Origin of the sequence: Aestuariivita boseongensis (assembly GCF_001262635.1) — a bacterium.
In the GTDB taxonomy this organism is placed as follows: Bacteria; Pseudomonadota; Alphaproteobacteria; order Rhodobacterales; family Rhodobacteraceae; genus Aestuariivita; species Aestuariivita boseongensis.
In genome coordinates, this window is the sequence record NZ_JXYH01000023.1 from 1 (window position 1) to 55,725 (window position 55,725).

Below are 55,725 nucleotides of genomic sequence, written 5' to 3' on the forward strand. Positions count from 1 at the left end.
GTCAGCCCTTGTCGGTGCCGGCCTTGTGCTTGGCCACCGCTTCGCTGCCGAAAAACATGATGTCGGACACATCGACATAGGTGCCGTTGGCCTTGCGTCTGGCCACGGCGCGCCGTTCCAGCATGAACATCACAAGCGCGCCCAGGCAAAGCGCGCCGAAGACCAGGAATGCAAGTCCTGTCTGATCCATAGTGTAAACCTCCGCTATCAAAAAGTGTCATCTTTAATTGACACCGTAGCGCGTCTTGCACGCGATTGCCACGATTCCCTGCAGAACCCCCATCAAGGAGCGCGCGTCCCATGCTGATGCTGGAATGCCCCTATTGCGGCGTGACCGCGGATGAAACCGAACTCAGCCCCGGAGGCGAGGCGCATCTGACGCGCTTCGGCCCCGGCGCGTCCGATGACGAGTTCCACGATTACCTCTTTATGCGCGAAAACCCCAAGGGCGTGCATTTCGAACGTTGGCGCCATGCCTATGGCTGTGGAAAATGGTTCCACGCCGCCCGCGCCACGGACACGCTTGAGGTGTTCGGGACGTATCCGGCCCAGACCACGAAGCCGCCGCAAGAGATCCTCGACAAGATCTCGGCCAAACGGCCCGGCTGGACGTGGAGGGATCTGAAATGAGCCTTCTTCTCTTTCCAAATACGGCACGCAGCATCAGCCCCAAGACAAAAGGCACGGCATCATGAGCACGCGTTTGTCCACGCATGGCCGTCTAATTGACCGGTCGCAGACGATCAAATTCACCTTCAACGGCAAATGGATGCGCGGCCATCCGGGCGATACGCTTGCCTCGGCTCTCTTGGCCAATGATCAGATGCTGGTGGGCCGGTCGTTCAAATATCACCGCCCGCGTGGCATCGTGGCCTCGGGCGCGGAAGAGCCCAATGCGCTGGTCAATATGGGCAAAGGCCCCACGTTCGAGCCGAACCAGCGCGCCACCACGACCGAGCTTTTCGACGGGCTGACCGCCACCTCGCAAAACCACTGGCCCAGCCTTGAATTCGACGTGGGCGAAATCAACGCGTCGCTGTCGCGGTTCCTGCCTGCGGGCTTCTATTACAAGACGTTCATGTATCCACGCGCGTTCTGGAAACATGTCTATGAGCCCTTCATCCGCCAATCCGCCGGTCTGGGGCAGGCCCCCAAGGATCGCGATGCCGACACCTATGAGCATTTCTATGCCTTCACCGATATTCTGGTGATCGGCGGCGGTGTCGCGGGCCTTCAGGCGGCCAAGGCGGCGGCTGACAGCGGTGCGAAGGTGCTTTTGGTCGAACAGAGCTCTGCCTGGGGTGGACGCGCTATGGTTGATCAGGTTGACAGCGAGACTGTCAACGATACCCCTGTGGATAAGTTCGTGGAGGAAATCACGGCCGAGCTTGCCGCGATGCCCAATGTCACCATGCGCCTGCGCATGATGGGGGCAGGTGTCTATGACCACGGTTATGTGCTGGCCTATGAGCGCCTGAACGACCACCAGCCCGATGCGGACGGCCCGCGCCATCGCCTCTGGCGGATCCGCGCAAAGCAGACCATCACCGCAACAGGGGCCATCGAACGCCCCTTGTCCTTTGCGGGCAATGACGTGCCGGGGGTCATGCTGGCCTCGGCAGTGCGGGATTACGTGGTCAATTTCGGGGTCTCTCCGGGCGATCGGACGGTGATCGCGACCAATAACGATGATGCTTACCTTACGGCAATTATCCTGAAAAAAGCGGGGCTTGACGTGCCGCGCATCATCGACGCGCGTCCGGAAGGCGGCGGCGCGCTGATGGAAGAGGCCAAGGCGCTGGGCATCCGTGTCGATCTGGGCCGCGCCATTGCCAAGGTCAAAGGCTCGCGCCGCGTGACCAAGGTGCAGATCTGCAATCAGGCAGGCGAAGGCGGTGTGCTGGACGAGGTCGCCTGTGATGCGGTCGCCATGTCGGGCGGCTGGTCTCCGGTCGTGCATCTATGGTCCCATTGCGGCGGAAAACTCCTTTGGGATGAGGGTCATGCCATGTTCCGCCCGGATGGGGATAACCCGCCGCGCGGGGCTTCTGGTGAGGGCTTTGTGCGCTGTGCCGGCATCGCCAATGGCGCGATGGATCTGGCCGCTGTGATTGCCGATGCGCATGAGGCAGGCAAGGCCGCCGCGAAAGAGGCGGGTTTTACCCCCAAACGCAGCAAGGCGCCTGCCGCCACATCGCGCGCAGATGCGGCTCTTTTGCCGGTCTGGCTGATGCCGCAGGGCGCAAAGACCGAATTGCGCGCGAAATCCTGGCTGGATTTCCAGAACGATGTGAAAGTCACAGATGTTCAGCTGGCCGCGCGGGAAGGGTTTGAAAGCGTCGAACATACAAAGCGCTACACTACGCTGGGCATGGCAACCGACCAGGGCAAACTCAGCAACATCAACGGATTGGCGATCCTGTCCGATGCGCTGGGTCAGCCGATCCCGGCCACCGGCACCACGACCTTTCGCCCGCCTTACACGCCCATTTCCATGGGGGCGATCGCGGGCGAGGCGCGCGGTGAGGTCTTCCAACCCATCCGCCGCACGCCGATGCATGACTGGCATGACGCCAACGGCGCCGACTGGGAGCCGGTTGGCCATTGGCGCAGACCCTATGCCTTCGTGCGCCCGGGCGAAAGCGTCGAGGCGGCGGTGATGCGCGAGGTGACCAACACCCGTGAAAGTATCGGTCTTCTGGATGCATCCACCCTTGGTAAGCTGATCGTCAAAGGGCCGGATGCGGGCCGTTTCCTCGACATGCTCTACACCAATATGATGAGCACGCTGAAACCCGGCCGCTGCCGCTATGGGCTGATGTGCACGGAAAACGGCTTTCTCACCGATGACGGCGTCGTGGCGCGCATCGATGAGGACACGTTCCTGTGCCATACCACCACGGGCGGTGCGGACCGGATCCATGCGCATATGGAAGAATGGCTGCAAACTGAATGGTGGGACTGGAAGGTCTATGTCGCCAATGTGACTGAGCAATATGCCCAAGTCGCCGTTGTCGGCCCCAAGGCGCGCAAACTGCTGGAAAAGCTGGGCGGTATGGATGTGTCGGCGGACGAACTGCCCTTCATGGGCTGGGCGGATGGCACCATCGGCGGCTTTGCCTGCCGCGTCTATCGCATCTCGTTCTCGGGCGAGCTCAGCTTTGAGATTGCCGTCAAAGCCTCTGACGGACAGGCCTTCTGGGACGCGTTGATGGAAGCCGGTTCCGAATTCGGCATCCAGCCCTATGGCACGGAATGCCTCCATATCATGCGGGCCGAGAAGGGCTTTATCATGATCGGGGACGAAACCGACGGTACGGTGATCCCGCAGGATCTGGGCCTTGACTGGGCGATCTCGAAGAAGAAAGAGGATTACCTGGGCAAGCGCGCGCAGGAACGGTCGCACATGACCGATCCCAACCGCTGGAAACTGGTGGGGCTGGAAACGGTGGATGGATCGGTTCTGCCCGACGGCGCCTATGCGGTGGGCCCGGGCAAGAACGCCAATGGCCAGCGCAACATGATCGGGCGTGTGACTTCGACCTATCATTCGCCGACGCTGGGCCGTGGCATCGCGATGGGTCTGGTGCAGCACGGCCCCGACCGCATGGGCGAGGTGCTGGAATTCCCCGGCACCGATGGCAAAACCTATAAGGCGAAGATCGTCAGCCCCATCTTCTATGACCCCGAAGGGGAGAAGCAGAATGTCTAAACCCGTCTCAGCCCTGAACGGCGCGCAGTTTCATGGCATCGCAGAGGTGCGCGATCTGGGCCTGCAGGGCATGATCACCCTGCGCGGCGATTTGACGAAGCCCAAGTTGAAATCGGCGGTCAAATCCGTGACCGGGCTTGCCCTGCCGAAGACAGGCGGGATTCTGAGCGACGAGACCGGCAGCGTCGCCTGGATGTCGCCGGACGAACTGCTGCTACTGGTCCCCTATGCCGAAGTCGACGCCCATCTGGCCACGTTGCAAAAGGACCTGGCCAAGGAACACAGCCTTGCCGTCAACGTATCGGACGCCCGCGCGATGTTCAGCCTGAGCGGCCCCAAGGCGCGCGAGGTTCTGGCGAAACTGGTTCCGGTGGATCTGTCGCCCGGTGCGTTTGAGCCCGGCATGATGCGCCGCACGCGCATGGCGCAGGTGGCCGCCGCGTTCTGGATGATGGATGAGGACACGTTCCACATCATCTGCTTCCGATCGGTTGCGCGCTATGTGTTTGACTTGCTGACTGTCGCGGCGCAGGAGGGGTCAGAGGTCAACGCGTTCTAAACTTTGCAGCGGCGCGCCTTGTGTCCGCTGCGGGAGCCTCCGGCGGCCGTATTTTCAGCAAGAAGAAGACGCACGCGCGTGCAGGCCTTCTTCTTGCGGCAAATACGGCGGGGTGTTTGAGGGGCTGGCCCCTCAATCCATGCCTTTCGTGACGCATTAATTCCACGGCTTGGCCTCAATTTCGACGCGTGCGGCTGAGCATGTGTCAGGATCATCCGGAGGGGTCCGTGTTCATGCGTCGTCTTGTGTCGTCTTTGCTGTTGCTGGCTTCTGCTGCTGTCTTTATGGGCGGCGCGGGGATGATCCTGGCTATTCTGGCGGCTGCGGACGCTGCGCTCTGGCTGGGGGGCTGGGGGCTTTTGCTTCTGGGGCAACCGGTTGTTACCATTGGGCTTTTGTGCCTGGTTTTTGGCCTCGCCATGCGCTGGTTGTCTGAGGAGGCGGCCGATCCCGCCAGCGCACCTGCAAAATTGCAATACCGCGCCGCGGCCTGGTGTTTGGTTGGCCTGGGGCTGGTTGTTATCGCCCACCACACGGTGAAAGCCACTTACTTCGTGATGGCCGCTCCGGTGGAGTTTGGCGTCTTTGCGTTTTTGCCTGTTCTGGATCCGAAAATGCCGCTTGGCTTTGCAGCGATCTTTCTGGGGGTGATCGTCTTGCGCCGCGCTCCGCGCCAATCCGCCGATGTGCCCCTGCCTGCGCGGGCGACGTTCCGCAGCGCCTGAGCGCCGGATTTCCACGCCTGATCTCAAAACTATCTGCCCTGCACCCTTGACGCAGGGCCACGCCAGCCGCATGTAAAGCCCCAACGAAACACTCAACTTTACGGGGGGCCCAATCCATGGCTTTTGAACTTCCTGATCTTCCCTATGCGCATGACGCGCTGGCCGACAAAGGCATGTCGAAAGAGACGCTGGAGTATCACCACGACCTGCACCACAAGGCCTATGTCGACAATGGCAACAAGCTGATTGCCGGCACCGAGTGGGAAAACAAGTCGATGGAAGAGATCATCGTGGGCACCTATGACGCCAACGCCGTTGCCCAAAATGGGATCTTCAACAACATCAGCCAGCTGTGGAACCACAACCAGTTCTGGGAGATGATGGGGCCGGGCGACAGCAAGATGCCGGGTGAGCTGGAAAAAGCGATCACTGAAAGCTTCGGGTCGGTCGACAAGTTCAAAGAGGATTTCTCGGCCGCAGGCGCAGGCCAGTTCGGATCGGGTTGGGCGTGGCTGGTCAAGGACACCGACGGCAGCCTGAAAGTGACCAAGACCGAGAACGGCGTGAACCCGCTTTGCTTTGGTCAAACGGCGCTGCTGGGCTGCGATGTGTGGGAGCATTCCTATTACATCGACTTCCGCAACAAGCGGCCCGCTTACCTCACGAACTTCCTGGACAATCTGGTGAACTGGGAAAACGTCGCCTCGCGCATGTAAGCGCCTGGCTAAAGGCATGTGAAAAAGCCCGCCATTTGCGCGGGCTTTTTTGTTGGATGCGCAACAGGGGGCCGAAGATGTGCGGCGGTCCTCTCGACCCCAGCACGCGGGTGGCTTACTCTTGGGATCAAGGCAGACGCAAGATGAGGCCGAGCCATGAAAAGCCGCGCTGTTTAATCCCTGGCAGGGGCCGCCCTGATGATACTAGGGCTGTCGGCCTGCGGAGTTCCGGGGGACCGGGCCGGTGGTTTGGCGCTGTCGCCTGAGATCACGCAGTCCGAACCCGCCATCGCCGCGCTCCGCCAGGCGTTCATGGCTTTGGGGCCGGAGGTCGATCCGGAAGAGGCCGCGCGCGCGGCACGGGTCACATATGAACAGGTCGCTGCGTTGCGCGCAGCCTATGAGATCACCGATCCGCCGCTTATCCACAACACCAAGGTCAATATGAGCCTTAAGCCACGCGGACTGTGTTGGCATTGGACGGTCGATCTGGGCGCGCGGTTGGAGCAGGAGCGGTTTGAGACGCTGGAGGTGCATCAGGCGATTGCGAATTACAACAACCTGCGGCTGGAACATTCGACCGTCATTTTGGGGGCGCGCGGGGCGGCGATGGACGCGGGGATCGTTCGGGACCCCTGGCGCGCGGGCGGGCGGTCGACTTGAATGCCCGTGCGCGATGACACGCGGTATGACTGGACATCGCGCGAAGAGGTCTTTGCCTGGCGGCGGGCCCGCGGTCAGGCCGGGCCCAGCTATCCCGCGCCATTGTAGGGGTAGGTGCGCAAAAATTGCGGCGAGATGCGGCTTTCGTTTTAAAGACAGAGCCAGCTTGATGGTGGCTTTCTGTGATGGGTACAGGACGACCGAGGCCAGTTGGGCGTTAAACCTCACATCCTGTCAAACTGCAGAAACTTTCGGCGTCAAAACACACTTATTTATCAGACGTCGCCCACAGCCTTGCACCAAGCATCAGCGCTTCAGCGCCCGCGCGCCTCGTCATCCGGGCGCAAATATCCCGTTCTTCTCGATTTCTCCCATAAATCGGTAGCCCGCGTCAGGCACGAGGCTGTTGAGCTTTTGGGCGAATGTGCGGTTCTTCCAAGGCTTGCCTGATTCCAGAACCACAAGAGGTTTGTTGTCGTTGAGGATGCGCGCGCTGCCTTCAAGTGCGCTCTGCTCAAACCCTTCCACATCCAGATGCAGCAAAGACACCTTGCGCGATTTCGGCACGAGTGAGTCGATTGTTTTCACCTTCACTTCGATGGCGATTTTGCCGTCTGCGATCATCGTGTCCACGATCCGTTCACCTGCAGCGATTTTCTTTCCCGAGCGTCGCGCGATCTGGATTGCTGCAGTCCCGTCTTCTGCACCCACGGCGACGGGATGGAGTGCGACCGACGACAGACCATTCAGCCGAACCGTTTCCAGTGCGGCTGCGAAGCTGATGGGAACCGGTTCAAAACTGTGCAGTTTTGCTTTGGGCGCAAGCACTTCGCATAAAGCGGGAAAGAAATCACCGATGAATGCGCCTCCGGTAACAATGTCTCCTTGTCCGACCTGTCGTCTTAAAAATCTCAGAGTGTGTGGTTCGTACACGTCGCCATTCTTCAAAAGCGTGGCGATCTTGCGTTCATGGTATTCATTGGGGACGCAATAAAATCCGTATTCATTCGAAAAAATTGCATGTGGGATCTCTGCGATGTCTTGTGTGTAACTCGCTTTTGCATCCTGATGTGTCATCGGTTTCCCGCGCGTTGCTGCCTCGCAAAAACTATGGTCGGCATCACTCATAAACGCAAGAAATTGAGCTGACAGGATCGGCATCGTTCATGCTTGGGAGGCGGGGTTGGCCTCTGTCACGTGAGGTCTTTGACTAGCGCTATTGGGTCGCCGCCACCGCGCGCCACACCTCGACGGGTGCGGAAATCCCCTTGATCTCCACCTCGCCGACCAATTCGCCCTCGGTCTCGTCTTCCACGGCGATCCAGGCGCGGGGCGACAGAAGGATTTCTCCATCGGCAGCCATGTCACAAAGCCGCGCGGCTAGGTTCACGGCCGTGCCGCTGGCGGTGTAGTGGAACCGCCCTTCCGATCCCACCATGCCCACCGTGGCATAGCCAAGCGAGATGCCCACGCCAAAACCCAGCCGGTGGCCCAGTTTGCGCCAGCGTTTGCACAAATCTGCCATCACATCGCGCATGGCAAAGGCCAGCCGCAGCGCGTCGCCCGCAGGATCATCACAGGGCAGGGGGTCGTTGAAAAGAACCATGATCCCGTCGCCAGCGCGGTGATCCACACCCGCGCCATGGGCCGCGATCAGCTTGCCCATTTCCTCGTGATAGGTTTGCAGAACCTCGATGGTTTCTTCTGGCTCGGCCGTTTCACAAAAGGCAGTGAAGCCCCTGATATCGCAGAACAAAGCCGATATTAGCGCGCGATGGGATGACAGCATCGCATCATCGCCCGACGATACCACCGCATCGGCCACCTGTTCCGGCAGGAAGCGTTTCAGGCGGCCCATACGCTCCAACTCGCTCACTTGCGCCTCCACCCGGTCGCCCAGTTCGGCGTTCAGGGTTTCCAGTGCTTTGAATTGTCGGACATTCTTGATGGCGATCACGGTTTGCGCGGCGAAGGTTTCGATCAGTTCGATTTCACCGGCGTCAAACGGAGCTGTTTCGTATCGGCTAAGCGCGATCACACCGAACGCCTTGCCGTCTTCAAGAAGCGGCACGCAGAGGCGGGTGCGCAAGCCTTCGTCATCGACCATCTTCAGATACGTCGGATCGCCCGCAAGATAGGGCGTGCTTTTGGTCATGTCGGCGATATGCACGGTGCACGCCTCGCGGAAACACTGCGCGATGGGCAGTTCGGCGTCGATCTGCCACTCACGTTCTGCCGCGATATCGACGCGCGCTGTACCCCAATGGCCGCGAATGCGAAATGCGGTACTGTCCGGGTTCAGCAGCATCAGCGCCGCATCCGGCACATCACACAGCCGCGCCGCCTTTTCAAGGATCATGTCAAAGACGGGCTGTTCGTCATCGCGGCTTTGGCTGATGACCTCCAATATCTGCTTGGTTGCGGCTTCCCGCTCCAGCCGCGTTTGCACCTCGCGAAACTGGCGGACGTTTTCGATGGCGATGACGGCCTGGGCGGCAAAACCTTCGATCAGGGCCCGGTCATCCTCGCTGAACGGGTTCACAGAAAACCGCGCGATGCCAAAGGCGCCGATCGCCACATCCTTCAGGATGAGCGGCACGGCCATGAACGAATGCAGCCCGTTCTTGTCCACATGGGCCACGCGCTGCGGATCGCCCGCGCGGTAAAGATCGGTGTCTTCCAGATCGTCGATCCGCACAGGTCGCTTCAACGCGATGGCCTCGGCGAAAGAAGATTTCCCATCCAGCGCCCATCGCATCTCGCCATGCTGCGAATGTGCCAGATCGGGCCCGTGATGCGCCGTATAGACCAGATCGCGCCCGTCCTCGCTGATCAGGGCAAGACCCGCATAATCCGACCCGCAAAGCCGCGCGCCACGTTCCAGAATGGCGTCAAAGACGGGGTCGGTATCATCCCGGATCTGGCTGATCAGTTCCAGCACCTCGGCCGAGGCTTGTTCCCGCTCAAGCCGGGATTGCACCTCACGGAACTGGCGGACGTTTTCGATGGCGATGACGGCCTGGGCGGCGAAGGTTTCGACAAGGGCTATCTCGTCGCTGCTGAAGGCCTTCACCTCTCGCCGGAAGAGGGTTATGCATCCGGCAACCTTGTCGTGGTTCAAAAGAGGCACGCAGAGTATCGTGCGCATCCCCTCACGCTCGACCATCGCGACGCGTCCGGGATCACCGCTCGCATATAGCTCTGTCTTTTTCAGATCTTCGATGTGGACGACTTGTGCGGTTCGCATCGCCACAGCCGGCGTCAAGTCGCTGTCCAAAGGTCTCGGCGTTGTACCGACGGACAGGTGGCGCAAACCCTCTCCGCGATGCGCTGCCAGATGCCAGTTTCGTCCGGCCTCATCCAGAAGGCACAGATTTGCAAGCGGCGCGCCGGAAAGATGCGTCGCGTGTTTCAGGATCATGTCGAACACCGGCGCCGGATCGGTGCGGGAGCCGCTGATGACCTGTAATATCTCCCGTGATGCTTCTTCCCGCTCCAGCCGCGTCTGCACCTCGCGGAACTGTCGGACGTTTTCGATGGCGATGACGGCCTGCGCTGCAAAGGTTTCGACCAGCGAGATCTCTTCCGGGGTGAAGGGTTTCACCTCCATACGGAAAAGCGTGATGGTGCCAATGGCCTCCTTCTCGCGGATCAGGGGGACAAACAGGACCGACCGGATGCCGCTGTCATCGACCATCGACCGAACAATCGGGCTTCCATCGCGATAAAGATCACTTTGACCCATGTCGTCATGTGCAATCAGGCGCGCCTCGACAATGGATTTGGCGGCATAGGACAGATCGCCATCCAGTACCATCTGGCCCGACTCAAACAGGGCGACCGCCGCAGAGAAAAGTCCGCGATGCGCGGCAAGCACCTGATGGGGGTCGGATGCGCGCGCCAGGATCAGGCCGGACATGGGCGCGTTGCACAGGGTCTGTGCGTTATCCAGAATGGCCTCGAAGACCGGGCGTTCATCGTCCAGCGTCTCGCTGATGACGTTCAGAACGTCACTTGTGGCCTTCTCACGGGCGAGACGGTTTTGCAATTCGCGGAACTGGCGCGCTTTTTCGATAGCGATCACGGCCTGATCGGCAAAGCTTTTCACAAGCGCGATCTGCGCCTCGTCGAAAGGGCGGACCTCTTTGCGGAACAGGATGAAGCAGCCGATCCCGCCTTCGGTTGTGACCAGCGGCACGAACAGATTGGTCCGAATGCCCTGAATTTCGGCAAGGGCCACCACATTTGCCACACCCGCGCGATAGGCATCGGTGTCGCACATGTCATGCAGGTGGATCACCCTGGTCTCGAAAATCGCGCGCGCGGCGAAGGAGCGTTCCGGATCCATCGGCACATTGCCCGCATCGTAATAGGCCACCGTGCTGGGCTCGGCCCCGTAGCCGGCGACCATCTGCTGCACTGCGTCACCGGGTTTGGCGATGATCAGCGCGGCAAAGGGTGCCTCGCACAACCGCGCGGCGCTTTTCAGGATCGCGTCAAAAACCGGGGCCTGGTCATCGCGCGTGTCCCGGATCAGGCGGAGCACGTCATAGAGGGCGGCGGTTTGTGCCGTTGTGTCCGTGCTGGTGGCTATGTCTTCGGCCACGCGGGCAAGCTCCCTGTCTTACGGTAAGCTCAGCCTAAACACTGCGCGCGGCGCAGACCAGCCCTTCCGTCAGTCGCGCAGAAAGGCAGTCGTGTCCGCAACATCCGCACACACCGTCACGAAGTCTTTCAGCGAGGGATCGGCAAAGCCCTGGTCGATCACATGATCAATTAGCCCGATCAGGGGGTCCCAATAGCCTTCGATATTCATCAGTACAATGGGTTTCCCATGCAGGCTCAGCTGCGCCCAGGTCAGAACCTCGAAAAACTCGTCCAGCGATCCCGCACCGCCGGGCAAAACCACGATGGCATCGGCATTCATGAACATGACCTTTTTGCGCTCATGCATGGTTTCGGTCACGACATAGCGGGTCAGGTCGGTTTTGCCGACTTCCCAATCCACCAGATGCTTGGGGATCACCCCGAACGTGTCGCCGCCAGCGGCTTGGGCCGCGCGCGCCACTTCGCCCATCAGCCCCACATCTCCCGCGCCGTAGACCAGCCGCCAGCCTTCCCGGGCCAGCGCCGTGCCAAAGGCGGTTGCGGCTGCGGAATAGGCAGGCATTGCGCCGCTGCGGGATCCGCAATAGACACAGACGGATTTTGCAGCCATGGGCAGTTCCTTTCGATGCGGGCGGAGTTGGGCTTTGACCCCTCATATCCCGGTTGATAGGGTGGCTCAACCGCCGGGTGCCAACGGCGTGAGGGGATGACGGACATGACCGAAAAAGCGGGCTTTCTGGGCCTTGGAGCCGCAGGCGGAGCTGCTGCGGGCGCTGCCGCCGTCGCGGCCGTGATCGCGGTGCTTTATGCAACCGGAGTTCTGGCCCCCGGCGATGATCCCGTGGCCGAACCCGCCGCCGTGATCCAACCGGAACCGCAACCGGCGCCAATCGCGGATTCCACCGCGCCCACTGAGGGAAGCACGGCAGAACCTGCCATGACACCGTCCGAGGCGACAGAAACGACCGCAGAGACATCGCCCGCACCGGAACCGGCACCGACAGCCGCGGAAGACAGCGCAACAACCGAAGAAACGACAACAGCTCCCGCGCCGTCAGCCACCGCCTCGACCCCGGACACTGAACCGACATCGACAGAACCCGCATCGGTTCCTGCCGCTCCCGCCGCCGACGCCGCTCCGCAAACCGATGAGGTCGCCACCGCACCGGCCACTCCCGACACGCCTGTCGCGCCCAGCCCACTGCCGGCGCCGCGCTTTGACGTGGTGCGCGCCTCGCCCGATGGGACGACGGTGATCGCAGGTGAAGCCGCCCCCGGCAGCACAGTACAGATCCTTGTGGACGGAGAGATTGCCGACACCCAGACCGCCAGCGCGCAAGGCGAGTTCGTGAGCCTGCTGACCCTGCCTTCCAGCACCCAGGCACGCGTTCTGAGCCTTCTGTCCCGGCAGGACAGCCGCGAGGCCCCCTCGGCAGAGGAGATCATTCTGGCCCCGACACCGGCCCCGCAGGTGGCAGCCGCCGAACCTGCGCCGCAAACGGCTGAAACTGAAACCGCGACCGACACCGCGCCGCAGGCCGAACCTGCCAGTACAACACAGCCCGAGACGGCAGATGCAACGGTCGCGCCCCAGACCAGCGCGGCCGAAGCGACGGCAGAAGGCGCGGAACCGCAGCCTGCCGCCGTCGCGGTTCTGCGCGCCGATGAAGAAGGGGTGGAGCTGGTTCAGCCCGCAACGTCCGAGCCTGCCTCCGATGCATCGCAAATCGCGCTCGACACCATTGGTTATTCGCCGGAGGGAGACGTGCTGCTGTCAGGCCGGGCACAGGGTGAGGGGCAGGTGCGGGTGTACCTGGACAACGCCGCCCGCGCCGATGTGACCACCGATGCCTCGGGCCGTTGGCGCGCGCGACTGGATGGTATCGCGCCGGGCGTCTATACCCTGCGCCTCGATGAGCTTGGCGTAGATGGCGCGGTTCTCAGCCGTCTCGAAACCCCGTTCAAACGCGAAAGCCCCGAAACCCTGGCCAGCGCCCAGCCGCAGTCCGACCCGCCCGAGGAACCTGCCCCGATCACCCAGGTGACCGTGCAGGCAGGCGATACGCTGTGGGCGATTTCGCGGGAACGCTATGGCGACGGGCTGCTTTACGTGCGTCTGTTCCAGGCCAACCGCGACGCGATCCGCGACCCCGATCTGATCTATCCCGGCCAGATCTTCACCATCCCCGAGTGATCGTACATCGCTGGTCATTTGCGCTGCTTGGGCGTATGTCAGGGGAAATGATTTTTTCCCTCAGGCGTCATGTCCGAAGATATCTCTGAAGAAGAGCGCAGATCGGGTCTGCGCACCATCCGCAAGGTTGCCCCCTATCTCTGGCCCGAGCATGAGCCTTGGGTCAAACGTCGTGTCATCGGCGCGCTGGCGCTTCTGGTGCTGGCCAAGCTGATCGCGGTGGTGATCCCGGTTCTGTACAAGGGCGCGGTTGACGCGCTGGCAGAAGAAGGTGTGCCGATGCTAGCGCTGGGCGCGGTCGGCCTGACGGTGGCCTATGGCGTGGCGCGGCTGTTGAATGTGGGCTTCCAGCAGCTGCGCGATGCGGTCTTCGCCGCCGTGAGTCAGCGCGCGCTCAGGGCTCTTGCGCTTGAGACGTTCCAGCATATCCACCGCCTGTCCATGCGATACCACATCACGCGCAAGACAGGGGGGCTGAGCCGGATCATCGAACGCGGCGTGAAGGGCGTGGATTTCCTTCTGCGCTTCATGCTGTTTTCCATCGGCCCGCTGATCCTTGAGCTTTTGCTGGTGGGCATCATCCTGACTGTGCTGTTTGACGCGTGGTACCTGCTGATCGTGGCGGTCACCATCGCGCTTTATGTCTGGTTCACCTTCGCCGTGACCGAATGGCGCGTGAAGCTGCGACGCGAGATGAACGAACAGGACACCGACGCCAATCAGAAGGCGATCGACAGCCTGTTGAACTTTGAAACGGTCAAGTATTTCGGCGCCGAAGGCCGCGAGGCGCGCCGCTATGACAGCGCGATGCGGCTTTATGAACAGGCGGCGCTGAAAACGTCCTATTCGCTGGCGTTCCTGAATTTCGGCCAAAGCTTCCTGATCACTGGGGGCCTGATCGGGGTGATGGTGCTGGCCGCCATCGGTGTGCAGAACGGCGCGCTGACCGTGGGCGATTTCGTCATGGTCAACGCCTATATGATCCAGATCACCATCCCGCTGAATTTCCTGGGCACGGTTTACCGCGAGATCCGCCAATCGCTGGTGGATATGGGCGAAATGTTCAACCTGCTGGAACAGCCGCAAGAGGTGACAGACAAACCCGGCGCGCCTGCGCTTGAGGTCACAGGCGGGCGGATTGCCCTGGAAGGTGTGCATTTCGGGTATGAAAAGACGCGTGAAATCCTCAAAGGCATCGACCTGACTGTCGAGCCGGGCCAGATGGTGGCCATCGTGGGCGCGACCGGGTCGGGAAAATCCACCATCGGTCGGCTTCTTTTCCGGTTCTACGACGTCACCGGCGGCGCGCTGAAGATCGACGGGCAGGATATCCGCGATGTGACGCAGGACAGCCTGCATGCCGCCATCGGCGTGGTGCCGCAGGACACGGTGCTTTTCAACGACACGATCCGCTATAACATCGCCTATGGGCGCGAGGATGCCACCGAAGACGATATCATCGCCGCCGCGCGCGCCGCGCAGATCCATGATTTCATCGCGTCGCTGCCCGAAGGCTATGACACGATGGTGGGCGAACGCGGGCTGAAGCTGTCGGGGGGAGAGAAACAGCGCGTGGGGATCGCCCGTACCTTGCTGAAAAACCCGCCGATCCTTTTGCTAGACGAGGCGACTTCGGCCCTCGACAGCGACACCGAGGCCGAGATCAAGGATGCGCTGGCCCGCGCGGGGCAGGGGCGCACGGTGATCACTATCGCGCATCGCCTGTCCACGATTGCCGAGGCCGATCAGATCGTCGTGCTGGATGCAGGCCAGGTGATCGAACGCGGCACCCATGACGACCTTTTGGCGCGTCAGGGTCGCTATGCCCAGCTTTGGCAGCGTCAGCAGGCGGATGAAGAGGCCGCCTGAGCAAAGCTCTGGTACGGAATCAAGGCCGAAGGCCGCCGTGCCAGCGCCTGACTGTCCCCGCAGGCTGGCGCTTTGTTGGGTGCTGTTACAACGAGCATTCGGAAGATGATGCGGCAACCATAAAGTCCTGCGAACTGATGTTGCAGCGCCATCCTATAGGCAGGCGCTGTCACGGCTTGCACATTTTCGCACTACGTTGCGCAATCCCGATACCAACGCAGCTAAGAACGGATGCCGCAATCATCGCGCCAACCCGTAGCAAACCCCACACATCTCCATTTCCCGACGCCGACTGGAACGGAACCGTCAAAGTCGCGCTCACGGCAGCCAGCAAAAGCGCGGACAGCCACACATGCCGCCCCGTTCCACCAAACGAACATGGCAATGCCGCCAGCCCAAACCCAGCGGGGACCAGCGCGGTGGGGGAGAATTTGTCCACGACCGCAAACGCCACGACCGATAAGACCACCAAACCCGCACCGGCCAGCCCCATCACGCTCATAGGCGACGTAAAGCTTACTCAGCGGCCTTCAGCGGTGCACCGGCAGGCTCGGGCCGGGCAACAACGGGCTGATCTTCTTCCCACAGGATTTCCGGCGCTTTCACCCGGCGCGCGGCGCGCTGCAAGGCCCAGTCCTGCGCGGCCTGGCTTGTGCGGCCCAGGGACAGGCGCGCCAGCGCGCGGGCGATCCAGGTGACATAGGTCACGAACCAGATCCGAAGCGCCAGCAGGGAGGGCGTGACCACCAGCGTCAGCACCGTCGCCACGCCAAGACCGAACACCACCGCCGTGGCCAGCTGTTTCCACCACAGCGCCGTGGGGCTGTCGATGGAATAGCCGCCGCCGATGAAATCCAGGCTCAGGCCGAACATCATCGGCGCCAGACCTGCCATCGTGGTGATCGTAGTCAGCAGCACCGGGCGGATCCGCGCCTCTGCCGTGCGGGTGATCGCTTCGATCCGGGGCATATAGCGGGAATATTCCTGATAGGTGTCGATCAGAACGATATTGTTGTTCACAACGATCCCGGCCAAAGCCACGATGCCCGTTCCGGTCATGATGATCGAAAACGGCTGCTGCATGACCAGCATCCCGATCAGCACGCCGGTGGTCGACAGGATCACCGCCAGAAGCACCAGAACCGCGTTGTAGAACGAGTTGAACTGCGCCAGCAGGATGATGAACATCAGCCCAAGCGCGCCTGCAAAGGCATTGACCAGGAAGGCACCGGATTCGGCCTGTTCTTCCTGATCGCCGGTCCATTCCCACGCGATCTGCGCGGGCAAGGGATCGGTGTCCAGCCATTCGGTCAGCAGGGCAATGCGTTCATTGGCGTTGATGGGCATTGCGCGCAGGCTGCCTGCCTCCAGCGCCTCGGTCAGCTCGGACTGGCTCACATCTTCGGCCAGGCTCTGAACGCGGTAACCCGCCTGCACGCCGTCGAGGCGCAGCAGGCTGTCGTCGCGCTCCAGCTCCACCGGGTCTTCGACCACCTGCGCCACGGCTAGGCGGCGTTCCTCGCCCCGTGGGCCGGTGACAAGCTGCGCCAGACCCGGCGCCACATCGGCCTTGAGGTCAAAGATCCGCTGCTGATCCACCCGCGTGATCGAGGCCAGCTTTTCCACCGGCTCCCGCGTGATGAAATTCGACAGGGGCACCAACCCGTCCGAGGTGCGCACCTTCAGCGTATCCAGCGTCGACAGCACCCGGTCGCTTTCGGGTAGGCGGACGCGGATCTCGATCTCCTCGTCGCTCGAATCCACGCGCATCGTGTCCAGCAGGATGCCGCGCGTGACCAGCTGCACCATCGCGCCCACCGTGGCCACATCCGCGCCATAGCGGCCCGCTTTTTCCACATCCACGTTGATCTGCCAATCGATACCGGGCAGGGGGGTCGTGTCTTCGATCAGGATCAGGCCGGGTGTCGCTTCGAACTGCGCACGGGCTGCATCGGTGGCGGCATAAAGCGCCTCCCAGTCATCGCCTTTCAGGCGCAGATGTACCGGCTTGCCCGACGCCGGGCCCTGTTCCAGCGGCTGCACTTCCACTTCGAAACCCGGCAGCTTTGCCAGCTCGGCCTCCAGCTCATCCAGAACGCGGTCACCGTCGAAGGCATAGGCGACAACCTCACGCTCAAGCAGGCCGAAGAACCAGGTTTCTGTCGTTGTGGGGCGATCTTCCCAGGGGATGATCTCGAACTGAACCTGGCCGACGGTGTCCTGCGGCTGGAACGCGCCGGGGCCGGCGGTGTCCAGACCGCCTTCGCCCGCGAAGGAGAAGACGTTGATGACAGCCGGATGCGCCATGATGACGTTTTCCACCTGGCGCACCATCTCGTCCTTTTCGGTCAAAGACAGGTTGCCGCGCCCGCGCACGAAGGCCGTGGCCTGTTCCGGTTCGCTTTCCACGAAGAACTCAACGCCCCGGTTGTTCTGTGCATAGGTGGTAAAAACCGTGACTACGGCGAATGCCACAACGGCCAGCGTGACCAGCGGCATCACCGGGTTGCCCACGATGGCCTTGATGAACCAGCCAAAGCCCGTGTGGCGGCGCGTGTTGCGCACAGGGCGTTCACGCCGTTCGATCTTGGCGGCATCCAGCGTGATGGATCCCGCAAAAGCGCCCAGAATGAACAACGCCGCGCCAAACAGCTCTCCGGCGATTGCCGGCACGCCTGCGGGCAGCAGATATTCCGGGTTCAGCAACTGCATCGCGCCCAGGAAAATCGTGTAGAGCGCCACAGGCACTAGAAGCGCGCGCAGCCAGTAAGGCGCAGCGGCGCGCAGCGCGTCCGAGGCGCGGCCGAAGACGCGGCTCATCCGGCCCGTCACGCCGCCCATCACCGGCAGGTATATCAGCGCCACCAGAAGCGACGCCGACAGAACGAAGATCAGCGTCACCGGCAGCATGCCCATGAATTCACCGGGCACGCCGGGCCAGAACAGCATCGGAAGGAAGGCACACAGCGTCGTTGCGGTTGATGACACCACAGGCCAGAACATCCGCTGCGCCGCCTCCACATAGGCGTGCATCGGGCCCGAGCCTTCGCTGATGCGTTTGTCGGCATATTCAACGACCACGATCGCACCATCGACCAGCATCCCCACCGCAAGGATCAGCCCGAACATCACGATGTTCGAGATGCTGACGCCCATCACGGCAAGGAAGGCAAAACACAGAAGGAATGAGGTGGGGATCGCAAAACCAACCAGCAGCGCCGCGCGCGAGCCAAGCGCCGACAGCACCACGATCATCACCAGCGCCACAGCGGTCAGAACCGACCCTTCCAGCTGGCCCACCATGGAATCCACGATCCGGCTCTGGTCGTTCGAGGTGCCCACTTCCAGCACCGCCTGCAGTTCCGCCGGCCATTTCGTCTGCGCCGTGGCCACCGTTTCCTTCACCAGTGTGGCGGTGTCGATCAGGTTGAAGCCCTTGCGCTTGACCACCTGCAGCGCGATCGTGTTTTCGCCATTGAACCGCGCGGTGCCTTTGCGGTCTTCGAAGGTGAAATTGATCTCGGCGAGATCGCCCAATGTGACCACACGGTCGCCATTTGTCTTGACCGGCAGATCGTAAATATCGCGCTGATCCTCGAACGAAGAGGGGATTTTCACAGAAAACGTGCCCTGATCGGTCTCGACCTCACCGGCGGCCACCAGCAGGTTGTTGTTCTGCACAACATTGATCAGTTCGGTCGCGGTGACGTTATAGCTTTCCAGCCGCAGCGGATCGATCACGACCTCGACCATTTCTTCGCGGTTGCCCGCGATCCCGGCCTCAAGCACGGCATCCAGGCTTTCCAGATCGTCCTGCAGGGTCTTGGCGATCCGCGACAGCGTGCGTTCCGGCACGGGGCCGGTCAGGTTCACGATGATGATCGGGAATTCCGAGAAATTCAGTTCCGAGATACTGTATTGTTCGGCCCCGTCGGGGAAATCGGCTTGCGCCGCGTTCATCGCGTCGCGCACATCGGCCATGGTGGCGGTCTTGTCCCAGCCGAATTCGAACTCCATCACCACATTGGCATAGTTCTCTGCCGCTGTGGACGTCATCTTGTCCAGCCCGTCGATATCGGCCAGCTCAGTCTCCATCGGCTTGACCAGAAGGCTCTCGCTGTCCTCGGCCGAAATGCCAGGGAACTGGACCGATACGATCAGGGCAGGGATCTCGATATCCGGCTCACCTTCCTTGGGAAGCCCGACATAGGCAAAACCACCCGCCAGAAGTGACAGCGCGATAAAGGCCATGACCATGCGCGCACGGTCGGCCGCCCATGCCACTACACCGGTCATTGGTCAGCCTGCTGATATGTGGCGGCGACACGCACGCCCGCGGTGACGAAATCCTGACCCACGACGATCACATCCGCCTGATCGGGCAGTCCGGCCAGCCACACGCCCTGTGGCGTGTCGCGCAGCACGTTGACCGGCAGAAACTCTACCAGGCTGTCAGCGCCCACGATACGCACGCCCAGCTTGCCATCGGCATTCAGCGTCAGCGCCGATTGCGGCAGCAGATGCGCGGGTTGCCCGTCAGCGGCGATCAGGATCTCGGCGGTCTGCCCGTCGCGGATGGTGAAATCGGGGTTGGCCACGTCAATCTCGACCCGGAAGGTGCGGGTGGTGGGATCGGCAGAGCGGCTCAGGAAGGTCACGCGCCCCTGCACCTCACGCCCCGACACCAGCCGCGCACCGGCCATGGCGCCCACTTCAACGCGGTCCACTTCGGTTTCAGGCACGAAACCCACCAGCTTGATCGGGTCGAGCTGGATGATTGTCGCGCAGGAGGCACCGGGCTGCAGCAAGCTGCCCAGCTCGGCCGTGTCGCTTTCCAGAAGCCCGGCGAAGGGGGCCTCAATGGTCAGCCGGTCAATCTCTGTCTCGGCAGACGCCACCGAAGCCGAGGCCGCCTGGATCCCCGATTGCGCGCTGTCCAGACCCGCGCGGGCCGATTCAACACCGGCTTCCGCAGCGCTCAGCGCGGCTTGCGTTGTCGCAACACGGGTTTCTGATGCAAAGCCATCCTCGCTCAGCCGGGTGGCGGCATTGGCGTTGATCCGCGCCTCTTCCAGGCGGGCCTGCGCTTCGGTCAGCCGTGCTTGTGCTTCGGGCACGCGCGCTTTCGCTTCGGTCAGGCGGGCGCGCGCTTCGGTCAGCACGGCCTCACGGGTGCCGGGGGCCAGTTCGCAAAGAAGCTCTCCGGCCTCCACGAAACGGCCCTTCCGCAAAGGCTCCGAAATCACCACTGCAGATGTCTCAGCCTTCACGTCGACCTGCCGTGCGGCGGCTGTCTCACCTCGCAGAATCACCGCGCTGTCAATGGATTGCGCCTTGGATTGCAACGCCACCACACCGATGGCAGGGGCAGTCTCCTCGGCCGCCTCGGCGCCGGGGGCTGAGACCGCGGCAGAGGTTTCTGACGCCTCCTCGCCCCGGGCGAAGGCCACGAGGGCGTCACGCTCAAACACAGCCAGATAGAGAAACGCAGTGACCAACACTGCTGTAAGGACCGGGACAACACGCATTACAAACGTCTTTCTTGCAGCACTCTGGATCGCAAACGCCCAATACGGCGCTCTTGGGATATGGGCTTAGATATAGGTGCCGTCCAGACTAAACTAACCAGTTCAGATTATTTTTTTTGCGCGCGCAGCGCAAGTGTTGCCTCCGAAGCGCGACCGCCGGCCCTTGGCTTGGGCTGGCAGGCGCTGTAAGAGGGGCCACAACCGGCCCGGATCAGGGCAGGGAAAACAGGTGGATCAGGCTCCAAAAGGGCAGCACAGTATGAGTGATACCGACAGCTTTATCGACGAGGTCACCGAAGAGGTCCGCCGCGACCAGCTTTATGCCTATTTGCGCCGCTATGGCTGGATCGCGGTCGTGGTCATTCTTGCCATCGTGGGCGGCACGGCCTTCAACGAATACCGTCAGGCCCAGGATCGCAGCCAGGCCGAAGCGCTGGGCGATGCGCTGATCGCTGCCCTTGAAGAACCTGACGCTGCTTCGCGTGCGGGCGCTCTGGAACAGATCGCGCCGCAATCTGCGGGCGGGCAGGCGGTGCGTGACTTCCTGCTGGCAGCCGAAGAAACCGCCGCGGGCCGCACCGATGCCGCCGTCGCCACACTTGACGCGATCTCGTCCAATGGCGATCTGCCCGAGATCTACCGCCAGATCGCGGCGTTCAAGGCGCTTACCTTGCAGGCCGGCACGTTGTCTGTCGAAGAACGCCGCCTGTCGTTCGAAAGACTGGCGCGCCCAAATGCGCCGCTGCGGCTGCTGGCGCTTGAGCAACTGGCGCTGATCGACATCGAAACCGGCGATACCGATGCGGCCATTGCGCGCCTGCGCGACCTGGTTCTGGACGCCGAAGCGACCACAGACTTGCAACAACGCGCGCGTCAGGCAATTGTGGCACTGGGCGGCGAGCTTGAGCTGGCCCCCGGCCAGCAAGGCTGATCCGGTCCGAAGGCGGCGCGGATGCGCCAAACGCGGGCGGGAAGAAAAAAAGTGACGAACGGGACAGGACAGGCCAGAAGTAGATGATTGCACCATTCTCGACCTCGCGCGCGCCGATTGCGTTCGCCCTCGCTCTTGTCATGGGCCTTGCAGCCTGTTCCGAAGATGACATCATCCTTGTCGGGCCGCGCGAAAACATCCGTTCCGACGAAGAACTCGCGGCCGCGAATGTCGCGTTGCAAACCGATATCGAAGGTTCCCGCGCGATTTCCCTTCCGGCCGCCACCGCGAATGCGGATTGGCAGCAAAGTTTCGGCAGCCCCGCAAATCGCACCGCCCATCCCGCGCTGGGGGCCAATCCCCAGCTTGTGTGGAGCGCGGGCATCGGCGCAGGCGATGGACGCAAGGTCCGCATCACCGCCGATCCGGTGATCGGGGGCGGGCGCATCTATACGCTGGACGCCAATGCGCAGGTCACTGCGGTTACCCCCTCGGGCCAGACCGTCTGGAGCCAGGATATTCGCCCGGCCCGCGACAAGGAAGGCGACGCCACCGGTGGCGGCATGGCCTATGCCGATGGCAGCCTCTATGTCTCGCTGGGTTATGGTGAGGTCGTCGCGATGGACGCCGACACAGGCGCTGTGCGCTGGCGTCAACAGCTTGATGCGACGGGCTCGGGCAATCCCTTTGTTCTGGGAAATCTGCTGTATCTGGTGGCTGGCGATGACACCGGCTGGGCCATCCGCACTGACACTGGTCGCGTGGCGTGGCAAGTCGCGGCCACACCGTCGATCGCCAACGTCCTGGGTGCTCCGGCACCGGTGCTGGCCGATGGGCTGGTGGTCTTCGCCTTCGGCTCGGGCGAGCTGATCGCCACCTTCCCGCAGGGTGGTCTGCGCCGCTGGGCCGCCTCGGTCGCAGGCCAGCGCCTGGGCCGCACGGCCAACCGGATTTCCGATGTGACCGGCGCGCCTGTCTCGGTAGGCAACACTGTCTATGCTGGCAACCATTCGGGTCGCATCGTGGCCTTTGACGCGGGCAATGGCGAACGCCGCTGGACCGCTGCCGAAGGGGCGCTGAACCCTGTCTGGCCTGCTGGCGACAGCGTGTTCGCCGTCACCGACCGCAACGAACTGATGCGCATTGACGCCTCGACCGGGCTGATCATCTGGCGTCAGGAACTGCCCGGGTTCATCAAGGACCGTCCCAAGGGCCGCGATGAAATCGTGGCCCATCACGGCCCCGTGCTGGCCGGTGGGCGTCTGGTCGTCACCTCGAATGACGGGCTGATCCGCTATTTCTCTCCGCAGGATGGCAGCCTTCTGGGCACCACCGAAATCCCCGGCGGCGCCACGACAGGTCCGGTCTTTGCCGGTGGCGTGATGTATGTGGTCTCGACCCGCGGCCAACTTCACGCTTTCCGTTAAGCCGCCGATAGGCTATGGGGCCTCTCTGATTTCAGAGAGTTTCACGAGATGAGCTTTACCCTCGCCATAGTGGGCCGCCCGAATGTGGGCAAATCCACGCTGTTCAACCGCCTTGTCGGCAAACGCCTGGCCCTGGTCGATGACCAGCCGGGCGTGACGCGCGACCTGCGCGAGGGGGCCGCGCGGCTGGGCGATCTGCGGTTTACCGTGATCGACACCGCCGGTCTGGAAGAGGCCACGGATGACAGCCTGCAGGGCCGCATGCGCCGCCTGACCGAACGCGCGGTCGACATGGCCGATATCTGCCTGTTCATGATCGACGCCCGCGCAGGCGTGACCCCCACGGACGAGGTCTTTGCCGAGATCCTGCGCAAGCGCTCCGCCCATGTGATCCTGGCTGCCAACAAGGCCGAAGGCGCCGCCGCCGATGCCGGTGTGATCGAGGCCTATTCCCTGGGCCTGGGCGAGCCCATTCGCTTGTCGGCCGAGCATGGCGAAGGGCTTATCGAGCTCTATGCCCATCTCCAGCCGCTGGCGGACCAGTTTGCCGACCGCGCGGAACAGGACGCCCCGGACACAGACGTGGATCTTGAGGAAGGCGAGGCCGACGAGGACGCCACCCCGATCCCCACCAAATCCAAACCTCTGCAAGTGGCCGTCGTGGGACGCCCCAACGCGGGCAAATCCACTCTGATCAACCGCATCCTGGGCGAAGACCGTCTGCTGACCGGCCCAGAGGCCGGGATCACACGCGACGCGATCTCCCTCCAGGTCGACTGGCAGGGCACGCCCATGCGCATCTTCGACACCGCGGGCATGCGCAAAAAGGCCAAGGTGCAGGAAAAGCTTGAGAAACTTTCTGTCTCCGACGGCCTGCGCGCCGTGAAATTCGCCGAAGTCGTGGTTGTGCTGCTGGACGCCGCGATCCCCTTCGAGCAGCAGGACCTCCGCATCGCCGACCTGGCCGAGCGCGAAGGGCGCTGCGTGGTGGTCGCGGTCAACAAATGGGACGTGGAAGAACACAAACAGGAAAAACTCCGTGCGCTGCGCGAGGCCTTCGAACGCCTGCTGCCGCAGCTGAAAGGCGCGCCGCTTGTCACCGTTTCGGCCAAGACCGGCAAAGGTCTTGACCGGCTGCACGACGCCATCCTGCGGGCCTATGACGTCTGGAACCGCCGGGTGCCCACGGCCGCGCTCAACCGCTGGCTGACGGGGATGCTGGAACAGCACCCGCCCCCCGCGCCGCAGGGCAAACGGATCAAGCTGCGCTACATGACCCAGGCCAAGACCCGGCCGCCGGGTTTCGTGGTGATGTGCTCGCATCCCGACAAGATGCCCGAAAGCTATACCCGCTACCTGGTCAACGGGCTGCGCAACGATTTTGACATGCCGGGCACGCCCATCCGGCTGCATCTGCGCGGGCAGGGGGACAAGAACCCCTATAAGGGCCGCAAGAAAGCCCAGCCTTCGAAGCTGAAGAAACACCTGAAGAAACCGGGAACCTAGCCTCAGCGCCCGCGCGATGACCCAAATTCCAGCCACGCGCGATCTTCCGGCGTCAGATGCGCCTCCATCATCGCGTCATAGGCGGCCAGTTCGGCTTCGCTCAGCTGGCCTTGCCATTTTCCGCTGCTGCCGCTGTGAAAGAACGCGGCATCTGATCTGAAAAACCCCTTTCCGCCCGAAGGTGCAAAGCGATCCGCGTTTTCCTTCATATTCTCGAACGTGGCTGCATGCACCAGAGCGTCCATGACCGAGTCGGAATGCGAGATACCCAAAAGCCGCGAGACCTGCGCGAACACAGCCCGCAGATCCCGCGACATATCCGCATAGTGAAACAGCGAGACATTCGGCCGATCGGACAAAGCCTTGGCGGCCGTGAAATGCCGCAGGATATGCGCCAGAGGCATGGCATCCGTGTCAAAACCTTCCGGCCCCCCGTCCAGAAAACGGCGGAACGTGATACCATCAGGATCGTCTTCGGGATACCAGGCGTCGAACGTGGCCAACGGAATGTTCTGCGCATGTTTCCGGAATGAAAAATGCGCATCCAGCGGGTGCCGGAACACGCAGATATACTGGGCCTGATCATCCAGCGGCAGACCGTCCATGGGTGTGTGGCTTTTCATGCTGCGGCGGTGGGTCACGGCCTCCAGCCTCTCCGCCACTTCGGTCATTTCGCGAATGCGGATATCGACCCAGGGCATTTTCACGGAGAGTTCTGTCTCAACCTCGGGATCGCCGGAAAACAGCAGCGCCACGATGGTTTGCATCCAGGTCGTGCCGCATTTGGGCGGCGTGACAACAATCACGTCATCCGGCCGGATCCTGACCATGTCCCATCGTCTGTTGTCGGTCAAAGGACCAAGGTAAAGCTGTCGCCGCGCCATATTCGACCTTTCCTGACAAACCGTCTTCTCAGGAAATGGGCCGCGCGCCCCGAACGCAATGAAAAAGTCACCCGGCCGGCCGGGCAAACAGGCCAGACCGGGCGGTTCCTGTCAGCCGCTGGCGTTGCGTTCGTTGCAGGTTTGTCCGGCTTGCGCGACCGACAGGTTGTTGCCGATGATCTCGACCGAATTGGTGTATTGTGCCTGCTGTGCACCGGGCGGTGGCGTCAGGCTGAAGATCACCCCCTCGCGTCCTGGCACGGATTGGCTGGGGCCGGGGCCTTTGATCACATAAAGCCGGTCGGTCCCTGATGCGATCAGACGCGCGGCCTCATAGGCACCGCACCAATAAAGCTGATCTTCCGAGAAATTGGGCACCGCTTCGATCGTCCCGTCCGGCAGCACGAACCCTTGCGTGCGCGAACGGTTATCCGCCAGCACGGCACCCGCACTGATGATCAATGCCAATCCTGCGCAGGTTGCATGGCGCATCTCTTGCCCTCCGAATTTATTCAGCCTGACGGGATTACGCAGCCCCCTGAGTGTCGGATGACAATCCGATTTGACAATTCCGTGAGGCGCATTGCCCACAACCAAAGCGCCTTTTGTCGAAACTCCGCCTAATCCTCTGAATTGTCCTGAGAAAACTTGCGCGGCGACGATCTGCGCCTTATCTCGGGCTTGTGGGACGATGTGTGATAAGGTCTGCGTAGTCTGACGGGGGACATCATGAATTTGCGCGAATACACGCGACGCTACAGCGACAAGGACAACCGGATCGCGGCCGCCAGCTATTTCGGCACCTTCGCGGTCTATTTCGCCTCTCTCTACCTGGCGATTGCTTTTATGGGCACGTGGTGGGTCATGCTGCCCGCAGGCATCGTGCATGCCTTCGCCTCAGTTCGGCTTTATGTATTGCAGCACGACACCGGGCATTTGTCGCTGTTTGAAACACGCACGCAGAACGAATGGGCGGGCATCGGGCTTTCGCCTTTCACCTTCGCACCCTACGAGGTGATGAAGCAGAACCATAACCTGCATCACGCTGGCACCGGCAATCTGGACCACCGTGAGACGGGCGAAATCCACACCATGACGCTTGCCGAATGGGAAGAGGCGGGGTTCTGGGACCGCCTGCAATACCGGCTCTATCGCAACCCGTTCATCCTTGTGCCCATCGGGGCGCTTTTCACCTATTTCATCCGCTATCGCTGGCCCAAGAACACGACCCGTTTCGGCATCCGCCCCGTGCTGATCCACAACGGGCTGGTGGCGGCTTGGCTTCTGACCATTTATGCGCTTGCGGGATGGGCCGGCTTGGGCGTCTATTTCGCCTTTGCCTATCTGGGCGGCATGATCGGCGTCTTCCTTGTCTATCTGCAGCATAATTTCGAGGACACTTATTGGGACCGCCGCCCCAGCCTCAGCCCGGAAATGGCCGCGCTTCAGGGCTCAAGCACGCTCGATTTCGGCCATTGGTTCGACATCGCCGTGGCCAATATCACCTGCCACGACCTGCACCATTTCAACGCCAATATCCCCAGCTATCGCCTGCGTCAGGCCCGCTACAACCTGCCCGAGGAATGGGCCCCCCGCCGCATCGGGTTTGTCGAGGCGGTCAAGGCGCTGAACCTCAAGCTTTGGGATGAAGAGGCACAACGCCTCGTGCCCTTCCCGAAACAGCGCGAGACACGGTCATCGGCGATCCAGGCCTGACGGGCAGGATATTTTTCCGTATTTGGAAAGAGAAGAAGGAGCAGGGCGCGCCCCTGCTTCTTTGGGGTCATAAATACCCAAGTGCTGTGTCAGGCTCAGGCGCGCGGGATGGTCATGGCGCGGATCGCCAACAGCCCGATCACCACGGCACCGGCAAGCGCCAGGATCGCCACCAGAACCGCGCCTCCAGTCAGGTTATTGACCGCGACAGCCACCAGGGCCCAGACCACGGCAAAGCCGTATTCCGGCACGCCTTCAATAGCAATCTGGATATAGGCGGCCAGCCCCACGGCCAGAACCAGGCACAGGAAGGCGGCCTGCACCTCTCCCATCACCCCCCAGCCTGCAAGGCACAGACCTACAGCCACGAACGACGCCGCCGACAGCCACCCGGTATAAAGCCCGATCGGGGCACGGCCCCACCAGCGGTCCAGCAGCGGCGCGCGAAAGAGCGCCATGAGCGCGGGGATCAGCATCACCCAGATCAGTACAGCCGCCGCCAGCGCGCTCAGCTTGGCCACCGGTAACCAGCCCGCACCGACCACAAGGCTCAGCGTCAGATAGGGCCGCATCTCGGCCCAATCCGGGGCGGCGGCACGGGCCACAAGACCATAGACCGCCCCCGCCACCAGCCAGAGATAGATCAGCGCCCAGATCGCAAAGGCATAGCCGGCAGGCTGCACCGGCGGATCCTCCTGCGGGATCGGGAACTGATCGGCATCGAACCCGCCGAAATCCGGCACGATGAAGGACGACAGCCCAAAGGCCAGCGCCGCAACCAGAACCGCAATGGCCCAAAGCGTGTTGCGCCCCTCTGGTGTCATGCCAGCGAGCCTTCCGCCGTCAGCCGCGTCTTGCCGCCCAGATAAGGCGCCAGAACCTCTGGCAGATGGACCGACCCGTCTTCCTGCTGGCCATTCTCCAGCACCGCGATCAGACAGCGCCCGACAGCCAGGCCCGAGCCATTCAGCGTATGGACAAACTCGGGTTTCCCGCCGCCCTCGGGCCGGAACCGTGCATTCATCCGCCGCGCCTGGAAATCGCCCGTTGTCGAGACCGAGCTGATCTCGCGGTACGTGTTCTGCCCCGGCAGCCAGGCTTCGATATCAAAGGTGCGCCGCGCACCGAACCCCATGTCGCCGGTGCACAGGATCACCGTGCGATAGGGGATACCCAGCCGCTCCAGCAGATCTTCAGCGCAGCGCAGCATGCGCTTTTGTTCCGCGTCGCTGTGATCCGGATGGGTGATCGACACCATCTCGACCTTCTCGAACTGGTGCTGGCGCAGCATGCCCGCGGTATCCTTGCCGGCCGACCCGGCCTCCGACCGGAAGCACAGGGTATGCGCGGTCAACCGTATGGGCAGCGCCGCTGCCTCCAGGATGTCACCGGCAACGGAATAGGTCAGCGACACTTCCGATGTGGGCACCAGCCACCAGCCATTCGTCGTCTGGTAGCTGTCCTCGCCGAATTTCGGCAGCTTGTCGGTGCCATACATCGCCTCATCGCGGACCAGAACGGGCGTCTGCATCTCGGTCAGACCGTTCTCTTCCACATGGGTGTCGACCATGAACTGCGCCAAAGCGCGGTGAATGCGCGCCACGGCGCCTTTCAGCACCACGAAACGCGCGCCCGACATTTTTGCCGCCATCTCGAAATCCATCGAGGCGGCAACGCCCGCAATCTCGAAATGTTCCTTCGGATCAAAGCTGAACTTCGCAGGCTCTCCCCAGCGGTTCACCTCGACATTGTCGGCCTCATCCGCGCCATCGGGCACATCCTCGGCCGGCAGGTTCGCGATGCGCGCCAGCATATCGGTCAGCTTGGCATCCAGCTCTTTTGCCTGGGCCTGCATATCCGCAATCTCGGCCTTCTTCTCGGCCACCAAAGCGCGCAGTCGCTCAAACTCCGCCTCATCGCCGCGCCCCTTTGCAGCCCCCACCTCTTTCGAGGCCTTGTTCTGTTCGGCCTGTGCGGTCTCTGCCGCCAAAATCTTGGCCCGCCGCGCCTCGTCCACGGCCAATAGCTCCGACGACATGGGCGCATCCCCCCTGCGCACCAAAGCGGCGTCAAAGGCTGCGGGGTTCTCGCGGATGGCGCGAATGTCATGCATGGGTCTTGGTCCTTGGACTGAATCGGTGCCTGCGCCTTATGCCGCAACTCAAGCCCCGGTGGTAGAGGGAAGCAAACCCTGTCCCGGGCATGATCCGGGACCTCGCCTGACGCCGAGGCCCCGGATCAGGTCCGGGGCGTGCCCGGTCCCGCCCGGTGCGCCGCGGCCAGCGCGTGCAGATCGCGCATCGGCCGATCCTCGATCCCCAGCTCATCCAGATGCCGCACCAGATTGTCGAGATAGTCGAAATTCGGCCCCAGATTGCCCTCGGCCTCGGCAATCATCCGTGCGGCCTCTTCCCTGGAGATATCCGGACAATAGCGGAAGTTTTCGTGGTTCATGACAAATGCCAGCGCCTCTACCGGACCCTGCGGCGTGTCCACCGGCAGGAAAAGAGGCACGTACGACCCCGCAAACATCTCCCGGTTCCACATGTACCACGTCTCCCGATCGACCAGCTGGCCTGCGATGCGGATGACAACCCCATGGCACAGATCGCCCTCATCCAGCGCCGCCATCAGCCCCGGTCTGTCATGGCTCCCCCGCCCGCCGGTCAAAAGCATGCAGAAACTCCGCCGCCAGCCATGCAGCGTGCCAAAGCGGTATTCCTCCACATAAACCCCCGGATCCCAGATCAGAGAGCCATAGCCAAAGACCCACAGATCCCGGTCCATCCGGTCTTTCAGCACCTGCTGCCGGTTTTCCTCCCGCGCGTCATGATCCATCCGCCAGCCATCGGGCCAGCCTTCCTCGGCGGCCTGCTGGTCAAGCTCGTCAAAACGCTCAAGCCCAAAGCGCACCTCCGAGATATCCGGCGGTGTGATCAGCCCCTTGAGCCGGGGCGTGTGGTAAAAGACATGATCGGGGAATGGCATAGGCGGTTCTTGCCAGAGAAGCAGGGCAGGGACAAGCTCCGTAGGACGGGCTTCAGCCCGCCATGCCTGCGGATGGCCGCGCGCGTGGAGTGGGCTTCAGTTCACTTTTCGTGCTGACGACCCGGCTCATGCGGATCGAATCCGGAACGTGGCTGGTGTCGTGCCCATCGTTATTAACCGTCCCGTCACACACGGACGCCAATCCACGATACCGACAAGCCTGCACAGATGTCATACGCCCTGTACACGGGTTGTGCACGCAAGTCATACGCCGATTTTCCGGCCCAACCCGCCTTGCGCCGCCCCCGATGAACGCATAAGTTCCGCCAAAATTCGCGGGCTTCCCGCGCCTCAAGACATAAAGGATTCCCCCATGGACGGTGGCAGCGCATTCGCCCAGTTTCTCCCGCTTATTCTGATCTTCCTGATCATGTATTTTCTGCTGATCCGCCCTCAGCAGAAGAAGGTGAAGGAACATCAGGCCATGGTCGCGGCTCTGCGGCGTGGCGATCAGGTGGTCACGCAAGGCGGCCTTATCGGTAAGGTCACCAAGGTCAAAGACGAGGGCGAGGTCGAGGTTGAACTGGCCGAAGGCGTCAAGGTCCGCGTGGTGCGCAGCACCATTGCATCGGTGATCAACAAGACGGAACCCGCAAGCTAACTTCGCCTGCCAAGGCCTCGGGAAGGCAGGATAAATGCTTCAGATTGATCTTTGGAAACGGTTGCTGATCTGGCTGACCTGCGTAGTCGGTCTGGTGCTGGCGCTGCCCAACGGGTTTTACACGCGGGTCGAGACCCATAACGACGCGATGCAGGCGATCGAGCTGCAGGGAGAGACGCCTGAGCTTCTGGCCCAGGCCTCGGGATGGCCCACATGGATGCCGTCTTCGCTGGTCAATCTCGGGCTGGACTTGCGCGGCGGCGCACATCTTCTGGCCGAGGTCCAGGTCGAGGATGTCTATGCCGCGCGGATGGAGGCGACATGGCCCGAGATCCGCGACGCGCTGCGCCCCGAACGCGCAACGGTGGGCACCATCCGGCTGCAACCCTCCGCCCCGAACGAGATTCGCGTCCGGATCGGCGAACCCTCCGGCATGCCCCGCGCGCTGGAAGTGGTGCGCGACCTGGCCCAGCCGGTGCCCACGCTGACCGGGGCGTTGGCCACGGATCTGGTGGTGCGCGGAGAGGAAGACGTTCTGATCGTCACCCTGTCAGACGAAGAACGCGCCGCGTCCGATGACAGGACTGTCCGGCAAGCCCTTGAAATCATTCGCAGGCGGATCGACGAGGTTGGCACCCGCGAGCCCACGATCCAGCGTCAAGGTGCCGACCGCATCCTGATCCAGGTGCCCGGCATCGGTTCGGCCTCGGAGCTGAAAGAGATCATCGGGACGACCGCTCAGCTGACCTTCAACCCGGTCGTGGGCCGCGGCACAGATCCGGATGCGACGCCCGGTGTGGGCAACAAGGTTGTGCCCTCGCTTGATGAATCCGGGGTCTATTACACGCTGGAAGCTGCCCCCGTCGTCACCGGCGAAGAGCTGGTCGATGCCCAGCCCAGCTTTGACCAGAACGGGCGGCCTGCGGTGAATTTCCGCTTCAACCCGACCGGCGCGCGGAAGTTTGGCGATTATACGGCGGCCAATATCGGCAACCCCTTCGCCATCGTACTGGATAACGAAGTGATCAGCGCACCCGTTATCCAATCGCATATTCCGGGTGGGTCGGGGATCATCACCGGCAATTTCACCATCGAGGAAAGCACCAATCTGGCCGTCCTGCTGCGCGCCGGCGCCCTGCCTGCGGGGCTGGAATTCCTTGAAGAACGCACCATTGGCCCGGAGCTGGGGCAGGACAGCATTGATGCTGGCCGGATCGCCACCATCGTGGCCTTCGCAGCCGTGCTGATCTTCATGACGCTCAGCTATGGGATGTTCGGCATCTTTGCCAATATCGCCCTGATCCTGAACATCGCGCTGATCTTCGGCCTGCTTAGCCTGATTGGCGCGACGCTGACGCTTCCAGGCATCGCGGGGATCGTGCTGACGGTGGGCATGGCGGTGGACGCCAATGTGCTTGTTTTTGAGCGCATACGAGAAGAACTGAAATCCGCCCGAGGCCCTGCGCGCGCCATCGAGCTTGGCTATGAAAAGGCGCTGTCGGCCATTCTGGACGCCAACATCACCACGTTCATCACCGCGGTGATCCTCTATGCCATGGGCTCGGGCCCTGTGCGCGGTTTTGCCATCACGCTGGGCCTTGGCATCCTCACATCGGTCTTCACGGCGATCTTCGTGACGCGCCTGATGATTGTCATGTGGTTCGAGCGCCGCCGCCCGAAAACGATTGAGGTGTGAGATGCGTCTGAGACTGGTCAAACAAGACACCTCGTTCGATTTCTTCAGCCGCTGGAAGCTGTGGCTGGGCATATCGGGCGCGATGATGGTCATCGCGCTGGTGTCGTTCTTCCTGCAAGGGTTGAATTATGGCATCGACTTCCGGGGCGGCACGACGATCCGGACCGAAAGCGCGCAGCCCGTGGATGTGGGCCAGTACCGCGCCGCGCTTGAGGTGCTTGAGATGGGCGATATCTCGATCACCGAGGTTTTCGACCCCACCTTCGGCCCCGACCAGAACGTGGCCATGATCCGGATCGAAGCGCAGGAGGGTCAGGAAAGCGCCAGTGTGGAGAAGATCCGCGCCGTCGAAGGCGCTTTGTCGGCTGCGGTGCCGGATATCAAATTCACCTCCGTGGAAAGCGTGGGCCCGAAAGTGTCGGGTGAGTTGATCCAGACCGCTGTGATTGCTGTGCTTTTGGCGATCGGCGCGGTGCTGGTCTATATCTGGCTCAGGTTCGAATGGCAGTTTGCCCTGGGCGCCGTGATTGCCTTGGTCCATGACGTCGTTCTGACCATCGGCATCTTTTCCGAGCTTCAGATCAAGTTCGATCTGGCGATTATTGCGGCACTTCTGACCATCGTGGGCTATTCGCTGAACGACACCGTGGTCGTATTTGACCGCGTGCGGGAGAACCTGCGGAAGTACAAGAAAAAGCCGCTGGCCGAGGTGCTGAACATCTCGATCAACGAAACGCTTAGCCGGACGGTGATGACCTCGGTCACGACGCTTCTGGCGCTGTTCGCGCTGTTTGCATTGGGCGGCGATGTGATCCGTGGCTTTGTCTTTGCGATGATCTGGGGTGTGATCGTGGGGACCTATTCGTCGGTCTTCGTGGCCTCGGCCATACTGCTGTACCTGGGGGTCAAGCGGGACTGGTCGAAACCCACCGATACAACGGGCAACCAATTCGCCAATATCGATGCCTGAGGTTCTGACCCAGGCCCTGGCTCTGCCGGGCCTGGGTTGGTTGATCGCAGCCGCCCTTGTCGCCGGGATCGTGCGGGGGTTTGCTGGTTTTGGCACGGCCATGGTGTATCTGCCGGTGGCGGGCGCCTATCTGGACCCGTTCGCAGCCCTGACCACGGTCATCATCATGGATCTGATCGGCCCCTTGCCGGGCGTGCCGCGCGCCTTGCGCGAACGCCATCCGGGAGATCTGGGACGTCTGGTTTCGGGCCTGGTGATCGGGTTGCCCCTTGGCGTTCTGACCTTATCGCTGATTTCGCCGGATATGTTCCGGTATTCCGTATCGTTCATTGCGCTCATGCTTCTGGCGCTGCTTATAACCGGCTTTCGGTATCACGGGGAGATGACGCCGCGCCTGATTACTGGCACGGGCTTTCTGGGCGGATATCTGGGCGGAACGGCAGGTCTGCCCGGTCCGCCGGTCATCATGCTCTACATGGCCAGCAGCCATCCTGCACCGGTGGTGCGGGCGACCAACACTTTGTACCTTCTGATTTTCGATTTCTTCCTGCTTGGCACGTTTCTGGTGCTGGGACGGTTGGATTTTGGCTTTGTCGGTTTGGGCTTTGTAGTGATGGTGCCCTATCTAATCGGCAACGTGATTGGCGGCGCGCTGTTTCGCGCTGAATATGAGAAACTCTACCGGTGGGTGGCCTATGCGATCATCGCAGCCTCGGCCCTCATGGGACTGCCTTTTTGGGAGGGATAAGATGCGCCTGAACGAAGTCACCTATACCGATGCCGAACCGGTCGAAGGCTATGGCCCTGGATTTTTCCGCGTGGGCGGCAAAGTGGTGGAAGGGGGCGTTCTGACCGGACCGACCGGGACGAAACCCTGGGGCGGGTATGAGGATCTCGAGACGCTGATGCCGCTGGTCGGGCAAATCGACGTGCTGTTCGTCGGCACCGGGTCCGAGATTGCGCATATCCCGCCCTCCCTGCGTGCGCCGCTGGAAGAGGCCGGGCTGGGCTTGGAGGTGATGAACTCTCCTTCCGCTGCGCGGACCTATAACGTGCTTTTGTCCGAAGGGCGCCGCATTGCGCTGGCAATGATCCCGGTCTGAGGCGATCTGGCGCTTTTCGTAAGTGTCAGGGCAGGTTACACGGGATACATGACGTTAACGATCTCTGATCTTTCCATCGCGCGAGGCGGTGTGCCTGTTCTGGAGCATGTGTCTTTCTCCCTTTCTGAGGGGGAGGCGCTGATCCTGCGTGGCCCCAACGGTGTGGGCAAAACAACGCTTCTACGCACGATCACCGGTCTGCAGCCCGCTTTGGAGGGGCAGATTGACGGGGCCGAGGATCGGATCGCCTATGCCGGACATGCCGACGGGCTGAAACCCACCCTCACGGTTGCCGAGAACCTGCAATTCTGGGCGCAGGTGTTTGGCGCGGGCGGGATTGATGCGGCGATTGAGGCTTATGATCTGGGCGCATTGCGCGACAGGCCGGCAGGCGCGCTGTCGGCGGGGCAAAAACGGCGGCTTGGCCTGTCGCGGCTGATGGTGACAGGGCGTCCCATCTGGGTGTTTGACGAACCCACGGTATCATTGGACGTGAATGCGGTCGCGATGTTCGCAGATGCCGTGCGCGGGCATCTGGAGCGCGGTGGCATGGCGCTGATGGCCACGCATATTGATCTGGGGATCGAGGCGCAGGTGCTGGACCTGTCCCCGTTTCGCGCCGCGCCTGACGCGGTCGATGCATTCGAGGATGCCTTTCTATGATGGCGCTGTTGATCCGCGATCTGAAACTCGCCTTCCGCGCGGGCGGCGGGTTCGGGCTGGGCTTGGCGTTTTTCCTGATCGTCACCGTGCTGGTGCCCTTCAGCGTGGGGCCCCAATCGCAACTTCTGTCCACCATCGCGCCGGGTGTGCTCTGGCTGGGCGCGCTTCTTGCGTGTCTTTTGTCACTCGACCGGCTGTTGGCGTTGGATTGGGAGGACGGATCGCTGGACCTGCTGGCCACGGCGCCATTGCCACTGGAAGGGATCGTGTCGATCAAGGCGCTGGCGCATTGGATCACAACAGGGCTACCGCTGGTTCTGGCAGCCCCTGTCCTGGGCGTTCTACTGAACCTTGCGCCTGCGGGGTATCTGTGGGTTGTGATTTCGCTGGCCCTGGGCACGCCCGCGCTGTCTGTCATCGGCACCTTCGGCGCGGCGCTGACCGTGGGGCTGAAGCGCGGTGGGCTCTTGCTGTCGCTGCTTGTTCTGCCGCTTTACGTGCCGACGCTGATCTTCGGGGCCGAGGTGGCGCGGCGCGGCGCAGAAGCGATGGACACCACCACACCGCTTCTGATGCTGGCCGGAATCAGCGCAGGTGTGATCGCTTTGTTGCCCTTTGCCAGCGCCGCCGTCTTGCGCGTCAATCTGCGCTAGGGCAAAACCCGTGAAACTGGGATCGAGAGAGATTACATAGACCTCATGTCGCTATGGGAATACGCAAATCCGAAGAAGTTTCTTGCCACGAGCGAGAAGGTTCTGCCGTTCTTCTGGGCCGCTGCGGCGGTCTGTCTGGTCGTGGGGCTGGTCTGGGGATTTTTCTTCACGCCGGATGATTTCCGGCAAGGGTCGACCGTGAAGATCATCTATCTGCACGTGCCTGCGGCCATGATGGCGATCAATATCTGGGTGATGATGCTGGTCACCTCGCTGATCTGGATCATCCGTCGTCACCACGTCAGCGCGCTTGCCGCCCGCGCGGCGGCCCCGGTGGGCATCGTGATGACGCTGATCGCGCTGGCGACAGGCGCGATCTGGGGTCAGCCCATGTGGGGCACCTGGTGGGCCTGGGATCCCCGGCTGACCTCCTTTCTGATCCTGTTTCTGTTCTATCTGGGCTATGTCGCGCTGTGGGAGGCGATCGAGAATCCCGACACCGCCGCTGACCTCACATCGGTGTTGTGCCTTGTTGGGTCGGTCTTTGCGCTGCTCAGCCGCTATGCGGTGCTGTTCTGGAACCAAGGCCTGCACCAGGGCGCGTCGCTGAGCCTTGATAAGGAAGAAAACGTGGCGGACGTGTTTTATTTCCCGCTTCTTGTGTGCATCGCGGGCTTTGTCTTTTTGTTTGTCGCCTTGGTGTTGTACCGCACAGGAACGGAAATCCGCGCGCGCCGGATCAAGGCCCTGATGGCGAGGGAGAGGGTGCAAGCATGATGCCGGATCTTGGGAAATATGCCGATGCGGTTTTGTCCGCTTATGCGGCGTCCATCGTGTTGCTGGTCGCGATCGTGGTTCTGACACTTGTGCGCGGTCGCAAAGTGCGCGCCGAGATGGCGAAGATCGAGGGGAAGGTCCGCAAGGATGGCTAGGATTTCTCCTTTGATGATTGCGCCTCCGGCGATATTCGCAGCGTTTGCGATTTTTGCAGGGGTGGGGATGTTTCGCGACGATCCCGATGCGCTGCCATCGGCCCGCCAGGGGCAGCCCGCGCCCGAGGTGCAACTGACCGAACTGCCGGGAAAGACGCTGTTCGATGATGACACGCTGCGGGACGGAGAGGTCAAGCTGGTCAATTACTGGGCCAGCTGGTGCGCGCCCTGCCGGGTGGAGCATCCCAATCTGGAAGCGCTCGCCAAAGAAGGGATTCCGATTTACGGCATAAATTACAAGGATGAACCAGCCAAGGCGCTGGCGTTCCTGAACGAACTGGGCGACCCCTATGACGCCATCGGTGCCGATAAAACAGGCCGCATGGCGCTGAATTGGGGCGTCTACGGTGTGCCCGAGACCTATGTGATTGCGGGCGACGGGACGATCCTGCTGCGCTTTGCAGGGCCTGTGACGAAGCGGGTGATGGACGAAACGATCCGTCCCGCAATCGAGGCGGCACGTCAGTAAGCCGGCAACAAACGAACGAATTTTCGGAACTGATTGGAGCTTCCTGCGTTGATGGATTGAACATCAGCGAATGGAGGACCCAATGACACAGTCATCTTCCGCAAGTGTCGAGAGACTGAAAGCCAAACTCGACGAATGGGACGCGCAGATCGACAAGCTCGAAGCGCAGGCCCGTCAAAAGAAGGCTGAAACAAAGATATCGTACAATCAGGCGCTGTCTGATCTGCGGTCGCAACGCAAGGCCGCCAAGGACAAGCTGGACAAGATGGAAAAAGCCGGTGCCGACGCGTTTGACGATCTTCGCGAAGGTTTTGACCGCGCGCTGAGTGAAATGTCGGACGCATATGAACGTGCGACTGCCCGGTTCAGCTGAATCCAAAGACAGGAGAAAAACATGACATATCATCGCAAATTTCTTGCTGCCACGACAACGCTGGCGCTGTGCGTGACCGCGCCCATGGCGATTGCCAGCAGCGAGGGGACCGACACCCAAGCGACCGCCGGTGCCGAAGCGGACATGTCGGTACGCAAAGAACTCTATGACGTTTACGAAGCCTTGGCGGACTACACCGCAGAACAGCGTGATGAAGCCATTTCGGCCGCCCGCTCTGGCCTAGAAGTGGCCGACAACGCAATTGAACGTCGCGCAGAAGCACTGCGCAACGGCTGGGCAGAGATGTCAGAAGATGCGCGCGAAACCGCACGTGCAGAGCTGGCAGACCTGCGTGAGGCACGCATGGAACTGGCCGAACAACTAGGCGCCCTGCAAACGGCATCTTCGGATGCCTGGAACGCAGTGAAAGACGGTTTCGTTGCTGGATACCGCGACTTGTCCGACGCGCTGTCATCCTAACAGCGGTTGGAAAAGAAAAGGGCCCGCGTCATGCGCGGGCCCTTTTTTTGTGACATCGGAGGGTGTCAGGCGGCTTTGGCCAGGTTGCGCAGCACGTAATGCAGCACGCCCCCGTTTTCGATGTATTCGATCTCGACCGCGGTATCGATCCGGCACTTCAGAGTGATCGTCTTCTCGGTCCCATCGGCCATTGTGATGGTGCAGGGCACCTCTGCGAGCGGCTTGATGTTGTCCAGACCGTGGATCGATACGGTCTCTTCCCCGGTCAGGCCCAGCGTCTTACGCGTGTCGCCGCCGGTGAATTCGAACGGGATCACGCCCATGCCCACCAGGTTGGAGCGGTGGATACGCTCAAAGCTTTCCGCGATCACGGCCTTGACGCCCAGCAGCGCCGTGCCCTTGGCCGCCCAGTCGCGGGAAGAACCTGCGCCATATTGTTCGCCGCCGAAGACGACCAGCGGTGTGCCCTGTTCCTGATAGGCCATCGCCGCGTCATAGATCGAGGTCTGCTGGCCATCGGGGCCTTTGGTGTATCCACCTTCGACGCCGTCCAGCATCTCGTTCTTGATGCGGATATTGGCGAAGGTGCCGCGCATCATCACTTCGTGGTTGCCCCGGCGCGAGCCATAGGAGTTGAACTCGCGCACCGGCACCTGGCGGTCGATCAGATACTGACCGGCAGGTGTGCTGTCCTTGAACGACCCGGCAGGAGAGATGTGGTCGGTCGTGACCATGTCACCCAGCAGGGCCAGCACCTTGGCCCCCTCGATATTCTCGATCTTCTTGGTGTCCATGGTGATGCCCTGGAAATAGGGCGGGTTCTGCACATAGGTGGATTGCGGCGGCCAGTCATAGGTCTGGGCGTCGGTGGTCTCGACCCCTTGCCATTTCTCGTCGCCCTTGAAGACATCGGCATATTTCGACTGGAATGCCTCGCGGGTGACGGTCTGTTCGACCAGATCGGCGATTTCCTTCTGGGTGGGCCAGATGTCTTTCAGATAGACATCCTTGCCATCGGGCGTCTGCGCGATCGGGTCATTGGCGATGTCGATATTCATATCGCCCGCCAGCGCATAGGCCACCACCAGCGGCGGGGAGGCCAGATAGTTCGCGCGCACATCCGGGCTGATGCGGCCTTCGAAGTTGCGGTTGCCCGAAAGGACCGATGTGGCGATCAGGTCATTGTCGTTGATCGACTTCGAGATTTCCGGCTGCAGCGGGCCGGAGTTGCCGATGCAGGTGGTGCAGCCATAGCCCACCAGGTTGAAGCCGACGGCGTCCAGATCTTCCTGAAGCCCTGCGGCCTCAAGATAGGCGCTGACCACCTGGCTGCCCGGGGCAAGCGAGGTTTTCACCCAAGGTTTCCGGTTCAGACCCAGCTCGCGCGCCTTGCGCGCCACAAGGCCCGCGCCGATCATCACATAGGGGTTCGACGTGTTCGTGCAGGAGGTGATCGAAGCGATCACGACCGAACCGTCGCGCAGCTGATAATCCTCTCCTTCGACGGAAGCCGATTTGCGGGGATCGATCAGTGCATCGGGGGCAGGGCCTTCTGCGGCCATGTCGGTCGCGGCAAGGCTTTCGTCTTCGCCACGGTACTCGGCGACGACCTTGAAGAATTCCTGCGCTGCGCGGTCCAGCGGGGTGTAATCCTGCGGGCGTTTCGGACCCGAGATCGCAGGCACGATGGTGCCCATATCCAGTTCAAGCGTATCGGTATAGACGGGGTCGTAATCCGCGCCGCGCCAGAAGCCGTTTTCCTTGGCATAGGCTTCGACCAGCGCCACGCGGTCCTCGTCCCGGCCGGTGTTGCGCAGGTAGCGCAGGGTTTCATCGTCGATCGGGAAGAAGCCACAGGTCGCGCCGTATTCCGGTGCCATGTTGGCGATGGTCGCCCGGTCGGCCAGGGGCAGGGTGTCGAGGCCGGGGCCATAGAATTCGACGAATTTGCCGACCACGCCTTTTTCGCGCAGCATTTCCACGACTTTCAGCACCAGGTCGGTGCCGGTGGTGCCTTCGACCATCTGGCCGGTCAGCTTGAAGCCCACAACCTCGGGGATCAGCATTGAGATCGGCTGGCCCAGCATCGCGGCCTCGGCCTCGATCCCGCCGACGCCCCAGCCCAGAACGGCGGCGCCGTTGACCATGGTGGTGTGGCTGTCGGTGCCCACCAGCGTGTCGGGATAGGCGACTTCCTCACCATTCTGGTCAGCATCCGTCCAGACGGTTTGCGCCAGGTACTCCAGGTTCACCTGGTGGCAGATGCCGGTGCCGGGCGGCACCACGCGGAAGTTGTTGAACGCGTTCTGACCCCATTTCAGGAAGGTGTAGCGTTCCATGTTGCGTTCGTATTCGCGGTCAACGTTCATCTGGAAGGCGCGGGGGTTGCCGAATTCGTCAATCATGACCGAGTGGTCGATGACCAGATCCACCGGGTTCAGCGGGTTGATCTTTTCCGGATCTCCACCCAGGGCAACGATACCGTCACGCATGGCGGCCAGATCCACCACGGCAGGTACACCGGTGAAGTCCTGCATCAGCACGCGGGCAGGGCGATAGGCGATCTCACGCGGGTTCTTGCCGCCCTTGGCGCCCCATTCGGCGAAAGCCTTGATGTCATCGACGCTGACGGTCTTGCCGTCTTCGAACCGCAGCATGTTTTCCAGCACCACTTTCAGCGCCGCGGGCAGGTTCGAAAAATCGCCCAGGCCCGCTTCAGTTGCGGCGGGGATGGAATAATAGGAAAAGCTCTTGCCGTTCACGCAAAGTGTACGGCGGGTTTTGGCGGTATCCTGGCCAACGGTGATGGGCATCTGGGGCCTCCATTACAGGTGTGAAATCAGGTTTTAGCTGGGTGCTATCTGCCGCGTTCGGGAACGGTGATCAACTGCAAAGACAAGGGTGCGGCAATTTTGTATACCATGGTGTACAAAAACGCCAATGCGAGGAAAACATGTCAAACTCTCTCGAAACCTTGATTGGTCTTTTCATCCGCGCTTCACTATTTCTGATAGACCAAAGCACCTGTGAAATGGACCTGGAATGACGCGTATTCTCGCCGCTCTTGCACTTATATGGATCTCTGCCGCAGGGCCTGTTCTGGCTCAAACCAACACTGTTGTGGTGGAGCTGTTCACTTCGCAGGGGTGTTCGTCCTGTCCTCCGGCGGACAAGATGCTGCATGAGCTTGCCAAGCGCGAAAATGTCATCCCGCTGGCGCTTCATGTGGATTACTGGGATTACATCGGCTGGAAGGACGAATTCGCAAGTCCCGCCCATACCGCCCGGCAGAAGGCCTATGCCGCCGCGGGCGGGCGAAAGTCTGTTTATACCCCGCAGATGATCATCAATGGCACCGACAGCATCATCGGCGCGCGGGCTATGGATGTGTCTGAGGCGATCATGAAACATATGATGGAGCCTGAAGTCATCGACCTGAACCTGAGCCGGAACGGTAATCAGTTGTCGATCCGCGCGACCGTCGCAGGCCGTGCGCCGGAGGGTGACATGGTCGTGCAACTGGTTCGGTACAGTCCGCTGCGCGAGGTCAGTATCACGCGCGGTGAAAACGCGGGCCGGGACATGAGCTATGCCAATGTGGTCCATTCGCTTGAAATCCTGGGCGAATGGGACGGTGCCGACGCGCTGAGCCTGACAACACCTGTCAGCGGCCCTGACCCGCTGGCGGTGCTGGTGCAGCGGGTCAATCATGGCAGGATCGTCGCCGCGGCGCGCTTGCCCTGAGTTATTCCGTGGGCGCGCGGGTCGCGCCTTTCCAGCGTTTGTGGATCCAGAACCATTGATCCATATGGGCGCGCACCATCTTTTCCAGATCGTCATTCAGCGCCTGCGTCATAGTTTCCGCATCACTGTGCGGGATCGGTGCGTTCAGGATCAGTCTGAAGTCCAGGCCGTTTTCCTGTCTTATGACATACACAGGAATGATCAGCGCGTTATGTTTCAATGCAAGCTGGGCCGTGACAAGCGAGGTATGCGCGGTCTGGCCGAAAAACTGCAGCGGCGCGCCGCCATGAACAAACAGATCATGGAGGATCGCGACGATGCCGCCTGATTTCAGGTGTCGCACCATGGCGCGGATGCCTTGCGGGCCCTGTTCGAACATCGTCTCGCCCGTCTGTTTCATCGCGCGCAGGTAGTGTTCGTTGAAATAGGGGTTCGCCATCCGCCGATAAAGCGCACCAGAGTCAAATCCGCGCGGTCGCAGACAGACGCGCGCCACGTTGTAATTTCCGAAATGGCCGGAGGCGAGGAAAACCGGCTGGCCCATCGCCCGTGCCGCCTCTAGCGCGGCAAGGCCGGGGCCCTCGGGGGTGGTTCGCAGGGCACGGTCGATGAAGGTCTTGCCTGAATAGATCTCGATCAGGGTACGTCCTGCATTGTCGGGCACGGCCCGGCACAGGCGGTCGACCTCGGCGCGGGGCAGATCGGGGCAGGTCAGGGCCAGGTTGTTGCGGATGCGCTGAGGGTAACCGGCCAGCGGGCCGATGACACGTGAGATCAACCAACCCATTGCCGGGATGCGCCAGCGGTAAGGGATCAGCAGCACAGCCCCAAGCAGGGTCCGGATCACAAGATTGCCGGCAAAATACCCGGCACGCTTGTGCGCAGTCAGTGTCGATGGATCGGTGGGCATGTAGGCCTAGCGTTGATAGGTTTCGCGGTGCCAGACATAGATACCTGCCGCTGCGATCACAAGAGTACCAAGAACGGTCCAAATACCGGGCCATTCCCCGAAGAACAGTACGCCCCAAAGCGCGGCAAAGATCAGCCCGCAATAGGCATAGGGCGCCAGCATGCCCGCCTCTCCAAGGCTCAGCGCGCGGATCAGCAGAAGCTGGCCGCCCGTTCCGAACCCGGCAATGAGCAGCATAAGGACAAGTGCGCTGGCGTCGGGGGTCTGCCACTTGAATGGAACCACAAGGCTGAGAAGGACTGTCCCCACAAGCCCGGTGTAAAAGAGCGATGTCCACACATCCTCTTTGTGGCCTACCAAACGGGTCAGCAGGGCATAGCCGGAATAACACACCGCCGCGCAAAGCGGCAAAAGTGCTGCCGGAGAGAAGATATCGCTGCCGGGCCGTATGATGATCATGGCACCCACAAGGGCGGCGAAAATTCCGCCCAGCCTGCGATAACCCAGCTTTTCGCCCAGAAACAGCGCAGCCCCCAAGGTGATCAGAACCGGATTGACCGCCATCAACGCCGCGGCATCGCTGATCCGGATCAGGCTTAGGCCCCAGAAGAAGAACCCCGTGGCGCACATCAAGAGGATGGAGCGGGCCAGTTGCAGCCCCGGAAATTCAGTGCGGGCGACGGTTTTCAGTCGCGGCAGCACAAGGACAAAGACGATCAGCATTTGCCCGGCATATCGCGTCCACAGCGCGGGCATGACCCCCAGTTTTGGCGCTAGCGCTTTCACAGTGGCGTCCATCAGCGAAAAACAGAAGATCGCGCCGATCATCATCAGGATCGCACGGCCCTGCATGCCTTGCGCACTGGAGGAGGTCAGATCGCTCATCACGGTGCTCTGACAGCGGGGGAAGGGGTGGCGCAAGGGGTCATGCCATCCTGATTGACCGATTGCGCGCGCCTTGTCCATCGACTGATGGTGTCTGGGTCAGTCCTCCTCAACCTCGCCGGGGCGCAGCAGCGCGATCTCTCCCCGTTCGGCAAGCTCGCGCGCAGCGATCACGATCGCGGTCAGTGCCTCCTCCCCGACCTTGGGGGAGGGCTGGCCCGCGGCGTCCACCATCTCGCGCAGGTTGTCAGCCACGCGCGAGGACTATTGGACAGAAGGAAATCGGCGGCCTCGGCAGTTTCCTGTTCCCGGCGGGCATAGGCCAGCGCGGTGACCAGCACGCTTTCGTCCACGGCGCGGGTCACTTTGCCGGCGTCGCGCCCGTCGATCCGGGTGGGCAAATGCCCGAAGGTGAACAGCGCCTTGCGCACCGCCTGGGCGAAATCGGAATCGGTTTCATCCAGCCCGGTCAGGACATCATCGCGGGTCAGCGACGTTGAATAATTCAAAATCTCGCCGACGCGTTCGATCGGGTTCGTATCGAATGCAGGGACGGGTTTGGCTTCAAGCCGCGCGGCCAGCGCCAGACCAATGCGATCCACCGCGTCGGGCCTGATATCGCTGGTTTGTGACACTGCATAGGTGATGCGCCGCGCCATCGGGCCGGGCAGTTGGCCCAAAAGCTTGGCAGCCTTGCCCGTATCAAGTTTTGACAAAAGCACAGCCGCCACTTCGATGCTTTCGCTTTCCGCCAGGCCCTGCAGCGTCTCAAGGTCTTCATCCCGCAGCCGGGCCCAGGGGTCGCCTGTTTGGCGCACGCCGGCCTCTTTTCGCAAGCGTTTGGCGGTCTGCGGGCTGATCCGCCCATCCAGCGCCGTCAGCGCCCCGGCGATGCCTTTGGGAAAGGTCAGTCCAAGACTGTCCAGTTCGTCGGCAAATTCCGCCACCACCGCGAGCAGCGTGTCGCGATCCACAAGGCCCATTTGCCCCATCTGTTCCGTCAAGGCAGCCTGCAGATCGTCGGGCAGGTCTTCCAGCGGGATGTCGGCCCCTTCATTCAGCAAAAGCCGCACGATAACTGCGGCTTTGGCGCGCTTGCCCAGGGCCATGCGCGCCTTGGGCGGCGGGTCGTCGCTGGCCGGGCCGGTATCCAGCCCGCCCGCGCCCCCCATCGTCAGTGCGGGAAGCGGTGTGAAATCCATCATCGAATATCATCCTGCGCAGAGAAGTCCTTGCGCGCAGGATAGGCCGTGACCGGTAAACAAACCCTCAATCAGTAGTTGCTGGTTTTTCCGGTTTCGATCGCCTCGACCAGGGATTGTTCGGCCCAGCCGCCCGCACCGCCACGGGCGCGGATTTCATCCAACTGCGCGCGCGCCTCTTCGACCTTTCCTTCGCTCACCAAACCTTGCCCCAGGTAGGAGCGCGCCAGGATATTGTCGGGGTTCTTCTCAAGCGCGCGGTCGTAAAACATCTTGGCCTGATCCAGATTGCCCATCTTGCGATGCGTAAAACCCCAATAGGTCAGCACCAGATCGCTGTCCTGATCGGCCATCGCGCGCAGAACGCCCTGGGCATCCTCGTTCCGGCCGGCATAGGCCAGCTCGCGCACGGCCTCGCCCAAAAGATCCTGATCCAGGGACGAGCCCCGTGGATTGACGCATTTCTGCGTGGCCGGATCCCAGACCTGCACGCCTTTGCAGGTTTGCGTTGTCGGCGTGGTCACAGGTTTGCCAACGGGGGTATCCGATCCGGCGGCAAATCCCACGGTGGGCAGAAGGGTCAGGCAGAAAACGGCTGCAAGGCGCATGAAACATATCCCTGGTCAATAAACGTCACGCCCAACCTAACCGCAAAAACAGACAAGGCGACCCCAAATGGATCGCCTTGACTGAATTGTGAGCACCCGTCGCGCCGATGCGCGAAAGGCCGCTTAGCTTGAGACTTGTTCCACGCAGGTTCTGCTGTCGGCATCCCAGACCGTGCCTTCGGCGCAGGACATGCCCAGATGGGTTTTCCCTGAACATGTGGCAAAGGCGGTTGCGGGCAGAATGGTCAGCGCAAGCGCTGTGAAAACGATCTTTGCGGTCATATGGCCCTCCTGTTTACGCAGAGTCATTGTGCACGCATTGGGTGAAATCACCAAGCGTTTCCGGCCGTGATCGGAAAACACGGGCGAAAATGCCGGGAAAACGAGCTTTGGGGAGCCTTGCGCCGCTATTTAAACGACAACTCGGTTATCGCGGTGTCCTGGTAATGTGTGCCGGCAAAGACATCGTCGATGCGGAAGGCGATCCATTCCACCGGTCCCCAGCTTTGCATGTTCTGCACGCTTTGCCAGTTGCTGCTGTCCTGCAGCGACACGCGCTTGGTCACCCCGGAGGAGGTTGATGCCTGCAAACTGCGCACCCGGCTGTTGCGCGTAAAGGTCCGGTCGGATTTGGTATAGCCGTTGCGCAGGCTGAATTCGCTTAAAAGGACCGGTTCGGAAAAGACCACCACAAAGCCTTCGCCGATGCCCTGACCGGACACACCCTCGACCCAGGCGGTGCTGCCGTTGCCGTCTTGCGCGTTCGCAGGCCCGTAGGAGTTCGTGCCCTGCGGTGACAGAACCGAGCTGAAACACAGTTGCGCGGGCCGGTTCGCGGCATAGGTCGACACGCAATGACGCATGGCCCAGGCCGGAGGGGGTGGGCTTGCAGGTTGCGGCGGCTGCACCACCGGACGCACCGGTTCGCTGACCTGCCCCTTGCGCCGCAGCCAGCCGCGCTCGACCGCGGCAAGGCGCTGGTGGCGCGGCGGGTGCGTGGCCGAACCTTCCTCGGACAGGGTGGCCCAGAGCGATTGTGCCTCGCTTACCGATGCGCCCAGGGCGGCCAGGATGAAGCCTGCATACTCATCCGCCTCAAGCTCGGTCGGCGGGCGCGATCCTGTGCCGGTGATCGTGTGGCCCTGAAGGTGGTGGCCCACCTCGTGCGCCATCACGCCATATAGCTGCCATTGCGCATTGGGGTCGGATTTGTACTGGGCGATCCAATCGGGGTTGAACGCAAGATACCGTTCGCCATCTATCACCACGGCGGCGGCGTTTCCGACCTCATGGGTTTCGACCACCTGGAAATTGGGCAAAAGGCCCGAGACGGACAGGATCGTATCCACCACCGACCAGACCTGCTGGACCGAGAACGCATTGGCATCGGAATAGCGCGGCTTGGGGATGTTGATTTCCTTGCAGCCGCCGACAGTGCAAACGACCTGGTGGTCATGCCCGTCATCGGCCTGTGCGGCGGTCCCGAAAACCATCAACAGGGCCGCCAACCATGCGCCGCGCCATGTCATCCCATATCCCCCTTGTTTTTGCTCAGGCTAAGCCAAAGCGACCGCCTGGGTAAAGCGGGCAGGGGGATTATGGGCGTTCAGTCCTCGCCAAAGACGCGGGCGAAGATCGTGTCGACATGTTTGGTGTGATAGCCCATGTCGAATTTTTCCTCGATCACGTCCTTGCCAAGGGCTGCGACTACATCGGGGTCTGACAGAAGTTCTTCTTTGAAATCCGTGCGATGCTCCCAGACCTTCAGCGCGTTGCGCTGCACCATGACATAGGCGTCCTCGCGGCTGACACCGGCCTGGGTCAGCGCCAGAAGCACGCGCTGGCTCATCACAAGGCCGGGGAACTTGTTCATGTTCTCAAGCATGTTTTCGGGGAAGATCAGCATCTTGTCGATCACGCCGGTCAGACGCGCCAGCGCAAAATCCAGCGTGATCGTGGCATCCGGCCCGATCATCCGTTCGACCGAGGAATGGGAGATATCGCGCTCGTGCCAGAGTGCCACGTTCTCCATCGCCGGGACCACGGCCGAGCGGACCAGACGCGCCAGACCCGTCAGGTTTTCGGTCAGAACCGGGTTTTTCTTGTGCGGCATGGCCGACGACCCCTTCTGACCCATCGAGAAAAACTCGGCCCCTTCCAGCACTTCGGTGCGCTGCATGTGGCGAATCTCGATCGCGACATTTTCGATGGACGACGCAATGACCCCTAGCGTCGCAAAGAAGGCCGCGTGGCGGTCGCGGGGGATGACCTGCGTGCTGATCGGTTCGGGGATCAGGCCCAGCTTTTCGCAAACATGTTCTTCGACACGCGGGTCGATATTGGCGAAGGTCCCCACGGCGCCGGAAATCGCGCCTGTGGCGATCTCGGTCCGGGCGACGCGCATGCGGGCCAGGTTGCGGTCCATCTCCGCGTAAAACCGCGCGAAGGTCAGGCCCATCGTGGTTGGTTCTGCATGAATGCCGTGGGACCGGCCCACGCGCACGGTGTCTTTATGTTCATAGGCGCGGCGCTTGAGGGCGGCCAGCAGATCCTCCAGATCGGTGATCAGGATATCGGCGGCGCGGGTCAGCTGCACATTCAGGCAGGTGTCCAGCACATCGGAGGAGGTCATTCCCTGGTGGACAAAGCGCGCCTCTTCGGACCCTACATGTTCGGCCAGATGGGTCAGGAAGGCGATCACATCATGTTTGGTGACGGCTTCGATCTCGTCGATGCGGGCCACGTCAAACTCGACATCCTTGGCTTTCCATACCGCTTCGGCGTTTTCGCGCGGGATCACGCCCAGATCGGCCATCGCATCGCAGGCATGCGCTTCGATCTCGTACCAGATGCGGAACTTGGTTTCGGGCGACCAGATCGCAACCATATCGGGACGGGAGTAGCGCGGGATCATGGCATATCCTTTGGGCTTGTTCTTGGTGATGGCAGGCTCTTAGACTGCGCCGCAGCCCACCACAAGCGCGAGACCTGAAAATGAGACGCTTTGCCCATCCTGCGCCTGGTGTCGGCGCTGATTTGGCCCGCGTAAACCTGAGGTCAGGCGGGCTCTGACCATGACAAAACCACGTCAGATCACCGATTTCGAGGGGCGTTGGACCCTAACGCGCTGGATCGTCCATGCCGATGGCACCAAGGCGGACTTTACCGGCGAGGCGCGGTTTGAACCAAATGACACCGGCGGCCTGGCATACCTTGAAGACGGGCACCTGACCTTGCCCACCGGGCAGCAGATGCGCGCGACGCGCGCCTATCGCTGGGAAGCGGATCTGTCGGTTTTCTTTGATGACGGCAGGCCCTTCCACCAAGTGCCTGCGGAGGGAGGGGAGGCGGTGCATCTCTGCCCGCCGGACACGTACCGCGTGACATATGACTTCACCGAATGGCCGCAATGGCAGGCGGTGTGGCAGGTCACCGGGCCGCGAAAAGACTATGTCATGACCAGCGTTTACACGCAGGCCCGGTGATCAGGCACGCGCGCGGCGCTCAAGCAGGCCCTTGTTGCGGCAATAGCTGGGCGCGTGGTCCAGATGCGCATTCTCGGCTTGCAGCTTGGCGCAGCCGTCCTGATCGGAACATCCCGCGCAGCGGAATACCACGCCTGCCAGCCGGTGCGTGCTGGTTTCGGGATTGCGCATAAGGTCTTCCATCAATTCCGAGCCCAGACGGTCCATCATGCCGGATGCCAGATCGGCACTTTTGGCGATTTTCGAGATCCAGCCCATTGGGATCCCCTCTCAGTTTGGTTGCTATTGGCAACTATATGCCATGATACAAGCTGACAAACCTTGACGCAGATCAAGAAGGTCGCAGCGGAAGTGGGCGCATTTGCCTCTTGCAGCAGTGCAGCATTCCTTGCAATGAAGAGGCGACACATCGTCAGGGACAGGAGAAAACAGGACATGACCACAGCGCAAAGCATGGTGTTGAGCGAGGCATTTGGCCCGCGTGAGGGTACCGCCCTTCGGATCAAACAGGCACTTCTGGTGGTGCTGGGCATCGCGGTGCTGGCCGTCGCGGCCAAGATCAAGGTGCCGATGTGGCCGGTGCCGATCACAATGGGCACCTTCGCGGTTCTTGGCATTGGCGCGGCTTATGGCGCGCGGCTGGGTCTGGTGACGATCTTGGGATACATGATCGTCGGTGCGCTGGGTATCGACGTCTTCGCCGGTTCCTCGGCCGAAGCTTATGGCCTGACCTATATGATGGGCGGCACCGGCGGCTATCTGGTGGGTTATGTGCTGGCGGTTGTGGCGCTGGGCCTTCTGGCGCGGCGCGGCTGGGACAAATCGGCTGTTTGGATGGCGCTGGCGATGTTGGTGGGCAATATCCTGATCTATCTGCCGGGCCTGGGCTGGCTGGGTATGCTGTATGGTTGGGACAAGCCGATCCTGCAGTGGGGTCTGACACCCTTCCTGCTGGGCGATGCGCTGAAACTGGCGCTGGCGGCGGCGCTTTTGCCTGCGCTGTGGAAGCTGGTGGGCCACGCCCGCGGCTGACCTCTCGGGGCGGCGGGACAAGTTCCGCACTACGGATGAAAGGCGCGGTGTGATCCGCGCCTTTTTTATGGCGATGCTGCGGGCTGAACCGCGGCGACGTCCCTAGAACCCTAGTCGATCAGCGTGGTGACGACCTGAGCTCCAGCCTCCAAGGTCTTGTGAACAGGGCATTTATCGGCGATTTCCATCAGCCTTTTGCGCTGCTCCTCACTTAGTGGCCCTTCAAGACGGATCCGACGTTCGAACTGATCCACCCGATTGTTTACCGCGGTTTCGGCGTCTTGCGCATGTACCTTGTTGTGGCTGATGTCGACGCTGACTCCGGTCAGGGGCCAGCCCTTGCGGCGCGCATACATCCGCATCGTCATCGAGGTGCACGCCCCCAACCCGGATGAGACCAGCCCATAAGGGGTCAGCCCACGATTGGTGCCGCCATAGGCCTTGGGCTCATCCGCGAGGATATGATGGTTGGGCCCCGAGGTGACATCCTGCAGAAAGCCGTCCGGATCGGCCTCGGTCACGCGAATGATGCCTTCGGGCGCGCCGGGGGGCGGGGCGGGCGGATGCAGGTCGACATAGCGGCGCACCCATGCGGCAATCACATTGGCCGCATATTCTGCATCGGACGGATTGGTGATCAGGTGATCGGCATCATCCAGGGTGACAAAGCTTTTCGGGTGTTTTGCGGCAAGAAAGATCTGGCTGGCATTGTCGATGCTGACAATCGCATCGCGGGGCGCGTGCATCACCAAAAGGGCCGCTTTCAGGGTGCCGATCGCGGGGGTCAGCTTGCCTGCGGCGACATCCTGCACAAAATCGCGACCGATCTCGAACCGGCGCCCGCCCAGATCGACCTGCGCCACGCCTTTCTCGATGATCTCGGGCAGGGCATCGGCGAAATTGTGGGTGACATGTTCCGGATCGAAGGGCGCACCAAGGGTCACCACCGCCTTGATGCCGTCAAGCTGGCTGGCCGCTTTCAGCACCGCTGCGCCGCCCAGGGAATGGCCTATCAGGATTGCGGGAGCCATGCCGCGCCCTGCCAGGTCGTCATGGGCCGCAACCAGATCCGCAACGTTCGAAGTGAAAGTGGTATTGGCAAACTCCCCTTCGGAATGGCCAAGCCCGGTAAAATCAAAGCGCAGCACGGCAAAGCCCATGGCGGCCAGCCGGGATGCGATGCGCCGCGCGGCGGGAATATCTTTTCCGCAGGTAAAGCAATGCGCAAAGAGCGCTGTTGCCAAGACCGGTCCATCCGGCAGATCAAGCCGGGCGGCAAGGGGATCGCCCGTGTGGCCGGGAAAGGTTATGCGTTCGGTGGGCATGGCAGTCACTCCAGGATCAGAGAGTGACAGGGTGGGCCTTCAAACACTGAGGAGCAAGGTATGTGTCAGCCGCGTCACGGCAAGGTGACGGGCCGCGCGCTTACTTCGACGAGGGAAGGAAGGCTGCGGCCAGCTCTTCCAACCCGCCAGCATTCGCGTCGTTCAGCAACACGACGGCACCGATACCGACAATGGCAAAGGATGTGGCCAGGCCGCCCAGGATGGACATGGCATAGCTTCCGCGCGATTTGGATTGGGCTTTGGCCAGTTTCTTGGCGGCACGGGGGGAAATCGGTTCTTCGGCGACACCCGGTGTGACGAAGCCCACATTATCGCCTTGCGCGGCGCGTTGGTGGATGCGTGCGATGCGTTCTTCGAAGGTGGTGCTTGAGATCGCCATTTCTAAAGCCTTTTCCTATCCCTATCCCCTTCTGGTTGTGTCGGCGAAGAAGGGCGAAAATATGAACGCAATATGAAGAGTTTTTGTCTCGGCAAAAAGAAGCGCCCCCGGGGTGGGGGCGCTTGCAGGATTTCGCTGATGTCAGCTGATCAGCAGCTGTAATACATCTGGAATTCGACCGGGTGCGGCGTGTGCTCGAACAGCTCGATCTCTTCCATTTTCAGGTCGATATAGCCGTCGATCTGGTCTTTGGTGAACACGTCACCGGCCAGCAGGAACTCGTGATCGGCCTTCAGCGCCTCGATCGCCTCGCGCAGCGAGCCGCAGACGGTGGGGATGCCTTCCAGCTCTTCCGCCGGCAGATCATAGAGGTTCTTGTCCATGGCTTCGCCCGGATCGATCTTGTTCTTGATGCCGTCGAGGCCAGCCATCAGCAGGGCTGCAAAGCACAGGTACGGGTTTGCCGCCGGATCGGGGAAGCGGGCCTCAACGCGCTTGGCTTTGGGGCTTTCGGTCCATGGGATCCGCACGCAGCCCGAACGGTTGCGGGCCGAATAGGCGCGCAGAACAGGCGCTTCAAAACCCGGGATCAGACGCTTGTAGGAGTTGGTCGACGGGTTGGTGAACGCGTTCAGCGTTTTGGCGTGCTTCAGGATGCCGCCGATATAATAGAGCGCTTCCTGGCTCAGATCGGCGTATTTGTCGCCAGCAAAGAGCGGCTTGCCGTCTTTCCAGATCGACATGTTGCAGTGCATGCCGGTGCCGTTGTCGCCATAGATCGGCTTGGGCATGAAGGTTGCAGATTTGCCGTAGGCCTGAGCCACATTGTGGATCACGTACTTGTATTTCTGCAGCTCGTCGGCCTGTTTGGTCAGGCTGTCGAAGATCAGACCCAGCTCGTGCTGGCACGAGGCCACTTCGTGGTGGTGCTTGTCGACTTTCATGCCGATCGACTTCATGGTCGAGAGCATTTCCGAACGGATGTCTTGTGCATCGTCAACCGGAGGCACAGGGAAATAGCCGCCCTTGACGCCGGGGCGGTGGCCCATGTTGCCCATCTCGTATTCGGTGTCGGTGTTCCAGGCCGCGTCCATCGCGTCCACTTCATAGGACACTTTGTTCATGGTGTTGGAATAACGCACGTTGTCGAAGAGGAAGAATTCCGCCTCTGGCCCGAAATAGGCCACATCGCCGATGCCCGAAGATTTCAGATAAGCTTCTGCTTTCTCGGCGGTGCCGCGCGGGTCACGATCATAGGCCTCGCCGGTGTCGGGTTCCACGACCGAGCAGTGCACGCAAAGCGTTTTTTCCGCGAAGAACGGGTCGATATAGGCGCTTTCGGTGTCGGGCATCAGTTTCATGTCCGATGCTTCGATCGACTTCCAGCCCGCGATCGAGGAGCCGTCGAACATGAAGCCTTCTTCCAGGAAGTCTTCGTCGACCTGATCCGCCATCACCGTCACGTGCTGCAGCTTGCCGCGCGGGTCGGTGAAGCGAATGTCGACATAGGCGACATCTTCGTCCTTGATTGTCTTGAGAACTGCGTCCTTGCTCATTCCGTAGGATCCTCTCTTTTTGAATGGCAGTTTGTTTTACGCGCGATTACAGCGCGTCGGAGCCGGTTTCGCCGGTCCGAATGCGAATGGCTTGCTCGACCGACGAGACAAAGATCTTCCCATCCCCGATCTTGTCTGTCTTGGCGGCATTCACGATGGCTTCGATGGCGCCGTCGACCAGGTCGTCGTCCAGCACCACTTCGATTTTCACCTTGGGCAGGAAGTCCACCACGTATTCGGCGCCGCGATAGAGCTCGGTGTGGCCTTTCTGGCGGCCGAAACCTTTCACTTCGATAACGCTCAGGCCCTGCACGCCGACTTCCTGCAGCGCTTCCTTGACCTCATCGAGCTTGAAAGGCTTGATGATTGCTTCGATTTTTTTCATGGGGGCCTCCTCGCAACCGTGTTGGGTCGGGTCAGATCACTTCACGACAGGACGGACAATCTGATAGGGATACATGGCCTGGGCCGCAGGGTCGGAAATCAGGTGGTTGCCTAATTTTTGTGCATTTCGCACGAAAATACATCAGAAGTGAATCGCGAGGTGCTTAAGATAATGGCGGAACTGCTGACCTCGGACCAGATGAGGGCCATCGAACAGGCCGCAATGGCACGTGGAGAGGTTACAGGCCTTGAGTTGATGGAGCGCGCGGGCCGAGGCGTTGTTAAGGCGATTTTCAAGGAATGGCCCGATTTGGCGCAAACCGCGCATCACGCGGTGGTTCTGTGCGGACCAGGTAATAATGGCGGCGATGGGTTTGTCGTGGCGCGGTTGTTAAAGGAATGGGGCTGGACGGTAGAGGTTTTCCTTTATGGCGACCCGACCCGCCTGCCGCCGGATGCCAAAACAAACCATGACCGCTGGTTCAAGACGGGGGAGGTCGGTGACCTTCTGGCCGACTTCGACACGCGCAAGACCTGGCAAGGGGCCGATCTGGCGATTGATGCGCTCTTTGGCACCGGGCTGACCCGCCCGCTGGAAGATCTGACCCAGGTTCTAATGAACCTTGAGGATGCGGCCGATATCCATGACGATCCGGACACACGCGATGCGCCGCATTTCGATGTGCCGCGCGTTGTGGCGATCGACATCCCAAGCGGATTGGATGCCGACAGTGGAAAGCTGCTTGTTCCCGCGCATCTTGGGTCGGGCTGCGCGGCTGCCAACCTCACGGTATCTTTTCACGCGTTGAAGTTGGGCCATGTGCTGCATGATGGTCCTTTGATGTGCGGAAAGACTGTCGTTGCGGATATCGGACTGGATCACAGCGGGGATGATGCGCCGGGCCAAGTGGTGCAAGGCGTGACCAAACCCAGGGCTGACCACCTCGCCAAGAATGCGGATGCTCATAAATACGCCCACGGTCATGCGCTCATGCTCTCCGGCCCGTCTGGCAAGGGCGGCGCGGCGCGACTTGCAGCGCGTGGCGCGCTGCGCATCGGGGCAGGGCTGGTTTCGGTTCTGTGCGAAGAGGCGGCCATTGCCGAACACGCCGCCCAGCTGACCGCGATCATGATCAAGCCGGTGAGTGGCGCAGAAGACCTGGAGGCCCTTTTGGAGGACGAGCGGCTGAACGCGATGTGTCTGGGGCCGGGTCTTGGCACCGATGATAAGGCGGCGGATTTGGTGGCGGCGGCCTTGGGGTGCCGGGCTGAAGCCCGGCCTACGGGCCAGAATGCGCGCGCCTGCGTTCTTGATGCGGATGCGCTGACCATCCTGGCGCGCAGGCCTGATCTGGTCCCGGCTCTGCATGATCGATGCGTCCTCACCCCCCATGCGGGCGAATTCAAACGCCTCTTCCCTGATCTCGCTGAAAAGCTGGGGGCTGTCCCCACGACGGGCCCGGCCTATTCCAAGGTGGATGCAACGCGGGAGGCCGCAAAGCGCGCAGGCTGCTCGGTCCTTTTCAAAGGCCCCGACACGGTGATCGCGTCACCTGATGGACGCGCCTCGATCAACTCTGCCCATTATGATCGCGCCGCGCCCTGGCTGGCCACGGCGGGATCTGGCGATGTGCTCGCAGGTTTCATCACCGGTCTTCTGGCCCGCGGGTTTGAACCCCATCAGGCCGCGGAAACCGCCGCCTGGCTGCATGTGGAATGCGCGTTGTCTTTTGGCCCCGGCCTGATTGCCGAGGACTTGCCCGAAGAATTGCCGAAGGTCTTCAGAACGCTGGGTCTGTGACGCGCCCCGGGCTCTTCTTCTCTTTCCAAATACCGGCGGGGGAGCGCCAAAGGCGCGGGGGCAGAGCCCCCAAACGCCTTATGCCACGCGGCGCACGCGCTCGCGAATGGGCTCGCTGGTCAACTCAAGGCCACCGGCATAGACGATCTGATCGCGTTCGAAAATCAGCCGGTGCAAATCCAGTTCCTGTTCCCCCCGGTCCAGGATGAACCCGTGATCAACCAGCACCCCTGCCGGCGCCACAGCCTGTGGCTGGCGAAACATGACCTTGGCGCGCCAATCGCGCATCAGAACGGGTTGGCTGGCG

General features: G+C 61.6%; 55 protein-coding genes (1 of these 55 only partly in view). 29 read left to right on the top strand and 26 right to left on the bottom strand.

Annotation, left to right across the window (positions count from 1 at the left end):
- Nucleotide 1 precedes the first annotated feature (1 nt).
- Complete coding sequence (locus TR61_RS10495) at nt 2-190, bottom strand: hypothetical protein (RefSeq protein ID WP_050929948.1); 189 nt, start codon at nt 188-190, stop codon at nt 2-4.
- A gap of 110 nt (nt 191-300) precedes the next feature.
- Here TR61_RS10495 and TR61_RS10500 point away from each other — a divergent pair, with 110 nt between their 5' ends.
- The 7 genes from TR61_RS10500 to TR61_RS20370 all read left to right on the top strand — a co-directional run bounded on the left by TR61_RS10500 (nt 301) and on the right by TR61_RS20370 (nt 6,483).
- Nucleotides 301-630, top strand: coding sequence for a sarcosine oxidase subunit delta (locus TR61_RS10500; RefSeq protein WP_050929949.1), 330 nt, complete (start codon nt 301-303; stop codon nt 628-630).
- Nucleotides 631-691: 61 nt separating this feature from the next.
- On the top strand, nt 692-3,712 hold the full coding sequence (locus TR61_RS10505; RefSeq protein ID WP_050929950.1) for a sarcosine oxidase subunit alpha family protein: 3,021 nt from the start codon (nt 692-694) through the stop codon (nt 3,710-3,712).
- Nucleotides 3,705-4,271, top strand: a complete 567-nt coding sequence (locus TR61_RS10510; RefSeq protein WP_050929951.1) for a sarcosine oxidase subunit gamma — start codon at nt 3,705-3,707, stop codon at nt 4,269-4,271. The genes TR61_RS10505 and TR61_RS10510 overlap by 8 nt, the downstream gene beginning before the upstream one ends.
- 233 nt (nt 4,272-4,504) lie before the next feature.
- Nucleotides 4,505-4,996 (top strand): hypothetical protein, encoded by a 492-nt coding sequence (locus TR61_RS10515; RefSeq protein WP_050929952.1) that lies wholly within the window; start codon nt 4,505-4,507, stop codon nt 4,994-4,996.
- A gap of 116 nt (nt 4,997-5,112) precedes the next feature.
- Nucleotides 5,113-5,712 carry a superoxide dismutase gene (locus tag TR61_RS10520; protein WP_050929953.1) on the top strand — a complete coding sequence of 200 codons (600 nt, stop codon included), beginning with the start codon at nt 5,113-5,115 and terminating at the stop codon, nt 5,710-5,712.
- A gap of 198 nt (nt 5,713-5,910) precedes the next feature.
- Entirely contained in the window at nt 5,911-6,375 is a 465-nt protein-coding gene (locus TR61_RS10525; RefSeq protein ID WP_245626867.1) for a hypothetical protein, read from the top strand.
- A complete protein-coding gene (locus TR61_RS20370) occupies nt 6,376-6,483 on the top strand; it encodes a DUF3387 domain-containing protein (RefSeq protein ID WP_245626868.1) in 108 nt (35 codons plus the stop codon).
- A 225-nt stretch (nt 6,484-6,708) separates the two neighbouring features.
- On the opposite strand, the gene TR61_RS10530 is transcribed toward TR61_RS20370, so the two are convergent.
- The 3 genes from TR61_RS10530 to TR61_RS10540 form a co-directional block, all read right to left on the bottom strand.
- Nucleotides 6,709-7,503, bottom strand: coding sequence for an FkbM family methyltransferase (locus tag TR61_RS10530; protein ID WP_172676963.1), 795 nt, complete (start codon nt 7,501-7,503; stop codon nt 6,709-6,711).
- Nucleotides 7,504-7,591: 88 nt separating this feature from the next.
- Nucleotides 7,592-10,981: a GAF domain-containing protein gene (locus TR61_RS10535; RefSeq protein WP_050929955.1), complete on the bottom strand. Its 3,390-nt coding sequence runs from the start codon at nt 10,979-10,981 to the stop codon at nt 7,592-7,594.
- A gap of 69 nt (nt 10,982-11,050) precedes the next feature.
- The gene (locus TR61_RS10540) at nt 11,051-11,593 is read right to left on the bottom strand and encodes an LOG family protein (protein ID WP_050929956.1); all 543 of its coding nucleotides are present in this window, start codon (nt 11,591-11,593) and stop codon (nt 11,051-11,053) included.
- Between the two features lie 105 nt (nt 11,594-11,698).
- On the opposite strand from TR61_RS10540, the gene TR61_RS10545 reads away from it, so the two are divergent.
- Together TR61_RS10545 and TR61_RS10550 are read left to right on the top strand one after the other, a co-directional pair.
- Nucleotides 11,699-13,177 (top strand): LysM peptidoglycan-binding domain-containing protein, encoded by a 1,479-nt coding sequence (locus TR61_RS10545; protein ID WP_216595393.1) that lies wholly within the window; start codon nt 11,699-11,701, stop codon nt 13,175-13,177.
- 69 nt (nt 13,178-13,246) lie between these two features.
- A complete protein-coding gene (locus tag TR61_RS10550; protein ID WP_050929958.1) occupies nt 13,247-15,046 on the top strand; it encodes an ABCB family ABC transporter ATP-binding protein/permease in 1,800 nt (599 codons plus the stop codon).
- A 516-nt stretch (nt 15,047-15,562) separates the two neighbouring features.
- Here the strand turns inward: TR61_RS10550 and TR61_RS10560 are convergent.
- Both TR61_RS10560 and TR61_RS10565 read right to left on the bottom strand, forming a co-directional pair.
- Nucleotides 15,563-19,342 carry an efflux RND transporter permease subunit gene (locus TR61_RS10560; RefSeq protein ID WP_050929960.1) on the bottom strand — a complete coding sequence of 1,260 codons (3,780 nt, stop codon included), beginning with the start codon at nt 19,340-19,342 and terminating at the stop codon, nt 15,563-15,565.
- Complete coding sequence (locus TR61_RS10565) at nt 19,339-20,574, bottom strand: efflux RND transporter periplasmic adaptor subunit (RefSeq protein WP_050929961.1); 1,236 nt, start codon at nt 20,572-20,574, stop codon at nt 19,339-19,341. The genes TR61_RS10560 and TR61_RS10565 overlap by 4 nt, the downstream gene beginning before the upstream one ends.
- A gap of 259 nt (nt 20,575-20,833) precedes the next feature.
- On the opposite strand from TR61_RS10565, the gene TR61_RS10570 reads away from it, so the two are divergent.
- The 3 genes from TR61_RS10570 (at nt 20,834) to der (ending at nt 24,438) form a co-directional block, all read left to right on the top strand.
- On the top strand, nt 20,834-21,505 hold the full coding sequence (locus TR61_RS10570; RefSeq protein ID WP_050929962.1) for a tetratricopeptide repeat protein: 672 nt from the start codon (nt 20,834-20,836) through the stop codon (nt 21,503-21,505).
- Between the two features lie 83 nt (nt 21,506-21,588).
- Nucleotides 21,589-22,932: a PQQ-like beta-propeller repeat protein gene (locus TR61_RS10575; protein ID WP_050929963.1), complete on the top strand. Its 1,344-nt coding sequence runs from the start codon at nt 21,589-21,591 to the stop codon at nt 22,930-22,932.
- 48 nt (nt 22,933-22,980) lie between these two features.
- Nucleotides 22,981-24,438, top strand: a complete 1,458-nt coding sequence (der, locus tag TR61_RS10580; RefSeq protein ID WP_050929964.1) for a ribosome biogenesis GTPase Der — start codon at nt 22,981-22,983, stop codon at nt 24,436-24,438.
- Between the two features lie 2 nt (nt 24,439-24,440).
- Here the strand turns inward: der and TR61_RS10585 are convergent, their stop codons facing one another.
- The gene (locus tag TR61_RS10585) at nt 24,441-25,268 is read right to left on the bottom strand and encodes a sulfotransferase domain-containing protein (protein ID WP_172676964.1); all 828 of its coding nucleotides are present in this window, start codon (nt 25,266-25,268) and stop codon (nt 24,441-24,443) included.
- Nucleotides 25,269-25,433: 165 nt separating this feature from the next.
- On the bottom strand, nt 25,434-25,814 hold the full coding sequence (locus TR61_RS10590; protein WP_050929966.1) for a hypothetical protein: 381 nt from the start codon (nt 25,812-25,814) through the stop codon (nt 25,434-25,436).
- Nucleotides 25,815-26,051: 237 nt separating this feature from the next.
- On the opposite strand from TR61_RS10590, the gene TR61_RS10595 reads away from it, so the two are divergent.
- Nucleotides 26,052-27,038 carry a fatty acid desaturase gene (locus TR61_RS10595; protein WP_050929967.1) on the top strand — a complete coding sequence of 329 codons (987 nt, stop codon included), beginning with the start codon at nt 26,052-26,054 and terminating at the stop codon, nt 27,036-27,038.
- A 95-nt stretch (nt 27,039-27,133) separates the two neighbouring features.
- Here the strand turns inward: TR61_RS10595 and TR61_RS10600 are convergent, their stop codons facing one another.
- From TR61_RS10600 to TR61_RS10610, 3 genes are all read right to left on the bottom strand, one after another.
- Nucleotides 27,134-27,862, bottom strand: coding sequence for a hypothetical protein (locus TR61_RS10600; protein ID WP_050929968.1), 729 nt, complete (start codon nt 27,860-27,862; stop codon nt 27,134-27,136).
- A complete protein-coding gene (serS, locus tag TR61_RS10605; RefSeq protein WP_050929969.1) occupies nt 27,859-29,151 on the bottom strand; it encodes a serine--tRNA ligase in 1,293 nt (430 codons plus the stop codon). Before serS ends, TR61_RS10600 begins: the two co-directional genes overlap by 4 nt.
- A 125-nt stretch (nt 29,152-29,276) precedes the next feature.
- Nucleotides 29,277-30,026, bottom strand: coding sequence for a gamma-glutamylcyclotransferase (locus TR61_RS10610; RefSeq protein WP_050929970.1), 750 nt, complete (start codon nt 30,024-30,026; stop codon nt 29,277-29,279).
- Nucleotides 30,027-30,399: 373 nt separating this feature from the next.
- Between TR61_RS10610 and yajC the strand changes: the two genes are divergently transcribed.
- The 12 genes from yajC (at nt 30,400) to TR61_RS10670 (ending at nt 38,086) form a co-directional block, all read left to right on the top strand.
- Nucleotides 30,400-30,687, top strand: a complete 288-nt coding sequence (gene yajC, locus TR61_RS10615; RefSeq protein ID WP_050929971.1) for a preprotein translocase subunit YajC — start codon at nt 30,400-30,402, stop codon at nt 30,685-30,687.
- Between the two features lie 34 nt (nt 30,688-30,721).
- Nucleotides 30,722-32,383: a protein translocase subunit SecD gene (gene secD / locus TR61_RS10620; protein WP_050929972.1), complete on the top strand. Its 1,662-nt coding sequence runs from the start codon at nt 30,722-30,724 to the stop codon at nt 32,381-32,383.
- 1 nt (nt 32,384) lies between these two features.
- Nucleotides 32,385-33,353, top strand: coding sequence for a protein translocase subunit SecF (secF, locus tag TR61_RS10625; RefSeq protein WP_050929973.1), 969 nt, complete (start codon nt 32,385-32,387; stop codon nt 33,351-33,353).
- A complete protein-coding gene (locus TR61_RS10630) occupies nt 33,346-34,101 on the top strand; it encodes a sulfite exporter TauE/SafE family protein (protein ID WP_050929974.1) in 756 nt (251 codons plus the stop codon). Before secF ends, TR61_RS10630 begins: the two co-directional genes overlap by 8 nt.
- Before the next feature lies 1 nt (nt 34,102).
- A complete protein-coding gene (locus TR61_RS10635; protein WP_050929975.1) occupies nt 34,103-34,456 on the top strand; it encodes an Mth938-like domain-containing protein in 354 nt (117 codons plus the stop codon).
- Nucleotides 34,457-34,504: 48 nt separating this feature from the next.
- A complete protein-coding gene (gene ccmA / locus TR61_RS10640; protein WP_050929976.1) occupies nt 34,505-35,119 on the top strand; it encodes a heme ABC exporter ATP-binding protein CcmA in 615 nt (204 codons plus the stop codon).
- Complete coding sequence (gene ccmB, locus TR61_RS10645; RefSeq protein WP_050929977.1) at nt 35,116-35,772, top strand: heme exporter protein CcmB; 657 nt, start codon at nt 35,116-35,118, stop codon at nt 35,770-35,772. The genes ccmA and ccmB overlap by 4 nt, the downstream gene beginning before the upstream one ends.
- Before the next feature lie 45 nt (nt 35,773-35,817).
- Nucleotides 35,818-36,549 (top strand): heme ABC transporter permease, encoded by a 732-nt coding sequence (locus TR61_RS10650; RefSeq protein ID WP_050929978.1) that lies wholly within the window; start codon nt 35,818-35,820, stop codon nt 36,547-36,549.
- Nucleotides 36,546-36,704, top strand: a complete 159-nt coding sequence (gene ccmD, locus TR61_RS10655; protein WP_172676965.1) for a heme exporter protein CcmD — start codon at nt 36,546-36,548, stop codon at nt 36,702-36,704. The genes TR61_RS10650 and ccmD overlap by 4 nt, the downstream gene beginning before the upstream one ends.
- Nucleotides 36,697-37,233: a DsbE family thiol:disulfide interchange protein gene (locus TR61_RS10660; protein ID WP_050929979.1), complete on the top strand. Its 537-nt coding sequence runs from the start codon at nt 36,697-36,699 to the stop codon at nt 37,231-37,233. The genes ccmD and TR61_RS10660 overlap by 8 nt, the downstream gene beginning before the upstream one ends.
- An 82-nt stretch (nt 37,234-37,315) precedes the next feature.
- Complete coding sequence (locus TR61_RS10665) at nt 37,316-37,606, top strand: sll1863 family stress response protein (RefSeq protein WP_050929980.1); 291 nt, start codon at nt 37,316-37,318, stop codon at nt 37,604-37,606.
- Nucleotides 37,607-37,627: 21 nt separating this feature from the next.
- Nucleotides 37,628-38,086 carry a hypothetical protein gene (locus tag TR61_RS10670; protein ID WP_050929981.1) on the top strand — a complete coding sequence of 153 codons (459 nt, stop codon included), beginning with the start codon at nt 37,628-37,630 and terminating at the stop codon, nt 38,084-38,086.
- A gap of 65 nt (nt 38,087-38,151) precedes the next feature.
- On the opposite strand, the gene acnA is transcribed toward TR61_RS10670, so the two are convergent.
- Nucleotides 38,152-40,899 carry an aconitate hydratase AcnA gene (gene acnA / locus TR61_RS10675; RefSeq protein ID WP_050929982.1) on the bottom strand — a complete coding sequence of 916 codons (2,748 nt, stop codon included), beginning with the start codon at nt 40,897-40,899 and terminating at the stop codon, nt 38,152-38,154.
- Between the two features lie 229 nt (nt 40,900-41,128).
- Here acnA and TR61_RS10680 point away from each other — a divergent pair, with 229 nt between their 5' ends.
- Entirely contained in the window at nt 41,129-41,830 is a 702-nt protein-coding gene (locus tag TR61_RS10680) for a DUF1223 domain-containing protein (protein ID WP_050929983.1), read from the top strand.
- Nucleotide 41,831: 1 nt separating this feature from the next.
- Here the strand turns inward: TR61_RS10680 and TR61_RS10685 are convergent, their stop codons facing one another.
- The 8 genes from TR61_RS10685 to purB all read right to left on the bottom strand — a co-directional run bounded on the left by TR61_RS10685 (nt 41,832) and on the right by purB (nt 48,349).
- Entirely contained in the window at nt 41,832-42,740 is a 909-nt protein-coding gene (locus tag TR61_RS10685; protein WP_050929984.1) for a lysophospholipid acyltransferase family protein, read from the bottom strand.
- A gap of 6 nt (nt 42,741-42,746) precedes the next feature.
- Entirely contained in the window at nt 42,747-43,625 is an 879-nt protein-coding gene (locus TR61_RS10690) for a DMT family transporter (protein ID WP_245626869.1), read from the bottom strand.
- A 99-nt stretch (nt 43,626-43,724) separates the two neighbouring features.
- Nucleotides 43,725-43,859, bottom strand: coding sequence for a hypothetical protein (locus TR61_RS20540; RefSeq protein WP_342669426.1), 135 nt, complete (start codon nt 43,857-43,859; stop codon nt 43,725-43,727).
- Nucleotides 43,808-44,830, bottom strand: a complete 1,023-nt coding sequence (locus TR61_RS10695) for a FliG C-terminal domain-containing protein (protein WP_342669427.1) — start codon at nt 44,828-44,830, stop codon at nt 43,808-43,810. Before TR61_RS10695 ends, TR61_RS20540 begins: the two co-directional genes overlap by 52 nt.
- A gap of 68 nt (nt 44,831-44,898) precedes the next feature.
- Nucleotides 44,899-45,435, bottom strand: a complete 537-nt coding sequence (locus tag TR61_RS10700; protein WP_050929985.1) for a tetratricopeptide repeat protein — start codon at nt 45,433-45,435, stop codon at nt 44,899-44,901.
- 123 nt (nt 45,436-45,558) lie between these two features.
- Nucleotides 45,559-45,717 carry a carbohydrate-binding module family 14 protein gene (locus tag TR61_RS19925; RefSeq protein WP_157440887.1) on the bottom strand — a complete coding sequence of 53 codons (159 nt, stop codon included), beginning with the start codon at nt 45,715-45,717 and terminating at the stop codon, nt 45,559-45,561.
- A 125-nt stretch (nt 45,718-45,842) separates the two neighbouring features.
- The gene (locus TR61_RS10705) at nt 45,843-46,964 is read right to left on the bottom strand and encodes an NADase-type glycan-binding domain-containing protein (protein WP_050929986.1); all 1,122 of its coding nucleotides are present in this window, start codon (nt 46,962-46,964) and stop codon (nt 45,843-45,845) included.
- Nucleotides 46,965-47,041: 77 nt separating this feature from the next.
- Nucleotides 47,042-48,349, bottom strand: a complete 1,308-nt coding sequence (gene purB, locus TR61_RS10710) for an adenylosuccinate lyase (protein ID WP_050929987.1) — start codon at nt 48,347-48,349, stop codon at nt 47,042-47,044.
- 160 nt (nt 48,350-48,509) lie between these two features.
- Here purB and TR61_RS10715 point away from each other — a divergent pair, with 160 nt between their 5' ends.
- On the top strand, nt 48,510-48,920 hold the full coding sequence (locus tag TR61_RS10715; RefSeq protein WP_050929988.1) for a DUF6314 family protein: 411 nt from the start codon (nt 48,510-48,512) through the stop codon (nt 48,918-48,920).
- Here the strand turns inward: TR61_RS10715 and TR61_RS10720 are convergent, their stop codons facing one another.
- Nucleotides 48,921-49,178: a DUF6455 family protein gene (locus tag TR61_RS10720; protein ID WP_050929989.1), complete on the bottom strand. Its 258-nt coding sequence runs from the start codon at nt 49,176-49,178 to the stop codon at nt 48,921-48,923. It abuts the gene before it with no gap.
- A gap of 177 nt (nt 49,179-49,355) precedes the next feature.
- On the opposite strand from TR61_RS10720, the gene TR61_RS10725 reads away from it, so the two are divergent.
- Complete coding sequence (locus tag TR61_RS10725; protein WP_050929990.1) at nt 49,356-49,952, top strand: biotin transporter BioY; 597 nt, start codon at nt 49,356-49,358, stop codon at nt 49,950-49,952.
- A 110-nt stretch (nt 49,953-50,062) separates the two neighbouring features.
- Here TR61_RS10725 and TR61_RS10730 read toward each other — a convergent pair whose 3' ends face one another.
- The 4 genes from TR61_RS10730 to TR61_RS10745 form a co-directional block, all read right to left on the bottom strand.
- Nucleotides 50,063-51,277: a bifunctional alpha/beta hydrolase/OsmC family protein gene (locus tag TR61_RS10730; protein WP_050930000.1), complete on the bottom strand. Its 1,215-nt coding sequence runs from the start codon at nt 51,275-51,277 to the stop codon at nt 50,063-50,065.
- 100 nt (nt 51,278-51,377) lie between these two features.
- Nucleotides 51,378-51,677, bottom strand: coding sequence for a hypothetical protein (locus tag TR61_RS10735; RefSeq protein ID WP_050929991.1), 300 nt, complete (start codon nt 51,675-51,677; stop codon nt 51,378-51,380).
- 149 nt (nt 51,678-51,826) lie between these two features.
- The gene (glnA, locus tag TR61_RS10740; RefSeq protein ID WP_050929992.1) at nt 51,827-53,233 is read right to left on the bottom strand and encodes a type I glutamate--ammonia ligase; all 1,407 of its coding nucleotides are present in this window, start codon (nt 53,231-53,233) and stop codon (nt 51,827-51,829) included.
- A 46-nt stretch (nt 53,234-53,279) separates the two neighbouring features.
- Nucleotides 53,280-53,618 (bottom strand): P-II family nitrogen regulator, encoded by a 339-nt coding sequence (locus TR61_RS10745; protein WP_050929993.1) that lies wholly within the window; start codon nt 53,616-53,618, stop codon nt 53,280-53,282.
- Between the two features lie 171 nt (nt 53,619-53,789).
- On the opposite strand from TR61_RS10745, the gene TR61_RS10750 reads away from it, so the two are divergent.
- The gene (locus TR61_RS10750; RefSeq protein WP_050929994.1) at nt 53,790-55,418 is read left to right on the top strand and encodes a bifunctional ADP-dependent NAD(P)H-hydrate dehydratase/NAD(P)H-hydrate epimerase; all 1,629 of its coding nucleotides are present in this window, start codon (nt 53,790-53,792) and stop codon (nt 55,416-55,418) included.
- A gap of 78 nt (nt 55,419-55,496) precedes the next feature.
- On the opposite strand, the gene TR61_RS20160 is transcribed toward TR61_RS10750, so the two are convergent.
- On the bottom strand, nt 55,497-55,725 hold the final stretch of the coding sequence (locus TR61_RS20160) for a Hint domain-containing protein (RefSeq protein ID WP_050929995.1). Its footprint extends 284 nt past the window's final position; the window shows 229 of its 513 coding nt (coding positions 285-513); the start codon falls outside the window, past its right edge — the gene reads right to left on this strand; the stop codon is at nt 55,497-55,499.

Excerpts from the sequence above, each read along its gene's own strand:
- TR61_RS10495 (WP_050929948.1), bottom strand. The coding sequence starts at position 190 with ATGGATCAGACAGGACTTGCATTCCTGGTCTTCGGCGCGCTTTGCCTG.
- TR61_RS10500 (WP_050929949.1), top strand. The coding sequence starts at position 301 with ATGCTGATGCTGGAATGCCCCTATTGCGGCGTGACCGCGGATGAAACC.
- TR61_RS10505 (WP_050929950.1), top strand. The coding sequence starts at position 692 with ATGAGCACGCGTTTGTCCACGCATGGCCGTCTAATTGACCGGTCGCAG.
- TR61_RS10510 (WP_050929951.1), top strand. The coding sequence starts at position 3,705 with ATGTCTAAACCCGTCTCAGCCCTGAACGGCGCGCAGTTTCATGGCATC.
- TR61_RS10515 (WP_050929952.1), top strand. The coding sequence starts at position 4,505 with ATGCGTCGTCTTGTGTCGTCTTTGCTGTTGCTGGCTTCTGCTGCTGTC.
- TR61_RS10520 (WP_050929953.1), top strand. The coding sequence starts at position 5,113 with ATGGCTTTTGAACTTCCTGATCTTCCCTATGCGCATGACGCGCTGGCC.
- TR61_RS10525 (WP_245626867.1), top strand. The coding sequence starts at position 5,911 with ATGATACTAGGGCTGTCGGCCTGCGGAGTTCCGGGGGACCGGGCCGGT.
- TR61_RS20370 (WP_245626868.1), top strand. The coding sequence starts at position 6,376 with ATGCCCGTGCGCGATGACACGCGGTATGACTGGACATCGCGCGAAGAG.
- TR61_RS10530 (WP_172676963.1), bottom strand. The coding sequence starts at position 7,503 with ATGAGTGATGCCGACCATAGTTTTTGCGAGGCAGCAACGCGCGGGAAA.
- TR61_RS10540 (WP_050929956.1), bottom strand. The coding sequence starts at position 11,593 with ATGGCTGCAAAATCCGTCTGTGTCTATTGCGGATCCCGCAGCGGCGCA.
- TR61_RS10545 (WP_216595393.1), top strand. The coding sequence starts at position 11,699 with ATGACCGAAAAAGCGGGCTTTCTGGGCCTTGGAGCCGCAGGCGGAGCT.
- TR61_RS10550 (WP_050929958.1), top strand. The coding sequence starts at position 13,247 with ATGTCCGAAGATATCTCTGAAGAAGAGCGCAGATCGGGTCTGCGCACC.
- TR61_RS10560 (WP_050929960.1), bottom strand. The coding sequence starts at position 19,342 with ATGACCGGTGTAGTGGCATGGGCGGCCGACCGTGCGCGCATGGTCATG.
- TR61_RS10565 (WP_050929961.1), bottom strand. The coding sequence starts at position 20,574 with ATGCGTGTTGTCCCGGTCCTTACAGCAGTGTTGGTCACTGCGTTTCTC.
- TR61_RS10570 (WP_050929962.1), top strand. The coding sequence starts at position 20,834 with ATGAGTGATACCGACAGCTTTATCGACGAGGTCACCGAAGAGGTCCGC.
- TR61_RS10575 (WP_050929963.1), top strand. The coding sequence starts at position 21,589 with ATGATTGCACCATTCTCGACCTCGCGCGCGCCGATTGCGTTCGCCCTC.
- der (WP_050929964.1), top strand. The coding sequence starts at position 22,981 with ATGAGCTTTACCCTCGCCATAGTGGGCCGCCCGAATGTGGGCAAATCC.
- TR61_RS10585 (WP_172676964.1), bottom strand. The coding sequence starts at position 25,268 with ATGGTCAGGATCCGGCCGGATGACGTGATTGTTGTCACGCCGCCCAAA.
- TR61_RS10590 (WP_050929966.1), bottom strand. The coding sequence starts at position 25,814 with ATGCGCCATGCAACCTGCGCAGGATTGGCATTGATCATCAGTGCGGGT.
- TR61_RS10595 (WP_050929967.1), top strand. The coding sequence starts at position 26,052 with ATGAATTTGCGCGAATACACGCGACGCTACAGCGACAAGGACAACCGG.
- TR61_RS10600 (WP_050929968.1), bottom strand. The coding sequence starts at position 27,862 with ATGACACCAGAGGGGCGCAACACGCTTTGGGCCATTGCGGTTCTGGTT.
- serS (WP_050929969.1), bottom strand. The coding sequence starts at position 29,151 with ATGCATGACATTCGCGCCATCCGCGAGAACCCCGCAGCCTTTGACGCC.
- TR61_RS10610 (WP_050929970.1), bottom strand. The coding sequence starts at position 30,026 with ATGCCATTCCCCGATCATGTCTTTTACCACACGCCCCGGCTCAAGGGG.
- yajC (WP_050929971.1), top strand. The coding sequence starts at position 30,400 with ATGGACGGTGGCAGCGCATTCGCCCAGTTTCTCCCGCTTATTCTGATC.
- secD (WP_050929972.1), top strand. The coding sequence starts at position 30,722 with ATGCTTCAGATTGATCTTTGGAAACGGTTGCTGATCTGGCTGACCTGC.
- secF (WP_050929973.1), top strand. The coding sequence starts at position 32,385 with ATGCGTCTGAGACTGGTCAAACAAGACACCTCGTTCGATTTCTTCAGC.
- TR61_RS10630 (WP_050929974.1), top strand. The coding sequence starts at position 33,346 with ATGCCTGAGGTTCTGACCCAGGCCCTGGCTCTGCCGGGCCTGGGTTGG.
- TR61_RS10635 (WP_050929975.1), top strand. The coding sequence starts at position 34,103 with ATGCGCCTGAACGAAGTCACCTATACCGATGCCGAACCGGTCGAAGGC.
- ccmA (WP_050929976.1), top strand. The coding sequence starts at position 34,505 with ATGACGTTAACGATCTCTGATCTTTCCATCGCGCGAGGCGGTGTGCCT.
- ccmB (WP_050929977.1), top strand. The coding sequence starts at position 35,116 with ATGATGGCGCTGTTGATCCGCGATCTGAAACTCGCCTTCCGCGCGGGC.
- TR61_RS10650 (WP_050929978.1), top strand. The coding sequence starts at position 35,818 with ATGTCGCTATGGGAATACGCAAATCCGAAGAAGTTTCTTGCCACGAGC.
- ccmD (WP_172676965.1), top strand. The coding sequence starts at position 36,546 with ATGATGCCGGATCTTGGGAAATATGCCGATGCGGTTTTGTCCGCTTAT.
- TR61_RS10660 (WP_050929979.1), top strand. The coding sequence starts at position 36,697 with ATGGCTAGGATTTCTCCTTTGATGATTGCGCCTCCGGCGATATTCGCA.
- TR61_RS10665 (WP_050929980.1), top strand. The coding sequence starts at position 37,316 with ATGACACAGTCATCTTCCGCAAGTGTCGAGAGACTGAAAGCCAAACTC.
- TR61_RS10670 (WP_050929981.1), top strand. The coding sequence starts at position 37,628 with ATGACATATCATCGCAAATTTCTTGCTGCCACGACAACGCTGGCGCTG.
- acnA (WP_050929982.1), bottom strand. The coding sequence starts at position 40,899 with ATGCCCATCACCGTTGGCCAGGATACCGCCAAAACCCGCCGTACACTT.
- TR61_RS10680 (WP_050929983.1), top strand. The coding sequence starts at position 41,129 with ATGACGCGTATTCTCGCCGCTCTTGCACTTATATGGATCTCTGCCGCA.
- TR61_RS10685 (WP_050929984.1), bottom strand. The coding sequence starts at position 42,740 with ATGCCCACCGATCCATCGACACTGACTGCGCACAAGCGTGCCGGGTAT.
- TR61_RS10690 (WP_245626869.1), bottom strand. The coding sequence starts at position 43,625 with ATGAGCGATCTGACCTCCTCCAGTGCGCAAGGCATGCAGGGCCGTGCG.
- TR61_RS20540 (WP_342669426.1), bottom strand. The coding sequence starts at position 43,859 with ATGGTGGACGCCGCGGGCCAGCCCTCCCCCAAGGTCGGGGAGGAGGCA.
- TR61_RS10695 (WP_342669427.1), bottom strand. The coding sequence starts at position 44,830 with ATGATGGATTTCACACCGCTTCCCGCACTGACGATGGGGGGCGCGGGC.
- TR61_RS10700 (WP_050929985.1), bottom strand. The coding sequence starts at position 45,435 with ATGCGCCTTGCAGCCGTTTTCTGCCTGACCCTTCTGCCCACCGTGGGA.
- TR61_RS19925 (WP_157440887.1), bottom strand. The coding sequence starts at position 45,717 with ATGACCGCAAAGATCGTTTTCACAGCGCTTGCGCTGACCATTCTGCCC.
- TR61_RS10705 (WP_050929986.1), bottom strand. The coding sequence starts at position 46,964 with ATGACATGGCGCGGCGCATGGTTGGCGGCCCTGTTGATGGTTTTCGGG.
- purB (WP_050929987.1), bottom strand. The coding sequence starts at position 48,349 with ATGATCCCGCGCTACTCCCGTCCCGATATGGTTGCGATCTGGTCGCCC.
- TR61_RS10715 (WP_050929988.1), top strand. The coding sequence starts at position 48,510 with ATGACAAAACCACGTCAGATCACCGATTTCGAGGGGCGTTGGACCCTA.
- TR61_RS10720 (WP_050929989.1), bottom strand. The coding sequence starts at position 49,178 with ATGGGCTGGATCTCGAAAATCGCCAAAAGTGCCGATCTGGCATCCGGC.
- TR61_RS10725 (WP_050929990.1), top strand. The coding sequence starts at position 49,356 with ATGACCACAGCGCAAAGCATGGTGTTGAGCGAGGCATTTGGCCCGCGT.
- TR61_RS10730 (WP_050930000.1), bottom strand. The coding sequence starts at position 51,277 with ATGCCCACCGAACGCATAACCTTTCCCGGCCACACGGGCGATCCCCTT.
- TR61_RS10735 (WP_050929991.1), bottom strand. The coding sequence starts at position 51,677 with ATGGCGATCTCAAGCACCACCTTCGAAGAACGCATCGCACGCATCCAC.
- glnA (WP_050929992.1), bottom strand. The coding sequence starts at position 53,233 with ATGAGCAAGGACGCAGTTCTCAAGACAATCAAGGACGAAGATGTCGCC.
- TR61_RS10745 (WP_050929993.1), bottom strand. The coding sequence starts at position 53,618 with ATGAAAAAAATCGAAGCAATCATCAAGCCTTTCAAGCTCGATGAGGTC.
- TR61_RS10750 (WP_050929994.1), top strand. The coding sequence starts at position 53,790 with ATGGCGGAACTGCTGACCTCGGACCAGATGAGGGCCATCGAACAGGCC.